Annotated in this window: 50 protein-coding genes (2 of these 50 only partly in view); 17 read left to right on the forward strand and 33 right to left on the reverse strand. The window is 71.1% G+C overall.

Features of this window, described 5'->3' with window-relative positions; translation table 11 throughout:
* The 4 genes from ABEA34_RS11325 to ABEA34_RS11340 all read right to left on the reverse strand — a co-directional run.
* Positions 1-99, reverse strand: partial view of a hypothetical protein gene (locus ABEA34_RS11325; protein ID WP_345521364.1) — the 5' portion only. Its footprint begins 90 nt before the window's first position; only the first 99 of its 189 coding nucleotides appear in the window; its start codon is at positions 97-99; its stop codon lies off the left edge, out of view.
* 26 nt (positions 100-125) lie between these two features.
* Positions 126-416 (reverse strand): hypothetical protein, encoded by a 291-nt coding sequence (locus ABEA34_RS11330; protein WP_345521365.1) that lies wholly within the window; start codon positions 414-416, stop codon positions 126-128.
* Positions 417-496: 80 nt separating this feature from the next.
* A complete protein-coding gene (locus ABEA34_RS11335; RefSeq protein WP_345521366.1) occupies positions 497-1,744 on the reverse strand; it encodes an HNH endonuclease signature motif containing protein in 1,248 nt (415 codons plus the stop codon).
* 209 nt (positions 1,745-1,953) lie between these two features.
* Complete coding sequence (locus ABEA34_RS11340; RefSeq protein WP_345521367.1) at positions 1,954-2,109, reverse strand: hypothetical protein; 156 nt, start codon at positions 2,107-2,109, stop codon at positions 1,954-1,956.
* 142 nt (positions 2,110-2,251) lie between these two features.
* Between ABEA34_RS11340 and ABEA34_RS11345 the strand changes: the two genes are divergently transcribed.
* Entirely contained in the window at positions 2,252-2,905 is a 654-nt protein-coding gene (locus ABEA34_RS11345; protein WP_345521368.1) for a pyridoxamine 5'-phosphate oxidase family protein, read from the forward strand.
* Here the strand turns inward: ABEA34_RS11345 and ABEA34_RS11350 are convergent.
* The 10 genes from ABEA34_RS11350 to ABEA34_RS11395 all read right to left on the reverse strand — a co-directional run bounded on the left by ABEA34_RS11350 (position 2,871) and on the right by ABEA34_RS11395 (position 16,252).
* The gene (locus tag ABEA34_RS11350; protein WP_345521369.1) at positions 2,871-3,848 is read right to left on the reverse strand and encodes an electron transfer flavoprotein subunit alpha/FixB family protein; all 978 of its coding nucleotides are present in this window, start codon (positions 3,846-3,848) and stop codon (positions 2,871-2,873) included. The genes ABEA34_RS11345 and ABEA34_RS11350 overlap by 35 nt on opposite strands.
* The gene (locus tag ABEA34_RS11355) at positions 3,845-4,597 is read right to left on the reverse strand and encodes an electron transfer flavoprotein subunit beta/FixA family protein (protein WP_345521370.1); all 753 of its coding nucleotides are present in this window, start codon (positions 4,595-4,597) and stop codon (positions 3,845-3,847) included. The genes ABEA34_RS11350 and ABEA34_RS11355 overlap by 4 nt, the downstream gene beginning before the upstream one ends.
* The gene (locus ABEA34_RS11360; RefSeq protein WP_345521371.1) at positions 4,597-7,107 is read right to left on the reverse strand and encodes a GcvT family protein; all 2,511 of its coding nucleotides are present in this window, start codon (positions 7,105-7,107) and stop codon (positions 4,597-4,599) included. Before ABEA34_RS11360 ends, ABEA34_RS11355 begins: the two co-directional genes overlap by 1 nt.
* 171 nt (positions 7,108-7,278) lie before the next feature.
* Positions 7,279-7,914 (reverse strand): hypothetical protein, encoded by a 636-nt coding sequence (locus ABEA34_RS11365; protein ID WP_345521372.1) that lies wholly within the window; start codon positions 7,912-7,914, stop codon positions 7,279-7,281.
* Positions 7,915-8,055: 141 nt separating this feature from the next.
* Positions 8,056-9,039, reverse strand: a complete 984-nt coding sequence (locus ABEA34_RS11370) for an ABC transporter substrate-binding protein (RefSeq protein ID WP_345521373.1) — start codon at positions 9,037-9,039, stop codon at positions 8,056-8,058.
* Between the two features lie 103 nt (positions 9,040-9,142).
* The gene (locus ABEA34_RS11375) at positions 9,143-11,167 is read right to left on the reverse strand and encodes an ABC transporter permease subunit (RefSeq protein ID WP_345521374.1); all 2,025 of its coding nucleotides are present in this window, start codon (positions 11,165-11,167) and stop codon (positions 9,143-9,145) included.
* Positions 11,164-12,195, reverse strand: a complete 1,032-nt coding sequence (locus ABEA34_RS11380) for a quaternary amine ABC transporter ATP-binding protein (protein WP_345521375.1) — start codon at positions 12,193-12,195, stop codon at positions 11,164-11,166. Before ABEA34_RS11380 ends, ABEA34_RS11375 begins: the two co-directional genes overlap by 4 nt.
* Positions 12,192-13,892 (reverse strand): choline dehydrogenase, encoded by a 1,701-nt coding sequence (betA, locus tag ABEA34_RS11385; protein WP_345521376.1) that lies wholly within the window; start codon positions 13,890-13,892, stop codon positions 12,192-12,194. Before betA ends, ABEA34_RS11380 begins: the two co-directional genes overlap by 4 nt.
* Positions 13,889-15,328, reverse strand: coding sequence for an aldehyde dehydrogenase family protein (locus ABEA34_RS11390; RefSeq protein ID WP_345521377.1), 1,440 nt, complete (start codon positions 15,326-15,328; stop codon positions 13,889-13,891). The genes betA and ABEA34_RS11390 overlap by 4 nt, the downstream gene beginning before the upstream one ends.
* A gap of 159 nt (positions 15,329-15,487) precedes the next feature.
* Entirely contained in the window at positions 15,488-16,252 is a 765-nt protein-coding gene (locus ABEA34_RS11395; RefSeq protein ID WP_345521378.1) for an IclR family transcriptional regulator, read from the reverse strand.
* 77 nt (positions 16,253-16,329) lie between these two features.
* Here ABEA34_RS11395 and purU point away from each other — a divergent pair, with 77 nt between their 5' ends.
* Together purU and ABEA34_RS11405 are read left to right on the forward strand one after the other, a co-directional pair.
* On the forward strand, positions 16,330-17,208 hold the full coding sequence (purU, locus tag ABEA34_RS11400) for a formyltetrahydrofolate deformylase (RefSeq protein WP_425576869.1): 879 nt from the start codon (positions 16,330-16,332) through the stop codon (positions 17,206-17,208).
* Between the two features lie 137 nt (positions 17,209-17,345).
* On the forward strand, positions 17,346-18,227 hold the full coding sequence (locus ABEA34_RS11405) for a hypothetical protein (RefSeq protein WP_345521379.1): 882 nt from the start codon (positions 17,346-17,348) through the stop codon (positions 18,225-18,227).
* Here ABEA34_RS11405 and ABEA34_RS11410 read toward each other — a convergent pair.
* The gene (locus ABEA34_RS11410; protein ID WP_345521380.1) at positions 18,224-19,663 is read right to left on the reverse strand and encodes a trimethylamine methyltransferase family protein; all 1,440 of its coding nucleotides are present in this window, start codon (positions 19,661-19,663) and stop codon (positions 18,224-18,226) included. The genes ABEA34_RS11405 and ABEA34_RS11410 overlap by 4 nt on opposite strands.
* Before the next feature lie 77 nt (positions 19,664-19,740).
* On the opposite strand from ABEA34_RS11410, the gene ABEA34_RS11415 reads away from it, so the two are divergent.
* From ABEA34_RS11415 to ABEA34_RS11435, 5 genes are read left to right on the forward strand one after another with little or no spacing between them, the layout of a single operon-like run.
* Positions 19,741-20,523: an IclR family transcriptional regulator gene (locus ABEA34_RS11415; protein ID WP_345521381.1), complete on the forward strand. Its 783-nt coding sequence runs from the start codon at positions 19,741-19,743 to the stop codon at positions 20,521-20,523.
* Positions 20,520-21,185: a corrinoid protein gene (locus ABEA34_RS11420; RefSeq protein WP_345521382.1), complete on the forward strand. Its 666-nt coding sequence runs from the start codon at positions 20,520-20,522 to the stop codon at positions 21,183-21,185. The genes ABEA34_RS11415 and ABEA34_RS11420 overlap by 4 nt, the downstream gene beginning before the upstream one ends.
* Positions 21,182-22,057, forward strand: coding sequence for a dihydropteroate synthase (locus tag ABEA34_RS11425; RefSeq protein WP_345521383.1), 876 nt, complete (start codon positions 21,182-21,184; stop codon positions 22,055-22,057). Before ABEA34_RS11420 ends, ABEA34_RS11425 begins: the two co-directional genes overlap by 4 nt.
* Positions 22,054-23,940, forward strand: a complete 1,887-nt coding sequence (locus ABEA34_RS11430) for an ASKHA domain-containing protein (protein ID WP_345521384.1) — start codon at positions 22,054-22,056, stop codon at positions 23,938-23,940. Before ABEA34_RS11425 ends, ABEA34_RS11430 begins: the two co-directional genes overlap by 4 nt.
* Complete coding sequence (locus ABEA34_RS11435; protein ID WP_345521385.1) at positions 23,879-24,526, forward strand: DUF1638 domain-containing protein; 648 nt, start codon at positions 23,879-23,881, stop codon at positions 24,524-24,526. The genes ABEA34_RS11430 and ABEA34_RS11435 overlap by 62 nt, the downstream gene beginning before the upstream one ends.
* On the opposite strand, the gene ABEA34_RS11440 is transcribed toward ABEA34_RS11435, so the two are convergent.
* From ABEA34_RS11440 to ABEA34_RS11460, 5 genes are all read right to left on the reverse strand, one after another.
* Positions 24,516-25,016 carry a hemerythrin domain-containing protein gene (locus tag ABEA34_RS11440; RefSeq protein WP_345521386.1) on the reverse strand — a complete coding sequence of 167 codons (501 nt, stop codon included), beginning with the start codon at positions 25,014-25,016 and terminating at the stop codon, positions 24,516-24,518. The genes ABEA34_RS11435 and ABEA34_RS11440 overlap by 11 nt on opposite strands.
* A complete protein-coding gene (locus ABEA34_RS11445) occupies positions 25,006-25,683 on the reverse strand; it encodes a hypothetical protein (RefSeq protein ID WP_345521387.1) in 678 nt (225 codons plus the stop codon). The genes ABEA34_RS11440 and ABEA34_RS11445 overlap by 11 nt, the downstream gene beginning before the upstream one ends.
* Complete coding sequence (locus tag ABEA34_RS11450) at positions 25,680-27,971, reverse strand: catalase (RefSeq protein ID WP_345521388.1); 2,292 nt, start codon at positions 27,969-27,971, stop codon at positions 25,680-25,682. The genes ABEA34_RS11445 and ABEA34_RS11450 overlap by 4 nt, the downstream gene beginning before the upstream one ends.
* A gap of 84 nt (positions 27,972-28,055) precedes the next feature.
* The gene (locus ABEA34_RS11455; protein ID WP_345521389.1) at positions 28,056-28,904 is read right to left on the reverse strand and encodes a methylenetetrahydrofolate reductase; all 849 of its coding nucleotides are present in this window, start codon (positions 28,902-28,904) and stop codon (positions 28,056-28,058) included.
* 40 nt (positions 28,905-28,944) lie between these two features.
* Positions 28,945-30,363 carry an MFS transporter gene (locus tag ABEA34_RS11460; protein ID WP_345521390.1) on the reverse strand — a complete coding sequence of 473 codons (1,419 nt, stop codon included), beginning with the start codon at positions 30,361-30,363 and terminating at the stop codon, positions 28,945-28,947.
* Between the two features lie 64 nt (positions 30,364-30,427).
* Here ABEA34_RS11460 and ABEA34_RS11465 point away from each other — a divergent pair, with 64 nt between their 5' ends.
* On the forward strand, positions 30,428-31,288 hold the full coding sequence (locus tag ABEA34_RS11465; protein WP_345521391.1) for a GTP-binding protein LepA: 861 nt from the start codon (positions 30,428-30,430) through the stop codon (positions 31,286-31,288).
* A 124-nt stretch (positions 31,289-31,412) separates the two neighbouring features.
* Here ABEA34_RS11465 and ABEA34_RS11470 read toward each other — a convergent pair whose 3' ends face one another.
* From ABEA34_RS11470 to ABEA34_RS11490, 5 genes are all read right to left on the reverse strand, one after another.
* Positions 31,413-31,982 carry a TetR/AcrR family transcriptional regulator gene (locus ABEA34_RS11470; RefSeq protein ID WP_345521392.1) on the reverse strand — a complete coding sequence of 190 codons (570 nt, stop codon included), beginning with the start codon at positions 31,980-31,982 and terminating at the stop codon, positions 31,413-31,415.
* A 5-nt stretch (positions 31,983-31,987) separates the two neighbouring features.
* Positions 31,988-33,415, reverse strand: coding sequence for a fatty acid desaturase (locus tag ABEA34_RS11475; RefSeq protein ID WP_345521393.1), 1,428 nt, complete (start codon positions 33,413-33,415; stop codon positions 31,988-31,990).
* A gap of 78 nt (positions 33,416-33,493) precedes the next feature.
* Positions 33,494-34,255, reverse strand: a complete 762-nt coding sequence (locus ABEA34_RS11480) for an ABC transporter permease (RefSeq protein WP_345521394.1) — start codon at positions 34,253-34,255, stop codon at positions 33,494-33,496.
* Entirely contained in the window at positions 34,252-35,247 is a 996-nt protein-coding gene (locus ABEA34_RS11485; protein WP_345521395.1) for an ATP-binding cassette domain-containing protein, read from the reverse strand. Before ABEA34_RS11485 ends, ABEA34_RS11480 begins: the two co-directional genes overlap by 4 nt.
* 44 nt (positions 35,248-35,291) lie before the next feature.
* Positions 35,292-36,011 (reverse strand): maleylpyruvate isomerase N-terminal domain-containing protein, encoded by a 720-nt coding sequence (locus ABEA34_RS11490; protein ID WP_345521396.1) that lies wholly within the window; start codon positions 36,009-36,011, stop codon positions 35,292-35,294.
* Positions 36,012-36,079: 68 nt separating this feature from the next.
* On the opposite strand from ABEA34_RS11490, the gene ABEA34_RS11495 reads away from it, so the two are divergent.
* A complete protein-coding gene (locus tag ABEA34_RS11495; RefSeq protein WP_345521397.1) occupies positions 36,080-36,862 on the forward strand; it encodes an NYN domain-containing protein in 783 nt (260 codons plus the stop codon).
* Between the two features lie 3 nt (positions 36,863-36,865).
* Here the strand turns inward: ABEA34_RS11495 and ABEA34_RS11500 are convergent, their stop codons facing one another.
* Complete coding sequence (locus ABEA34_RS11500) at positions 36,866-37,483, reverse strand: PadR family transcriptional regulator (protein WP_345521398.1); 618 nt, start codon at positions 37,481-37,483, stop codon at positions 36,866-36,868.
* Positions 37,484-37,525: 42 nt separating this feature from the next.
* Here ABEA34_RS11500 and ppgK point away from each other — a divergent pair, with 42 nt between their 5' ends.
* On the forward strand, positions 37,526-38,278 hold the full coding sequence (ppgK, locus tag ABEA34_RS11505; RefSeq protein WP_345521399.1) for a polyphosphate--glucose phosphotransferase: 753 nt from the start codon (positions 37,526-37,528) through the stop codon (positions 38,276-38,278).
* Positions 38,279-38,284: 6 nt separating this feature from the next.
* On the opposite strand, the gene ABEA34_RS11510 is transcribed toward ppgK, so the two are convergent.
* On the reverse strand, positions 38,285-39,661 hold the full coding sequence (locus ABEA34_RS11510; RefSeq protein WP_345521400.1) for an NAD-dependent malic enzyme: 1,377 nt from the start codon (positions 39,659-39,661) through the stop codon (positions 38,285-38,287).
* A gap of 130 nt (positions 39,662-39,791) precedes the next feature.
* Between ABEA34_RS11510 and ABEA34_RS11515 the strand changes: the two genes are divergently transcribed.
* The 3 genes from ABEA34_RS11515 (at position 39,792) to ABEA34_RS11525 (ending at position 49,047) form a co-directional block, all read left to right on the forward strand.
* Positions 39,792-40,385 carry a TetR/AcrR family transcriptional regulator gene (locus ABEA34_RS11515; protein ID WP_345521401.1) on the forward strand — a complete coding sequence of 198 codons (594 nt, stop codon included), beginning with the start codon at positions 39,792-39,794 and terminating at the stop codon, positions 40,383-40,385.
* Between the two features lie 33 nt (positions 40,386-40,418).
* Positions 40,419-42,779, forward strand: coding sequence for an MMPL family transporter (locus tag ABEA34_RS11520; protein WP_345521402.1), 2,361 nt, complete (start codon positions 40,419-40,421; stop codon positions 42,777-42,779).
* A gap of 238 nt (positions 42,780-43,017) precedes the next feature.
* Positions 43,018-49,047 (forward strand): isopeptide-forming domain-containing fimbrial protein, encoded by a 6,030-nt coding sequence (locus ABEA34_RS11525; protein WP_345521403.1) that lies wholly within the window; start codon positions 43,018-43,020, stop codon positions 49,045-49,047.
* A gap of 12 nt (positions 49,048-49,059) precedes the next feature.
* Here ABEA34_RS11525 and ABEA34_RS11530 read toward each other — a convergent pair whose 3' ends face one another.
* The 5 genes from ABEA34_RS11530 to ABEA34_RS11550 form a co-directional block, all read right to left on the reverse strand.
* Complete coding sequence (locus ABEA34_RS11530) at positions 49,060-49,542, reverse strand: glutathione peroxidase (protein WP_345521404.1); 483 nt, start codon at positions 49,540-49,542, stop codon at positions 49,060-49,062.
* A 210-nt stretch (positions 49,543-49,752) separates the two neighbouring features.
* Complete coding sequence (locus tag ABEA34_RS11535; protein ID WP_345521405.1) at positions 49,753-50,391, reverse strand: hypothetical protein; 639 nt, start codon at positions 50,389-50,391, stop codon at positions 49,753-49,755.
* 35 nt (positions 50,392-50,426) lie between these two features.
* On the reverse strand, positions 50,427-51,917 hold the full coding sequence (gene cls, locus ABEA34_RS11540) for a cardiolipin synthase (RefSeq protein WP_345521406.1): 1,491 nt from the start codon (positions 51,915-51,917) through the stop codon (positions 50,427-50,429).
* A gap of 13 nt (positions 51,918-51,930) precedes the next feature.
* Positions 51,931-52,221, reverse strand: a complete 291-nt coding sequence (locus ABEA34_RS11545) for an SHOCT domain-containing protein (protein ID WP_345521407.1) — start codon at positions 52,219-52,221, stop codon at positions 51,931-51,933.
* 8 nt (positions 52,222-52,229) lie between these two features.
* Positions 52,230-52,649 (reverse strand): hypothetical protein, encoded by a 420-nt coding sequence (locus ABEA34_RS11550; protein ID WP_345521408.1) that lies wholly within the window; start codon positions 52,647-52,649, stop codon positions 52,230-52,232.
* Positions 52,650-52,805: 156 nt separating this feature from the next.
* Between ABEA34_RS11550 and ABEA34_RS11555 the strand changes: the two genes are divergently transcribed.
* A complete protein-coding gene (locus tag ABEA34_RS11555) occupies positions 52,806-53,909 on the forward strand; it encodes an AI-2E family transporter (RefSeq protein WP_345521409.1) in 1,104 nt (367 codons plus the stop codon).
* Here ABEA34_RS11555 and ABEA34_RS11560 read toward each other — a convergent pair.
* On the reverse strand, positions 53,865-54,056 hold the full coding sequence (locus tag ABEA34_RS11560) for a hypothetical protein (protein WP_345521410.1): 192 nt from the start codon (positions 54,054-54,056) through the stop codon (positions 53,865-53,867). The genes ABEA34_RS11555 and ABEA34_RS11560 overlap by 45 nt on opposite strands.
* A 146-nt stretch (positions 54,057-54,202) precedes the next feature.
* Here ABEA34_RS11560 and ABEA34_RS11565 point away from each other — a divergent pair, with 146 nt between their 5' ends.
* Both ABEA34_RS11565 and ABEA34_RS11570 read left to right on the forward strand, forming a co-directional pair.
* Positions 54,203-55,936, forward strand: coding sequence for a SulP family inorganic anion transporter (locus ABEA34_RS11565; protein WP_345521411.1), 1,734 nt, complete (start codon positions 54,203-54,205; stop codon positions 55,934-55,936).
* Between the two features lie 160 nt (positions 55,937-56,096).
* On the forward strand, positions 56,097-57,520 hold the 5' portion of the coding sequence (locus tag ABEA34_RS11570; RefSeq protein WP_345521412.1) for a LuxR C-terminal-related transcriptional regulator. The gene runs 1,210 nt beyond the window's last position; only the first 1,424 of its 2,634 coding nucleotides appear in the window; it begins with the start codon at positions 56,097-56,099; its stop codon lies off the right edge, out of view.

Here is a 57,520-nt window from a genome sequence, read left to right on the forward strand (position 1 = left end):
GACGTACCGGTCGATGACCAGGAGCAGCCCGAGCGTCCCCACGGACACGACGGAGAAGACCAACCACCACGGGTCGACGCTGGGGGTCTCCTCCACCATGGCCGAAGTCTACTGAGTTGCTCGACTTACTCAATAGTCGGTTTGTCCGGTTCGGCGGTGCGCCACCAGACCCCCAGGATCACCCAGCCGAGCAGGACCAGGGCGGCGAACGCCGACGCCAGGACGGGCATCACGCCCGCTTCGGGGTCGTACCGATGCCTCAGGAGCGCACCGAGGGTGGCAACAACGGGAACCAAACCGAGCGCGACAAGCCCGCCTCCGACCCTGAACATCACTGGACGGCGCTTGATCCGGCCCGCGACCGCGGGATGCCTCAGGACCTTGTCCGACCCGGCGTCGCTGAGGGCGTCGACCACTCCACGAACAGATGCTATCGGCGAGGTCGCGCACGTCCGCCTGTGGAAGTCGAGCCTGCGATGGGACGTGACGCGTAGGCCTAGCACCTGCGGTGGAAGCTGACCCTGCCGTTGGGCTGATGGGTCGTCTCGTACGTCGGGTCGTGGGCTCGTGCGTGGTGTCGGGGGCAGAGGAGTCCGCCGTTTGAGAGGTCGGTGTTGCCGTCGTCTGCCCAGCGGGTCCAGTGGTGTCCGTGGCACATCCAGGGTGGCCAGTCGCATCCTTCGGCGGCGCAGCCGCCGTCACGGATGGCCATCGCGGTGAGCTGGGCCTTGGTGAAGAACCGCTTGGCTCGGCCGACGTCGAGGACCTCCGACTCGCCGTTGAGGACGACGGGGAGGATCCGGGCGGTGCAGGCGAGCCGGCGGACCTGGGAGGGGCTGATGCGTTCGCCGGTGTCGAGGACCCCGGCCTTCTGCAGCTTGCCGGTCAGCACGTCGAGGTCGATGTGGATCACGATGGTGGCGTCGGTGCCGCCGACCCTCGGGAGATCCTTCGCGCTGATGCGTTCGATGAGCTCGGCGAACGCCCGGCCCATCCGCTCGGGTCCGGGGCGGCGTTCGACGCCGGGTCCGTGGGTGGCGGCCTGGTGCTTGGGTGCGGCGATCGCCAGCAGCATCTTCTTGAGCATCGCCGCCTGCACGGTCGGAAGCGTGAACCGGGCGTGGGTCTTGCCGTGGCCGTCGTCGGTCATCGTGAGCCGCATCGCCTGGGCTGCTTTGGCCTCTTCCTTCTCGAGGAGGTCGGCCTCGTGCTGGTCCGCCAGGTCCGGGGCCACGACCTCGAGGAGGCGGCGGCCGAGGATCCGCAACGTCTTCGCGTCGTGCTCGGCGGCCGCGTCGACCAGGTGCCGCTCTGCCCGGATCACCAGGTCGGGGTCGAGATCCTCGGGTAGCTCCTTCACGGCACGGAGGATCACGACCGCTTGCTCGGGTCGGAGGTCGCCGGCGGCGAGGGCGTCTCGGACGACGTCGTGTGTGTCCAGGTCGTAGCCGAGGTGCACCACCCCAGCAGCGGCCGACCGGGTGAGCCGGGTCTGGTGCGCCAACCAGGTCGCGGTCGACGTCGCGCCGACGTCCGTGCCGACCTGGAGCTCGTCGGCGTGCCGCGCGACCCGGGACCGGAGCTCGACGACCTGCGCCTCCAGCTTCGTCAGCTCCACCAGCGTCGACGCTGCTTCGCCAGAGGACATGGACCACACCGACGCATCCACCACGGCGTCGGCAACACCGCGCATCCGCGCGGTCGCCGTCGCCACCTGGTGGTGGGGTGTGGTCATCGCTGTCATGGGTCTAGCCAAGCACTGCCCACCGACAGTCAGGCGCCTCAGAAGGCCTTATCCACAGGGATTCAGGTCACGAAACGGTCACGATCTCGACCACGGGAAGGCGGCCGGAAAGCCGGGAGGCGACCGCAACCCACCGCCCGCCGTACCCGCGTAACTGCCTATCGGCGACCGACCCGAGCCGGCCCGCAGGCAGCTGACAGTCGGAGCTGTCAGGCGGACCAGCGAAGCGCTTCGGCGGTCACGTCGGCCGGCAGGTAGACGCCGGTGAGCTCCGGTCGGCGGACCAGCAGGTCGGACAGGCCTCGGGTGCGGGTGACCGCACGTGGCTCCCAGACCGGCTCGACTACGCGCTCCTCGTTGGCCATCTGACTCCCCTTGCTCCCAGGCCCGCGGGTTGTGGGCCGACCTCTCTGTGGGCACTTGTTCCCGCCTTGGCCCGGAATCACACCGACCCGGCGCGCGGTCTGGACCTGCCCACGTCGTACGCCGAGGTGGTGGGATGGGCAGGTGGAACGACTGAGGCGCTTCCCCGAGCAGGGCGTGACCGATCGGGCGGCGCTCGACGCGCTGCTCGACTCCCAGTGGGTGGGGGTGCTGTCCTGCGTGTTCGACGGCCGTCCGCTCGCGGTGCCGATGCTCTACGCGCGCGACGGCGACCGGCTGCTGCTGCACGGGTCGACCGGGGCCGGAGCGCTGCGCGGCGTGGCAGCCGGGGCGCCGGCGGTGCTGACGGTCTTCGCGCTCGACGCGCTGGTGGTGGCGCCGACGACCTTCGAGTCGTCGGTCAACTACCGGTCGGCGACGGTGCGCGGACCGCTGGAGCCGTTGGACGACGAGCGGCGGGGTGCCGCGCTCGACCTGTTCTCGGAGGTGCTGATCCCGGGCCGCACCGGCGAGGTCCGCCCGCCCCACCGCAAGGAGCTGGTGGCCACGCTCGCCCTGTCGCTGCCGATCCGGTCGGACGGGTGGCTGCTCAAGGTCGCCGACGACTGGCCGGCCACGCCGGAGGAGGCGGACGCCGAGGACGACGTCTGGAGCGGGCTGGTGCCGGTGCGGACCGTGCTCGGCGCGCCGGTCCCAGCGCCCTGGGCGACCGACCTGCCCGTCCCCGACTCGGTGCAGCAGCTCACGCAGTCCGGCGGCGCCGGATCTCCGCATTGATCGCGGGCACGACCTCGTGCAGGTCGCCGATCACGGCGTACGTCGCCTTGGTGACCATCGGCGCGTCCGGGTCGGTGTTGATCGCCAGGATGGCCTTGGCCGACGAGCAGCCCGCCCAGTGCTGGATCGCCCCGCTGATGCCGCACGGGATGTAGAGGTCCGGCGAGATCCGGGAGCCGGTCTGGCCGACCTGCTCGTGGTGCGGCCGCCAGCCGAGCGAGGTGACCACCCGCGAGACGCCGAGAGAACCGCCGACGAGCTCGGTCAGCTCCAGCAGGTCGGCGAACCCCTCCGAGCTGCCGGCGCCGCGCCCGGCGCCGACGACGACGCGGGCGGACTTCAGGGTCCCGGACAGGTCGGGCTCGGGCTCCTCGCTCGAGACCACACGCGCGACCAGGTCGGCAGCCGCGATCTCCGGCGTGTGGACGACGACCTCGGCCGCACCGGGCGCGTCCGCGGGCGCCGCCTCGACCGCGTGCCCGGCGACGGTGAAGACGGCCGGGCGGTCGCCCAGCCGCATCTCCTCGAGCGCACCGCCACCGACGACCTGGCGGGTGACCACGAAGGGCGACAGGCCGCTGAACGACAGCACGTTGGCGGCCATCGCGACGCCCTCGCGGGCGGCGACGTGCGCCATCACCTCGTTGCCGCGCGGGGTGCCGGCGGCCATCACCACGACCGACGACCCGCGAACGCCCTTCAGGCCGGCGGCCCAGGCGGCACCGGCGTACGACGCGTAGGCGTCGCCGCTCAGCGCGTGCACCGTGCGGACGCCGTACGCCGCGAGCGTGGCGGCCAGGTCGGGCGACGGCTCACCCACGACGACGGCGTCGACGGGGACGCCGCCGCCCTCGGCGGCCAGGGAGCGCGCGAAGGTGATCGCCTCCTGGGACACCTCGACCGCTTCGCCGGTGGGCGTGGTCTCGACCAGGACGACGATCATCGCGCCAGCACCCCCAGCTGCTCGAGCAGGTCGACGACGGCGGGCGCGGCGTCGGCGCCCTTGCCGAGGATCTGGACGTCGGACGCCGTGGGCGGCGGGAGCAGCAGCCGGACGCGCGACGGTCCGACCGGCTCGGCGGTGGGCCGGCGCTCGTCGATCGGGACCTTCTTGGCCTTCATCCGGCCGGGCACGGTCGGGTAGCGCGGCTCGACGCCGCCCTCGAGCACGGTGACGACGGCGGGCAGCGGCACCCGGTAGGTCTCGTGACCGTCCGGGCCGGCGCCCTCGGCCGTGACGACGCCGTCGGCGACCGACACGCTGGAGACCCCGTTGACCACCGGGCGGCCGAGCTCGTAGGCGAGCCGGATGCCGACCTGGAAGTCGCCGCTGTCGGCCGCGTCGTTGCCCAGCAGCACGAGGTCGTGGTCGCCCGCGACGGCGGCGATCTCGCGGGCCACGTCGGACGGCCCGAAGGTCTGGGCGTCCGCGACCACGTGGACGGCGGCCGTGCAGCCGACGGCCAGCGCCGCGCGCAGCTGCTCGACCGCGTCGGCGTCGCCGAGGGTGAGCACGGTCGCCGTGCCCCCGGTCGCGGCGGCGATCTGGACGGCGAGCTCGACGGCGCACTCCTCGTGGGCGCTCATCGTGAAGCCGGCGTACCGGCCGTCGACGCCCTGACCGTCCTCGGTGAGCACGACCTCGCTCGACGAGTCGACGACCCGCTTGATGCAGACCAGCACCGAGACCATCAGCGGATCCGTGAGTTGTCGGGGTCGAGGAGAGCCGTCGCGTCGACCGAGCCAACGGTGACCGGGTAGAGCTCCTCCATGTAGGAGACGCTCAGCCGGTTGCCGATGGACGCCTCGGCCGGCGGCAGGTAGGCCAGCAGCACGTGCTTGCCGAGCGACGGGGCCGACCCGGCCGAGGTGACGTACGGGTGGTGACCGTGGCCGTCGGTGAAGGGCTCGCCTGCGGCGGTCAGGATCGGCTCGCCGCCGAGCATGTAACGCTTCACGCCGCTCGCCGACGTGTGGTCGTCGACGACCAGGGTGCACAGCACCGACTGGACGGGCGCCTCGCGCTGGGCGAGGTAGGCATCGCGACCGACGAAGTCGGCGGCCTTCACCTTCGGCCGCTGCATGCCGGCCTCGACGATGGTCCGCTCCGCGTCGAGCTCGTAGCCGAAGGCCCGGTAGCCCTTCTCGAGCCGACCGGTCGTCCCGTAGACGCCGATGCCGACGGGTACGGCGCCGTGGCCGGCGCCCGCCTCGAGCAGGGTCTCCCAGAGCGCGGCGGCGTCGTCCATCGTGACGTACAGCTCCCAGCCGAGCTCGCCGACGTACGAGATCCGCGAGGCCAGGACGGTGGTGCCGTCGACGTCGATCGAGCGGCAGGTGAGGAAGCCGAAGCCCTCGTCGGACACGTCGTCGGAGGTGAGCGAGGCGAGGATGTCGCGGGCGCGCGGTCCCCACAGCCCGATCGTCGACACCTCGTCGGTGTGGTCGGTGATCGTGGTGGCACCGTCACCCGGCAGCTGGTTGCCGAACCACTGCAGGTCCGCCCGTCCGTGCGCGCCGCCGGTGACGACGCGGAAGTGGTCGTCGCCGAGCCGCATCACCGTCAGGTCGGAGAGGAAGCCACCCTTGGCGTCGAGCACGGGCGTGTAGATCACCTTGCCGACCGCGACGTCGCACTGCGCGACGCAGGTGCGCTGCACCGTGTCGAGCGCGCCGGGGCCGGTGACGTCGAAGACCTGGAACGCCGACAGGTCGATCACGCCGGCGGCCTCGCGCATCCGCAGGTGCTCGGCGTTGATGATCGGGCTCCACCAGCGGGCGTCCCACTCGTGCTCGCGGGGCAGCACGGCGTCGCCGTACTGCTCGAGGAGGCCGGCGTTGGACTCGTACCAGTGCGGCCGCTCCCAGCCCGCGGTCTCGAAGAACACCGCGCCGAGCTTCTGCTGCGACGCGTGCATCGGCGCGAGCCGCTGGTCGCGGTCGGACTCGTACTGCTCGGCCGGGTGGATGATCCCGTAGGTCTTGATGAAGGACTCGGTGGTGCGCAGCCTGGTGTGCTCGCGGCGCATCTGGTGCGGGTGGAAGCGCGCGATGTCGCTGTGGTGGAGGTCGATCTCGCTGTGGCCGTGGGTCATCCACTCGGCGACCGCGCGCCCGACGCCGGGGCCCTCCTTGATCCACACCGCCGAGGCGGTCCAGAGGCCCTTGACCAGGCTCTCGCCCAGGATCGGGTTGCCGTCACAGGTCAACGACAGCAGGCCGTTGATCGCGTAGCGCATCTCCGCACCCTCGGCCCCGAGCAGCTCGGGCATCAGCTCGTAGGCCTGCTCCAGCTGGGGGTCGAAGTCGTCGGAGGTGAAGGGCATCTCCGTCGGCGACAGCTTGGCCTGCTCGATCGAGGGGATGTCCTCCGGCTCGTGCAGGATCGCGCGGTGGGCGTAGGAGCCGACCTCCATGTCGGCGCCGTGCTGGCGCTCGTAGCAGAACGTGTCCATGTCCCGGATGATCGGGAAGGAGATCTCGCCCTCGCGCTCGGCGAGCTGCGGGCACGGGCCGACGCTGATCATCTGGTGCACCGCGGGCGTCAGCGGGATCGAGATCCCGGCCATGTCGCCGATCTTGGGGCTCCACACGCCGCACGCGATCACGACGTGCTCCGCCTCGATGTCACCCCCGTCGGTGCGCACCCGGCGGATCCGTCCGTCCTCGACGTCCAGGCCGACGACCTCGACGGTGGGTACGACGGTCAGCGCGCCGCTGGCGAGCGCGCTCTCGCGCATGAGCGTGCCCGCGCGCAGGGAGTCGACCACGCCCACGCTCGGCGTCCAGAAGGCGCCGATGAACTGGTCCTCCTCGATGAAGGGGACCTTCTCCTTCACGAACGCCGGGCTGACGAGCTCGGCCTCGATGCCCCACGCCTTGGCGCTCGACATGCGGCGGCGCAGCTCCTCCATGCGCTCCTCGGTGCGGGCGATCTCGAAGCCACCGGACTCGGTGAAGACCCCCATCTCCTTGTACTGCCGCATCGAGTCGAGCGTCAGGTCCGTGATCTCCCGGGAGTGGTCCACCGGGAAGATGAAGTTGGAGGCGTGGCCGGTCGAGCCGCCCGGGTTGGGCAGCGCTCCCTTGTCCAGCTGCACGATGTCGCGCCAGCCGAGCTCGGCGAGGTGGTGCACAAGGCTGTTGCCGACGATGCCGGCGCCGATGACGACGACCTTCGCGGACGCGGGGACGGTGGCCATGACACTCCTCGTTGCATGATACGCAACACAGTGCGCAATACGGAACGTTCTCAAGCATCCGGTCGGCGCCGGGTCCGTGTCAAGGGCGCGCGCCAGCACCGACGGGCCGGACCCACCGGCATCCGTCGGACGAACCGCGCCGGCGCGAGGGCGCGGCGGCGGCGTACGCGCTCAGCAGCCTCCGGCCAGCGTCGCGGCGTAGGCCTCGGAGCCGGAGCGGTACCTGGAGTGCGAGCACCGGGCGACGCCGGAGAAGGTGGCCCGGGTGAAGGTCTTGAGCCGACCCGACCGGAGCTCGCCGTGCGGGAAGCGACACTGCAGCCGGTGCCAGTGCATGCGGAAGTAGTCGACGCCCTCGTAGAAGACGAAGCGCTGCGCCCGGCTGCGCGCGGGGATGTGGAACGTGTCGGAGACCGTGGTGGTCGTGGTCGACTCGCGGAGATGGGCGACCGACGCCTTCACGGTGACCGACGCCTTCGCGAAGAACGCGCCGGCCTCGGAGTGGACCTCGGCGCCGCCCTCGAGCTTCGTCGACACCTTCTTCACGAAGCTGACCGAGCGCGTCCGGTCGAAGGACGCTCCCGGGTCCAGGCGCACCCGGTCGGCGTGGGTGATCGCGTACGTGTGGGAGTCGAGGGTCACCCAGCGCTTCACGCGGAGGTCCTCGGCGTCCTTGGTCGAGCACGAGTGCGATCCGCGGGCGCTGCTGCTGGTCGCCACCGGGCTCTGGGCGGACGCGTCGCCCGGGGCGAGCACTGCCAGAGCGATAGTCAGTGTGGCGAGCACGGACGTGATGCGTCGAGCCATGGACGGCCTCCCCCGAGTCTGCTGAATCCCGTGGCTGGGGTCTTCCCCGTGGCCGGTCGGGGGAAACGCACGGGACCGTGCGCGGGCGGCCGGAGTCGCTCCGGCCGCCCGCCGGTCCCGGGTGGGGTCCCGGGTGTGCCCTCAGCTCTGCCAGGCCGCGACCTTGTCGGGGTTGTCCGCGATCCACTTCGCCGCGGCTTCCTCCGGGGTCATCTTGTCCGCGGTGATGTACTTGGCGACCAGGTTCTGGTCGTCGTTGGTCCAGGTGAACTTCTTGATCAGGTCGGCCGCGGTGGAGCCCGAGTCCATGAAGTCCTTGGCGGCGACCTTCTTCAGCTCGGTCTCCGCGTAGTCGCACGCGACCTCCGACTTCTTGGCGTCGCAGCCCTCCTTGTACTCGGGCAGCTTCACCCGGTCCATCGGCACCTCGGCGTGGATGTACTGCGGCTCCCAGAAGTAGCCGATGAGCCACTCCTTGTTCTCCTGGGCCTTCTTGAAGGCCTCGACGGTCGCGGTCTCACCGCCGGCGAACACCACCTGGTAGTCGAGCCCGAGGTTCTTGATGATCGCCTCGTCGTACTGGGTGTACGTCGGGTCGGACCCGAGGAACTGGCCCTTGCCACCGGACTCGGAGGTCTTGAACTCGGCTGCGTACTTGTTCAGGTTGTTCCAGTCCAGGATGTCCGGGTGCTCCTGGGCGAGCCAGTCCGGGACGTACCACCCGATGATCCCGACGTTGCCCGGCGACCCGAGATCGACGGCGTAGCCGTCGGCCTCCGCTGCCTTGAGCTCCTCGGCGTGCGACCACTCCTCGAGGATGACGTCGCCGTCGCCCGACTTCAGCGCCTGGTACGACGGCCCGCCCTCCTTCAGCTCCACGTAGGAGACGTTGCAGCCGAGCTCGTCTGCGGCGACGGCGCCGACGACGTACGCGTCCGCGGTGTAGCCGACCCACGGGTTGACGATGATCTTGAGGTCTCCGCACTCGCCGCCGGCGGCGGCCGCCTTCGACTCGTTCGTCTTGGTCTCCTCGTTCACCGTGCCACCGCCACAGGCCGTGAGCGCGACCACGGCACTCGCGGCGACGGCGACGAGTCCGGCTCGCTGCCTGTTGAGAATCCGCACCATCTACTCCTTGTGTCGTGTCGCGTTCGCGACGTGTTCGGGTCGTTCGCCATCGGGCTCGCCGAGCGCCCCCGGCTGGTGCCGTTGCCGGCCGCGGCTCAGGTCAGCGCCACCACCTCCCGCCCGTGCGGGGCTGCCGCTGCAGCTCGCCCGCACCCGCCCGGTCCGCTGCCGCCCGCATCACGCGGTCGATCATGATCCCGAGGAGCACGATGGACAGCCCGGCGGCCAGCCCCTTCCCTGCGTAGTCCGAGTGCGCCAGTCCGTAGATGACGTCGTAGCCGAGGGCCCCGGCGCCCACGAGCCCGCCGATGACCACCATGGACAGCACGTAGAGCAGGCCCTGGTTCGTCGCGAGCACGAGGGATCCCCGGGCCATCGGCAGCTGGACCTTCGTGATCTCCTGCCAGGTGGTGGATCCGGTCGACCGACCGGCCTCGATGACGACGTCGGGGACTCCCCTGATCCCGTCGGCCACCAGCTTGATGGCGGCCGGGGCGGCGTACACGACCGCCGCCACGATGGCGGTGAAGCGCGTGGGGCCGAAGAGGGCGAGGACCGGGATCAGGTAGACGAACGCCGGGATGGTCTGTCCGGCGTCGAGGACCGGCCTGATCACCAGGTCGACCGTCCGGCTGCGGCCCATCCACACCCCGAGGACGAGCGCGAGCACCATCACCAGGAGCGTGGCGACCAGGGTCATGTTCAGGACGATCATGGCGTCGTGCCAGAGGTCGAGGAGGTAGAGGCCGGTCAGGCAGAGGACGGCGGGCACGACGGCTCGCCGGCCACCGATCACCACGGCGAGGAGCAGCAGGGCGGCGAAGCTCAGCCACCAGGGGGACTCGGCCAGCAGCGACTGCATCGGGTTGAGGAGCCCGTAGGAGATCGCGTCGGAGAACGTGCCCGCCGCCGTGTCGACGGCCGAGGTGAACGACTCCATCCACGAGTTGGCGGTGTCCGCGACCGATCGAGCCCACGAGGTCTCCGGGAACTTCGCGGCGTCGATGGCGTAGCGCGAGTACCAGACCGCGACAGCGACCGGGACGAGCAGGACGCCCAGGACGAGCCGACGCCGACGCGGGTCCTCGCCACCGCCGCGCGACACCCGCTCCGAGCGCTCGCTCGCCGCGGTGGTGGTGCGGTCGAGCATGATGCCCATCACGACGATGAGCAGGCCCGGCACCAGGCCGGCGCCGAAGTCGTTCTCGGTCAGCGCCGCGAGGACGGGCTTCCCCAGCCCGGGACCGTTGATGTACGACGCGACGATCGCCATCGACAGCGCCGCCAGGATCGTCTGGTTGAGACCCACGATGATCGTCCGCCGGGCCATGGGGATCTGCACCTTGAGCAGGCGCTGCGGGGTCGTCTGGCCGAGCGAGTTCGTGGCCTCGATCGTCGCCGGAGACACGTCGCGGATGCCGAAGCCCGAGATCCGGACGATGGGCGGCAGGGCGTAGGCGAGGGTGCACACCACCGCCGTCGGCGCGCCGATGCCGAAGAGGACGAAGACGAACATCAGGTAGACGAACGTCGGCATCGTCTGCAGGAGGTCCAGTCCCAACGTGATCCAGCGCCCCGCGCGCGGGCTGATCGCGATCCAGACCGCCAGCGGGAACCCGATGACGACGGCGAAGGCGACCGACACCGACGTGACGATCAGCAGGTCCATGGAGTCTTCCCAGTACCCGAAGAGCCCGAAGGAGAGGAAGGACCCGGCGACCAGCAGCGCGATCCGCCAGTTCGCGATCGCATATCCGATCCAGGTGGCGATCGCCACCACCCCGAGCCAGCCCACGGCCGGCGCCGGTCGGGGCGGCGTCGGGATCGCGATGAGCTCGCGCAGGAAGTCGACGATCGCGTTGATGAAGTCGGCGATGACCTCCGTGACCGGGTTCGAGCTGTAGCTGCTGACCCGATCGGACAGCCGCGCGTGGAAGTCGGTCTGGTCGGTGCCCGACAGGAAGAGGGTGTGCGTCCCCTTGGACACGCTCCACACGGCGACCCACCCCGCGAGGACGACGAGCACCCACACCCACCGCGGGATCCCGCGGCGCCCGCGCGCCGGCGGCGGCACGGCGTCCGGCTCCACGCTGTCCACGGCGGGCGGTGCGGTGGCGGTCGTCATGCCGGGGCCTCCTCCGCGACGACGACCCGGAGGATCGCGTCGTCGTCGACGATGCCGACGAGCTCGCCGTCGTCGACGACTCGCAGGGGGTGGTCGGACGCGAGCGCGGCGCGCGCCGCCTGCCGCACGATCGTGCTCGAGCTCATCACCGGACCCTCGAGGGAGTCATCGGGGCGCGGCTCGCGCATCACCCACTTCAGCGTGAGGACGTGCGACTTCGGCACGTCCGAGGTGAAGTCGCGGACGTAGTCGTCGGCCGGGGCGCCGACCACCTCGTCCGGCGTACCGATCTGCACCATCGCGCCGTCGCGCATGATCAGGATCCGGTCGCCGAGCTTGAGCGCCTCCTGGAGGTCGTGGGTGATGAAGACCATCGTCTTGCCGAGCTCGTGGTGGAGCCGGATCACCTCGTTCTGCATGTCCCGGCGGATCAGCGGGTCGAGGGCGGAGAAGGGCTCGTCGAAGAGCAACAGGGACGGGTCGTTGGCCAGCGCCCGGGCCAGCCCGACGCGCTGCTGCATGCCGCCGGACAGCTGGTCGGGGTAGGACCGCTCGTAGCCGGACAGCCCGACGAGCGAGACGATCTCCTCGGCCTTGGCCCGCCGCTCCTTCTTCTTGATGCCGCGGATCTCCAGGCCGTAGGCGACGTTGTCGATCACCTGGCGGTGCGGCAGCAGGCCGAAGTGCTGGAAGACCATGGACGTGTGGGTACGACGCAGGTTGCGCAGCTCGGCCTCGTTGGCCTTGACGATGTCGTGCCCGTCGATGACGATCTCGCCCGAGGTCGGCTCGATCAGCCGGGTCAGGCAGCGCACCAGCGTCGACTTCCCGGAGCCCGACAGGCCCATGACGACGAACACCTCGCCCGGCGCCACGTCGAAGGAGACGTTCTTGACGCCGACCACGCAGCCGGTCTTCTCCTTCAGCTCCGCACGGGAGAGCTCGTCGTCCGGCGTGCCGATGATGCCGTCGGCGCCCTTGCCGAAGATCTTCCACAGGTTGCGCACGGTCAGGGCTGCGTCGCTCATGAGGGGTCCTCGCTGTTGCGGCTGTCGCCGGGCGGGTAGAGCGGCATGCCGTCGCGGTAGCGGTAGTACGGCACGTCGGCGGGCGGGAGCGGGGTGTTGCCGGCGATCAGGTCGGCGGCCTTCTCGGCGACCATCATCACGGGGGCGTAGATGTTGCCGTTGGTGACGAACGGGAAGACCGAGGCGTCGACGACGCGCAGACCCTCGACGCCGTGCACCCTCATCGTCGACGGGTCGACGACGGCCATCTCGTCGATGCCCATCTTGGCCGTGCACGAGGGGTGCAGGGCCGTCTCCGCGTCGGCACGGACCCAGTCGAGGATCTCCTCGTCCGTCTCCACGGACGGGCCGGGCGAGAGCTCGCCGTCGTTGTACGGCGCGAACGCGGGCTGGTTGAGGATGTCCCGCGCGACCCGGATCGCCTCGACCCACTCGCGCTTGTCGTTGTCGGTCGAGAGGTAGTTGAAGAGCAGCGACGGGTGAACCTTCGGGTCGCGGCTCCTGATCCGCACGTGGCCACGGGTGTCGGCGTACATCGGCCCGATGTGCACCTGGTAGCCGTGGCCCTCGGTCGGCGCGGACCCGTCGTACCGGATCGCGACCGGGAGGAAGTGGAACATCAGGTTGGGGTAGTCGACGTCCTCGTTGCTGCGCGCGAAGCCGCCGCCCTCGAAGTGGTTGGTCGCGCCGAGGCCGCGGCGGTGGACCAGCCACTGGTAGCCGATGCCGGGACGCTTGCGCCACTTGAGCCCGGGGGCGATCGAGACCGGCTGCTTGGAGGCGTACTGGATGTAGACCTCGAGGTGGTCCTGGAGGTTCTCGCCGACGCCGGGCAGGTGGTGCACGAGCGGGACGCCCTGCTCCTCGAGCAGCCGTTGGTCGCCGACGCCGGAGAGCTGGAGCAGCTGGGGCGTGTTGATCGCGCCGCCGCAGAGGATCACCTCGCCGGCGTACGCCGTCCGCTTGAGCCGGCCGCCGCGCAGGTAGTCGACGCCGACGGCACGCTTGCCTTCGAATCGCACCTGGGTGGCCATCGCGAGGGTCTCGACGGTGAGGTTCTTGCGGTGCCGCACGGGGTGCAGGTAGGCCCGGGCGGCGGAGAGCCGGCGGCCGCGGTGCAGGTTGCGGTCGAACTTCGCGAAGCCCTCCTGGCGGTAGCCGTTGACGTCGTCGGTGCGCGGGTAGCCCGCCTCGACGGTGGCGTCGAAGAAGGCGGAGAACAGCGGGTTGCCCGCCGGTCCGCGCTCCAGCACCAGCGGGCCGTCGCCGCCGCGCCAGTCGTCGGGGCCGGCGAGACAGCTCTCCATCTTCTTGAAGTAGGGCAGGCAGTGGAGGTAGTCCCACTCCTTCATGCCCGGCTCGGCGCCCCAGCGCTCGTAGTCGAGCGGGTTGCCGCGCTGGAAGATCATCCCGTTGATGGAGCTGGACCCGCCGAGCACCTTGCCGCGGGCGTGGAAGACCCGGCGGTCGTTGAGGTGGGGCTCCGGGTCGGTCTCGTACTTCCAGTCGTAGAACCGGTTGCCGATCGGGAAGGGCAGCGCCGCCGGCATGTGGATGAACGGGTCGATCCGGAAGTCCGAGCGTCCGGCCTCGAGCACCAGGACCGTCGTACCGGGGTCGGCCGAGAGGCGGTTGGCGAGCGCGCAACCGGCGGAGCCGCCGCCGACGATGACGTAGTCGTACCGGTCCCGGCTCATCCGCCGAACCACCTCTGCTCGGTCGGGCGGATGTTGTGCCAGACATGCTTGGTCTCGCGGTACTCCGCTAGCCCGGCCTCGCCGAGCTCCCGGCCGAAGCCGGACTGCTTGTAGCCGCCCCACTCGGCCTGCGGCACGTACGGGTGGTAGTCGTTGATCCAGACCGTGCCCATCCGCAGCCTGCCCGCGACCCGCTGGCCCTTGCCCGCGTCCTGGGTCCAGACCGCGCCGGCCAGGCCGTAGATGCTGTCGTTGGCGATGCGGACCGCGTCCGCCTCGTCGGTGAACGTCTCGACCGTCAGCACCGGGCCGAAGGACTCGTCCTGGGTGACCGACATGTCGCTGGTGCAGCCGTCGAGGATCGTCGGCAGGTAGTAGAACCCGTCGGCGAGCGCCGGGTCCTCGGGGCGTGCGCCACCGGTGCGCAGCACGGCGCCCTCGGCGATCCCGCGCGCGACGTACGCCTCGACCTTGTCGCGGTGCGCGCTGCTGGTCAGCGGGCCGGTCTCCGCCTTGTCGTCGAACGGGCCGCCGAGCCGGATCGTGCCGGCCCGCGCGACCAGCCGGTCCACGAACTCGTCGTGGATCTCGTCCTGGACGATGAGCCGGGCGCCGGCCGAGCAGACCTGGCCCGAGTGCAGGAAGACCGCCGTGAGCGCGAAGTCGAGGGCGACCTCGAGGTCGGCGTCGGCGAACACGATGTTGGGGTTCTTGCCGCCGAGCTCGAGCGCCACCCGCTTCACCGTCCCGGCGGCGGCCGCCATCAGCCGCCGGCCGGTCTCCAGACCGCCGGTGAAGGAGACGAGGTCGACGCGGGGATCGGTCGACAGGGGTGCGCCGGCGGTCGCACCGGCACCGAGGACGAGGTTGCCGACGCCGGCGGGCAGCCCGGCCTCGGCCAGCAGCCGCATCAGGTGGATCGCGGTGTGCGGCGTCAGCTCGCTCGGCTTGAGGACGAACGTGTTGCCGGCCGCGAGGCAGGGAGCGACCTTCCAGGAGACCTGGAGCAGCGGGTAGTTCCACGGCGTGACCAGCGCGCAGACGCCGACGGGCTCGTGCACGATCCGGCTGACGACGTCCGGGTTGCCGGTGTCGACCATCCGGCCGGCGTCCTCCGCCGCGACCCGTCCGTAATGGCGGAAGACCGCGACCACGTCGGTGATGTCGTAGCGGCTCTCGACCAGGCGCTTGCCGGTGTCCAGCGACTCCATCCGGGCCAGGTCCTCGGCGTCGCGCTCGAGGAGGTCGGCGAGCCGCAGCAGGAGGTCGCCACGCTCGCGGGCCGACGTGTCGGTCCACGGTCCGTCGCGGAAGGCGCCGTACGCCGCGGCGATCGCGGCCTCGGTGTCCTCGGCGCCCGCCTCGTCGACCTCGGCGACCAGGGTCCCGTCGGCCGGACACCGGATCTCACGGCGTGCTCCACCGCGCGCGCTCACCCACGCGCCGTCAAGGTAGAGCTCGGCCACTCGGACTCACTCCCCGCACGACCACTCAGTTGCGTATCACGCAACCAATTGCTTGTCGCGCAACCGGTTCTTGGTCCCGAGGATGGAGTCAGGCTCCCGAGCCGTCAAGGGGAAGCGACGGGTTGTAACTCAACGTTGACCCCAGCCGAGGCGGTGCGAGACCTCGGCGGCGGCCTCGACGAGCAGGGCGACGACGTCCGCGACGCGCTCCTCGGACAGCCGGAAGGTCGGTCCGGAGACGCTCATCGAGGCCACCACGTCGCCGTGCGCGTTGCGGATCGGCGCGGCCACGGCGGTCAGCCCCTCCTCCAGCTCGTCGACCGCGACGGCGTACCCCTGCTCGCGGACCAGGGCGAGCTCCTCGCGGAGCTTGCCCTTCTTGGTGATCGTGGTGGGGGTGTAGCGCGACAGGGTGCCGAGCAGCTCCTTGACCGCGTCGTCCTCGAGGCCGCTGAGCAGCACCTTCCCGTTGCTGGTCGCGTGCAGCGGGATGTGCTGGCCGACCCAGTTGTGCGGCTGGAGGGCCGAGGAGCCGGCGATCTGGTCGAGGTAGAGCGCGGAGCTCTCCGACAGGACGGCGATGTTGACCGTCTCGCCGGTGTCCGCTGCCAGCTGGCGGCAGACCGGCCGGGCCTCCTGCACCAGGTCGAGCCGAGCGGTGGTCGCACCTGCCAGCCGGAGCACGCCGACGCCGAGCCGGTAGCGGCCGCGGTCGGAGGTCTGCTCCACGAGGCGGTGCGCCTCGAGGGTGCTCACGAGGCGGAAGGCGGTGCTTTTGTGGACGCCCAGCTCGCCGGCGATCTCGGTGACGCCGGCCTCGCCGACGCGGGCCAGCACCTCGAGGATGGTCAGCGCGCGGTCGACCGACTGGACGCCGACGCTGGCCTCGCTCATGGCGCGAGACTAGCGCAGCGGTTGTTGCGTATTACAGACTGCGTTTCGGCCAGCGCAACGAATCCTCAGGAGCTCCCGTGCCGAACCTCGCCGCCCCGACCATCGCCGCGGGCGACTACGTGCTCATCCTCTCCTGCCCGGACCGGCCCGGCATCGTGCACGCCGTGTCCGGCTTCCTGGTCGCGCACGGCGGCAACATCATCGAGAGCCAGCAGTTCGGCGACCGGCTGACCGACCGCTTCTTCATGCGGATCGACTTCGAGGTCCCCGGGCCGACCGACGCGGTGGCGATGCGGGAGGCGTTCGCGCCGGTGGCCGAGGAGTTCGAGATGCGCTTCGAGCTCTGGGACGCGACCGCGCCGTACCGCACGCTGGTCATGGTCTCCAAGCACCTGCACTGCCTCAACGACCTGCTCTTCCGGGCCAGCACCGGCTCGCTGCAGATCGAGATCCCGGCGATCGTGTCCAACCACCCGGACGCCGGCGCCCTGGCCGCGTCGTACGGCGTCCCCTTCCACCACGTGCCCGTGACGGCCGAGACCAAGCCCGAGGCCGAGGCGGAGCTGATGCGGCTGGTCGACGCGTACGGCGTCCACCTGGTCGTGCTCGCCCGCTACATGCAGGTGCTGTCGGACGACCTCTGCCGCTCGCTGTCGGGGCGGGCGATCAACATCCACCACTCGTTCCTGCCGAGCTTCAAGGGCGCCAAGCCCTACCACCAGGCCTTCGACCGCGGCGTGAAGCTGGTCGGCGCGACCGCGCACTACGTGACCGGCGACCTCGACGAGGGGCCGATCATCGAGCAGGACGTGATGCGCGTCGACCACGGCTACGACCAGGACCAGCTCGTCTCGGCCGGTCGCGACGTCGAGGCGCAGGTGCTATCCCGCGCCGTCCGCTGGCACTCGCAGTCGCGGGTGCTGCTCAACGGCTCCCGGACGGTCGTCTTCCGCTAACTCGTCGAGTCGGGACTTCTGACGGTTGAATCCGGACTTTTGTACGGAGTGAAGCGTCAGAACTCCCGACTCGAGCGTCAGAACTCCCGACTCAACCTTGAGTGCGGAAGGAACCCGGACTACGCCATCCTCGTCCCATGCCCATGCGTCTGGTCGTGGCTGCCCTCCTCCCGCTCGTCCTGCTCGCCGGCTGTGGCGACGACACCGTCAGCGCCAGCGAGCTGACCGCCGACCCGGCAGGCACGCCGTACGCCGGGCCGATGGGCGTGCTGCCCGACCACAGCGACCTCGCCGTGGCGCTCGCCGCGTCGGGCTCGGCGGGCCTGGCGGCGGAGTGCGCCGGCGAGCCGCGTCGCGGCGGGGGCGGTGACTACGCGGACGGCGGGCTCGAGTCGGTGCAGGAGACGCCCCAGAAGGCGCTCGACAACTGGATCGACGAGGAGTCGGCGCCCGTGCCGCGCGACGGCTACCGCATCGAGCGGGTCGACGGCGACCGGGTGCTGCTGTCGTACGACGTCGACCGGCTGACCAAGGTGGCCGTGATCGTCCGCGACGGCATCACCGACTTCAACGACGACACCGGCTGGGGGGTCGAGTCGTGGTCCAGCTGCGACCCCGCCGAGCTCGGGGTCGACGTCGCCGAGGACCTGGGCTTCCAGATCTGGACCGACCGGGACGGGCGCCCGGTGCCGACGACGGACGTCACGTCCTCCACCGGCGCCGCGCACTGCGACTGGCAGGACCTGACCTGGCTCTCCGTCGGGCAGACGAACGACGTCGACCGGGACGTCGACCAGTACCTCAGCGGCGACGACGACGGCCAGCTCGCCGACTTCCTCAGCACCGCAGCCGACGACTCCGCGACACTGCCGGACGACGCCGCCGACACCCGCTGGCGCCGCGACGGCCGCGAGCTCTGGATCGGCGAGGACCCGGCCGCGGCGTACCTCGTCAGCCTCGACGACCCCACCGACGTGCAGCTCTGGCCCGCCGTCACCGAGCCCATCGGCTGCGCCTAGTCGCCGAGCTCCGTCCGCCGGCGTACGACGTACTCCTCGAGCTCGGCGCGGATCGCGTCGTCCAGCGGCGGCTGCTCGTACTCGTCGAGCCGCTTCTTGTAGATGTCCGTCGCCCGGGCGGCGGTGTCCTTCGCGCCGTTGCGCATCCAGCGCTCGTAGTTGTCGGACGAGTTGAGGAAGGGCCGGTAGAAGCAGGTCCGGAAGCGCTCCATCGTGTGCATCGCCCCGAGGAAGTGGCCGCCGTGGCCGACCTCCTCGTGCGCGCCGAAGGCCATCGACTCCTCGTCGATCTCCAGGGGGGTGAACTCGTGCTGGAGCATCTCGACCAGCTGGGCGTCGATCACGAACTTCTCGAAGCCGGCGACGAGCCCGCCCTCGAGCCAGCCGGCGGAGTGCATGACGAAGTTCGCGCCGGCCAGGAAGGTCGGCATCATCGTCATCAGCGCCTCGTAGCCGGCCTGGGCGTCGGGCACCTGTGACGACGTCAGCCCGCCTCCGGTGCGGAACGGCAGCCCGAAGTGCCGCGCGATCTGTCCGGTGCAGAGCAGGCCGATGCCCGACTCCGGCGTCCCGAACGTCGGCGAGCCGGACTGCATGTCGATGTTGGACAGGAACGAGCCGAAGACGACGGGCGCGCCGGGCCGGATCAGCTGGGACAGCGCGATCCCCGACAGTGCCTCCACGATCTGCTGGACGAGGGCGGCCGGGATCGTCACCGGCGACATCGCGCCCATCAGGATGAACGGCGTGAGGATGACCGGCTGGTTGGCCGCCGAGTACTCGAACTGCGACTCGAGCATCCGGTCGTCCCACCGCATCGGCGAGTTGCAGTTGATCAGGGAGATGATCGCGGGCGTCTCCTCGATCGACTCCCGGGACCCGAACAGGATCTCGGTCATCGCGATCGTGTCCGCGGCGTTGACCCCCGAGACCACGTTGCCCATGTAGATCTTGTCGGTCAGCGTCTGGAGCGCGTAGGTCATGTCGAGGTGGCGGCTGTCCAACGGGGTGTCGTTGGGCTCGGTGATCACACCGCCGGCGGAGTCGAGCACCGAGAAGCTCTGGGCGAGACGGGTGAAGTTCTCGAAGTCGTCCATCGTGCCGTCGCGGCGCACCTCACCGTCGCGGACGAACGGCGGCCCGTAGACGCCGCTGAACACCATCGAGTCGCCGCCGACGTGCACCGAGTTCGCCGGGTTGCGGGCCTGGAGGTCGAACTCCCTCGGCGCCTTGGCGACCTGCTCGAGCACCCAGTCGGGGTCGAGGAACGCCGTCTTGTCCTCCACGCGCTGCCCGGCTCGGCGGAACAGGTCGAGGGCCCGGTCGTCCATGAACTCGACGCCGATCTCGGTCATCAGCTTGCGCCAGCCACGGTCCAGGGTGGCCATCGCCTCCTCGGACAGGATCTCGTAGCGCGGCATCTTGTTGCGGAACATCGGTCCTCCAACCTAACCTCATGATGTGGGACCACAGTTCCACATCATGGAACCCCACGGAAGCGCAGAGTGGAAGCATGGCCGAGACGAGCACCAACGGGACCCAGGCGGTGGACCGCGCTGCCCAGCTGGTGTCGACGGTCGTGCACGCCGACGCGCCGCTCTCCTTCGCCGACCTCCAGGAGTCCAGCGGGCTCGCGAAGTCGACGACCTCGCGGATGCTGACCGCCCTCGAGCGCACCGGCCTGGTGGAGCGCGACGACTCCGGCTCGTACGTCGCCGGCTCGCTCTTCTGGCTGTACGCCGCGCGCCACGACCCGTGGGAGGAGCTGGTCCGGCTGGCCCGCCCCGCGATGGAGCGGATCGGCGACGCCACCCACGAGACCGTGCACCTGAGCGTGACCCGCGGCGAGAAGGTCGTCCAGGTCGCGCAGGTCGACTCCCGCTACCTGCTCGGCACCCGCGACTGGACCGAGATCGAGGTCCCGGCGCACACCTCGGCGCTCGGCAAGGTCTTCTACGCCTGGGGTGCGCTGCCGGTCCCCGACGGCGCCCTGGAGCAGCTGACCGAGGCGACCATCGCCGACCCCGCGGCCCTGCGCCGCGAGGGCATCACGACCCGCAAGCGCGGGTGGGCGGTCACCCACGACGAGCTCGAGGTCGGCCTCACCGGCATCGCCGTACCCGTCCAGGGTCCGCGCGGTGACGTCGTCGCCGCGCTCGGCATCTCCGGACCCACCGCTCGGCTCGAGGACCGGCTCGCCGAGCTCGGTCACAACCTGTCGTCCCACGCAGCCGACCTCTCCGGCCTGCTGCGCGGCCGAACCCCATCCACCGTGAAGAAGGCGGGCGTGGCATGACACCTGAAGAGATCCTCCAGGGCCTGTACGACGAGACCCTGGTCGGCAACGCACCCCGCGTCCTCGAGCTGACCGAGGAGGGGCTGGCCACCGGCATGGAGCCGCAGACGCTGCTCTTCGACGCGCTCATCCCCTCGCTCGAGGAGGTCGGCGCCCGCTTCGAGCGCGGCGACTTCTTCGTCCCCGAGATGCTGATCGCCGGCCGCGCGATGGCCGGCGCGATGGAGCGGCTCCGACCGCTGCTCGCCGAGACCGGCGTGCAGACCATCGGCAAGTTCCTGATGGGCACGGTCAAGGGCGACGTCCACGACATCGGCAAGAACCTCGTCAACATCATGCTGGAGGGCGCCGGCTTCGAGGTCATCGACCTCGGTGTCCAGGTGGCGCCGGAGAAGTTCGTCTCCGCGATCCAGGAGCACCAGCCCGACATCGTCGGCTTCTCCGCCTTCCTCACCACCACCATGCCGATGTTCAAGGCCAACATGAACGCGCTCGAGAAGGCCGGCCTCCGCGACTCCGTCGTGGTCATGGTCGGCGGTGCTCCCGTCACGCAGGAGTACGCCGACGCGGTCGGCGCCGACGGGTACGCCGCCGACGCCTCCGCCACCGTCAAGAAGGCCAAGGCGCTGCTCCACGAGAAGCGCTCCAAGGTCCCGGCATGAGCGCCGAGCCCCTCGAGACCGTCCTGCGCGGCACCGGTGGCGACGTCGTCATCGGGCACGGTCGCCGGTTCTGCCTGATCGGCGAGCGGATCAACCCCACCGGCCGCCGGATCTTCCAGGAGCAGCTGCGCGCGGGCGACCTCTCCGCGATCGAGCGTGACGTGATCGCCCAGGTCGAGGGCGGCGCCGACGTGCTCGACGTCAACATGGGCGTCCCGCTGACCGACGAGGCCGACCTGCTCGCCCAGGCGATCCAGCTCGTGCAGGGCATCACCGACAAGCCCATCTGCATCGACTCGTCGGTGATCGAGGCGCTCGAGGCGGGCCTGTCCGTCTACCAGGGCCGCGCACTGGTCAACTCGGTCACCGCCGAGGACGACCGCCTCGCCGCGATCCTCCCGCTGGTCAAGAAGTACGACGCCGCGATCATCGCGCTGCCCAACGACCACGACGAGATCCCGATGGAGGCCGACAAGCGGCTCGACCTGACGGCCAAGATCGTCCGGGTCGCGACGCAGGAGTACGGCATCGCGCAGGCCGACATCGTGATCGACCCGCTGGCGATGCCGATCGGCGCCGACACCTCCACGTCGCGGGTCACCTGGGAGACCATGCAGCGGATCCGCGACGAGTTCGGCGTCAACATGACCTGCGGGGCGTCCAACACGTCGTTCGGCATGCCCGGCCGGCACACCCTGGGCGCGGCGTGGCTGCCGATGGCGATGACCGCCGGCCTCACGAGCGCGATCATGGACACCCGGACGCCGCAGATCGTCGAGGCGGTCAAGGCCGCCGACGTCTTCATGGACCACGACGAGTGGGGCATGGCCTGGATCGCGGCCCACCGGGCGAAGGCGGCAGCGACCGCGTGATCGACGCCGAGGTCCCCCACGACGGCACCGGCCGCGTCGAGCTGTCGTTCACGGTCCTCGACGCCGACCCGGAGCGCACCGCGAAGCGCCAGGTGCGGGTGCCGCCGGGCGTCACCGTCTTCGACTCCGCGTCGTGGAACGGCATCGCGATCGACTCCACCTGCGGCGGGCACGGCACCTGCCACAAGTGCAAGGTGAAGGTCGAGGGACCGACTCCCATCACCCGGCACGACCAGAAGACCTTCAGCCGCGACCAGCTCGACGAGGGTTGGCGGCTCGCCTGCCTGGTCAACGCCACCCGCGACCTGGTCGTCGACGTACCGCCGCTCACCACCCGCCCCAAGGCCGCCACCGTCGGCGTCGGGCGCCAGGTGATCCTGCGGCCGGCGATCCAGAAGAGGTACGTCGAGCTCGAGGAGCCCACCCTCGCCGACCAGCGCACCGACCTCGACCGCCTGCTCGACGCAATCGACGACCTCGAGCCGGTCGCCGACCTGCACCTGCTGCGCCGGCTGCCCACGGTGCTGCGCGCCGCCGACTTCAAGGTCACCGCGGTGATCGTCGACGAGGCCCTGATCGACGTCGAGCCCGGCGACACCACGAAGACGCAGTACGCCATCGCCTTCGACCTCGGCACGACCACGGTCGTCGCCACCCTGCTCGACGTCGCGACCGGCACCCCGGTCGCGGTCGCGTCGATGCTCAACAGGCAGCAGCCCTTCGGCGGCGACGTGATCACCCGGATCAGCGCCACGATGATGGACCCCGAGGCGCTCGGCCGGCTGCAGCGCGCGGCCGCGGAGACCCTGTCCACGCTGGCGACCCAGGTCTGCACCGAGGGCGGGGTCGAACCCGCGCAGGTCTACGAGGTCGCCGTCGCGGGCAACGCCACGATGACCGCCCTGGTGCTCGGCATCGACCCCGAGCCGCTCGGCGTCGCGCCCTTCATCATGTCCTCGCCCCAGCCCCCCGACATGCTCGCCTCCGAGCTCGGCCTGACGCTGCACCCGCGGGCCCGGGCCACCCTCTTCCCGGCCCTGGGCGCGTACGTCGGCGGCGACATCGTCGCCGGCATGCTGGCGTCCGGCATGGACCGCGACAAGCGCACCCGCCTCTTCATCGACGTCGGCACCAACTGCGAGATCGTGCTCAGCGACGGCGACCGGATCCTGTCGACGGCGGCCCCGGCGGGCCCCGCGTTCGAGGGTGGCGCGATCCGCTGCGGGATGCGCGCGGCGGACGGCGCCATCGAGGTCGTCAAGCTGGGAGACGACGTTGACCTCGGGGTGATTGGCGACGTGGAGCCGCGCGGCCTGTGCGGGTCCGGACTCGTCGACGCGGTCGCCGAGCTCGTCAAGGTCGGGCTCCTCGACGCATCGGGGCGCTACGTGACCGACGCGGTCGCTAAGGAGGTCGCCCCGTCCCTCGCCGACCGGCTCACCACGATCAGCACCGAGCGTGGGGAGGAGCGGATCTTCGTGCTGCACCGGCCCACGCCGGACGCCGAGCCGGAGGACTGCGTGGTGCTGACGCAGCGCGACGTCCGCGAGCTCCAGTTCGCCAAGGCCGCGATCTCGACCGGGTGGACGCTGCTGCTCGAGGAGCTCGGCCTGGAGCACCGCGACATCCAGCAGGTGCTGCTCGCCGGCTCGTTCGGCAGCTACCTCTCGGCCGCGTCGGCCGTCCGGATCGGGCTGGTGCCCCAGCTGCCCGTGCTGCGCATCGTCGCCGCCGGCAACGTCGCCGGCGAGGGCGCGAAGATGGCCTTGCTGTCGGTGCGCGAGCGCGCCGGCGCCCGGGCGCTGCTGGAGGAGGTGACGTATGTCGAGCTCTCCGACCGCCCCGAGTTCAACGACCGCTTCGTCGACCAGCTCGGCTTCTGAGCCGCGGACAGCCCTCATCGCCTGCGGGGCGATCGCCCAGCCCTGCAAGGAGATCGTCGACCGGCACGGCTGGCCGGTCGACGTGCACCCGCTGCCGCCGCTGCTGCACAACCAGCCCCAGCTGATCGCGGGAGAGGTACGCCGGCTGGCGGCCGAGCTGGCCGCGTCGTACGACTCCGTCGCGATCGGGTACGCCGACTGCGGCACGTACGGCGCACTCGACTCCGTCTGCGCCGAGCTCGGCCTGGCCCGGCTCCCCGGCCTGCACTGCTACGACGTCTTCGCCGGCCCGTCCCGGGTCGAGCAGCTCTTCGACGACCAGCCTGGCACCTACGTGCTGACCGACTTCCTGGTGCGCTCGTTCGCGCGCACCGTGGTCCAGGAGCTCGGCCTGGACCGCTACCCGGACCTGCGCGACACCTACTTCGGCCACTACACGCGTGTGGTCTGGCTCGCCCAGCAGCCCGATGCCGAGCTGCACGCCCTGGCTCAGGACGCAGCAGCCCGGATCGGGCTCCCGCTCACCGTCGTCGAGACCGGCGACGGCCGGCTGGAGAGCGCGCTGGCCGACCTCGTCAGCGGATGACGGCGTCGATCGTCTTCTTCAGGGCGCTGGGCCGGGCCGGGCTGCGCGGCGCCTTCGTCCGGGCCGCCGCCATCTCGGCGCCGATCTCCTGGAGGACCTTGCGGCCGAGCGCCTCCCGCACCTGGGGGAACCACTCGTCCTCCTCCTCCTCGATGTGGTGGCGCACGTTCTCGATCAGGACCGTGGTCTTGGCCGTGAAGCGCTCGTCGGTCGGCTTCATGGCCACGAGCTCCATCACCAGGACGTCGGCGACGTGGTGCTCCTCGTAGGACTCGAGCACGTCGTCCTCGAGCTCGGGGACGAGCTCGCGGACGCGCGGGTACATGACCTCGTTCTCGATGTAGGTGTGGACGGTGAGCAGCTCGACCATCCGGTCGACCAGCTTGCCCTTGGCCACGTAGGCGTCGTCGCCGGCGGCCTCGAAGTCCTTGAAGGTGCGCAGGATCAGCTTGTGGTCGTCCTTGAGCATGACGATGGCGTCAGTGGACATGGGGGTTCTCCTTGGTGGTGGGTCGGGTGTCCGAGCGCGATCGCCGGGCGCGGAGGTAGGCAGGCTCCCGGAGGCGCCGGACGGCGGGGTACTGGCGAAGCCCCGGGATCTGGTGCTGCACGGGGTCGAACGAGATCTCGGTGTCGCCGCTGCGGGTCGTGGACAGGAGCAGCACGCCGAAGACGTGCCACTCCCCGGAGGGACGGGCCCAGGACAGGTCGTACGAGCCGGGCTCGCTGCCCTCCGCCGCGAGCAGCAGCGGACCCGCTTCGGTGTCGTAGGGCAGCAGCGTCGTCAACGGCCGGCTCCGCGGGTGCCGGCTGGCCGTGAGGACGAAGCGGGTGACCCGGCCGAAGCCGGTGGTGGCGAAGAGGAGGTCCCCGTGGCCACCGCCGATCGGCACCCGCACCGCGAGGCCGTGGATGTCCGGCAGGCGGTGCGGCAGGCCGATCGCGCGGGAACGGCGTACGACGACGTCGTCCTCGCCCTCCTCGTCGATCCAGGCCACCCCGGTCGGCTCGGCCGAGCCCCGGCGGAAGATCCGGCCGTTCACGACCTCACCGTCGGGGTGCAGCGGCTTGCGGGCGGGACGCAGCGAGGCGACGCCCTGGGTCGCGGTGGCCAGCACGGCGCCACCGACCCGGGACACCGCCCGCTGCAGGCTCACCCCAGCACCGTCCCGAACCGCTCCCAGACGCGGTGCGCGCCCAGGGCCGTGTGGAGCTCCGTGAAGACCGTCGCCGGGTCGTCACCGATGAGCACGCCGGGTGCGTCCGCGACCCCGGCCAGCTCGAGCGCGTCGACACCGGCACCCCAGGCCCCGATCGCCTTGGCGTGCCGGAAGCACTCCTGCAGCAGCAGCACGACGCGCGGGTCGAGCACGGCGTTCTCGTCGTCGCCGACCTTGCTGTCGCGGACCACGAGCGCGTCGGCACCCGGGGCCGGACTGCCCGCGACGAGCACGGCGTCGAACTCGACGGACCGAGTGGCGGCGAAGGTCCGCTGGACCGTCGTCCCGTCCGCGAGCTTCCCGCCGTACGGCGCGACGACGAGCGGCACCATGCCGGCCGCCGAGACCGCAGTCCGCACGGCGTCGAGACCGCTGAGGTCGCCGTCGGGGTCCACCAGGATCCCGACGATCCGGCCGTCCGTCGGCCAGGTGCCGCCGATCTGCGACAGCGCGGGGCTCGGAGCCAGGTCGATCAGCGGCACGGTCGGCTCCGGAGCTGGAAGCCCCAGCCCGGCCGCGACCTGGGCGCAGAGGTCCGGGTCGATGTTGGCCAGCGCCAGCAGCTGACGCTCCTTGATCGCCTGCTCGAAGCACTTCGCGAGCTCGAACGTGTACGCCGCGACGATGTGCTCCTTCTCCGGCGGCGTCATGCTCAGCCAGAACTGCCGGACCTGGCTGTAGTGGTCGTCGTACGACGCGGGCGCCTCCCGGGTCTTCACCGACTCCGCGACGTGGGCCGGGACGTCGACGAACGCGCCGTCCTTGGCGCCGCCGGCGAAGAACGGGCAGCCGCCGTCGAGGGAGTTCGGCTGGTACGGCGCGATGCCGCCGTGCACGGCGCTCTGGTGGAAGCCGTCGCGCAGCATGTCGTTTACCGGCGCGTGCGGCCGGTTGATCGGGATCTGGCTGAAGTTCGGTCCGCCCAGCCGGGTCAGCTGCGTGTCGACGTACGAGAAGAGCCTGGCCTGCAGGAGCGGGTCGTTGGTGACGTCGATGCCCGGCACCAGGTTGCCGACGTGGAAGGCGACCTGCTCCGTCTCGGCGAAGTAGTTCGTCGGGTTGTGGGTCAGGGTGAGCAGCCCGATGGGCTGGACCGGCGCGAGCTCCTCCGGGACCAGCTTGGTCGGGTCGAGCAGGTCGATGTCGTCGAAGGTCTCCTCGAGCGTGTCGGGGAAGACCTGGACGCCGAGCTCCCACTGCGGGAAGGCGCCCGCCTCGAGGGCGTCCGCGAGGTCGCGCCGGTGGAAGTCGGGGTCGGTCCCCGCCAGCAGCTGCGCCTCCTCCCAGGTGAGCGAGTGCACGCCCAGGACCGGCTTCCAGTGGAACTTCACCAGCGAGGTCTCGCCGGCGGCGTTGACGCACCGGAAGGTGTGGACGCCGAATCCCTCCATGGTCCGGTAGGAGCGAGGGATGCCGCGGTCGGACATGTTCCAGATGGTGTGGTGCTGCGCCTCGGTGTGGAGCGAGACGAAGTCCCAGAACGTGTCGTGGGCGCTCTGCGCCTGGGGGATCTCGCGGTCCGGGTGCGGCTTGCCGGCGTGGATCACGTCGGGGAACTTGATGCCGTCCTGGATGAAGAAGACGGGGATGTTGTTGCCGACCAGGTCGAAGGTGCCCTCGTCGGTGTAGAACTTCGTCGCGAAGCCGCGGGTGTCGCGCACCGTGTCAGCGGATCCGCGCGAGCCCAGGACGGTCGAGAACCGCACGAACACAGGGGTCTCGGCGTTCTTCGCGAGGAAGCCGGCCTTGGTCACCGACCGGGCGTTGCCGTAGCCGATGAACGTGCCGTGGGCGCCGGCGCCCCGCGCGTGGACGACCCGCTCCGGGATCCGCTCGTGGTCGAAGTGAGTGATCTTCTCGCGCAGGTGGTGGTCCTGCAGGAGGGTCGGGCCTCGCCGGCCGGCCTTGAGCGAGTGGTCGCTGTCGCGCAGCCGCGCACCCTGCGAGGTGGTGAGGAACCGGCCCTGCCCCGAGACGGCCTCGGCGGGCGCGTCGGTCGGCGCGCCGGTCGCCGTACGACGCTCCGGGCCGGCCTGGTCCGGCTTGGGCGGCAGCGGCTCGACCGGCTTGGTCGGCTCGGCCACCTTCGGCGTACCGGACCCCGGCGTCCCTGGGACCTCCGGTCGCTCCAGATCGGCCAGCTTCTCGGCGACGCGCGCGGCCGCACCTTCGACGGTGGACTTGACGGCCTTCTTGACGACCTTGGCGGGCGTGCTCGGATCCATGGAGCCTCCTGGGTAGGTGCTGGAGGTACCCCCGCCCCGGGCGTGGAACCCCACCCCGACGGGCGTAGCCGGGCGGGACCGCCGTCAGTCCCGGAGCCGGTCCAGGAGGCCCCGCCGCCAGGCCTCCGTCTCGGCGACCTGGTTGAACGTGAAGACGTGCAGCCCCTCGACGAGCGCGGTCGGCTCGGCCAGCGTCGGCGCGCACTTCTCCAGGAAGGACTCGCCGGTGAAGCCGCCCGGTGCCGCCAGGCGCGCGAAGGTGCCCTTGTTCTTGGCGAGGAAGCGGGTGGACTCACCCACGCCGATCTTGGTCGCCATCGTCAGCAGCTTGGTCCGGTCGACCGGACCGGGGATGCCGAGCAGCAGCGGCGTGGTGATCCCGCGCCGGCGCATCCGGTGCACCCAGTCACGGATGACCGCCGGGTCGAAGGTCAGGTTGCTGACGATGTGGGTCGCGTAGCGGCGCTTGTCCCACATCGACTGCACGGTCAGGTCGTCGTGGATGGTCGGGTGCGACTCCGGGTAGCCGGTGATCCCGACCTGGCTGAACGGGCGGCCGAGCGCAGCGAGGTCCTCCAGCAGCGACAGCGCGTCCAGGTAGTCGCCGGCCGGCTCGGCGTCGCCGCCGGGCACGAAGACGCGCGAGATGCCCTTCCCGGTCAGGCGCGCGCAGATCTCCTCCAGCTCCGTACGGCCCGACACCATCCGGGCCGCGACGTGGGGTACGACGACGTACCCGTGGCCGGCCAGGCGCTCGGCCAGGTCGAAGGTCGCCTCCAGCCCCTTGCCCGGCGACGCCGTGACCGTGACCGCGACGTCGCGCGGCACGTGCTCGAGCACCTTGTCCTCGGTCGAGGCCGTCGGCAGCACCTCGTAGCGCGCGTTCTCCAGCAACCGCTGGAGCGTCGGGGCGGTCGAGGCCTTGTTGCGCATAGTGCAACTCGTTTCGTGATGCGCATCGAGTATGCCGAGTCTAGACCCCCGGGTCGCGGATCGTCACCCACGAGACGACCCCGCCCAGCGCGAGCAGGACGGCGCAGATCATCACGGCCGAGTCGTAGGCCGAGTCGAACGCCACCGGGTCGGCGTACTCCTCGCCGCCGAGGCCGACCACGACCGGCAGGGCCGCGACCGCGAGCAGCGACCCGGCCCGGGCGACGGCGTTGTTGACGCCGCTGGCGATGCCGGCGTGCTCGTCGGCGACCGCGGCGAGCACGGTGGCGGTCAGCGGCGCGACCATCAGCGCGAGGCCCAGGCCGAAGACCGTCATCCCGGGCAGCACGTCGGTCCAGTAGCGGACGTCCTCGCCGACGCCGAGGAGCAGCAGCGCGCCGCCGGCCATCACGAGCGGGCCGACCGTCAGCGGGATCCGCGGCCCGATCCGGGTGCCGAGCGCGCCGCCCTTCGACGCGAGCAGCAGCATGCAGAGGGTGATCGGGAGGGTGGCCATGCCCGCCTGCAGCGCGCCGTACCCGCCGACGGTCTGCAGCTGCAGCACGAGGAAGAACAGCACCGCGCCCAGGGCGGCGTACACGACGAGGGTCATCGCGTTGGCCGCGCTGAAGGTCCGGTCGGCGAAGATCCCGAGCGGCAGCATCGGGTGCTCGCTGCGGCGCTCGTCGACGACGTACCCGACGGCCGCGAGGATCGCGATCCCGATGGCCCACGGCGCGGCCGCGCTCCCCCACTCGATCAGCGCGAAGGTGAGCCCGCCGAGGAACACCGTCGCGAGCACCGCGCCGGTGAAGTCGAGTCGGCGGGGCGCGTGGGGGTCGAGCGTCTCGGGGACCGCCTTCAGCGCGATCACCACGGTCAGCACCGCGATCGGCAGGTTGATCAGGAAGATCCAGCGCCAGTTGGCGTACTCCACCAGGAACCCGCCCAGGAACGGACCGATCGCAGACGCGATGCCGCCGAGGCCGACCCACGAGCCGATCGCCTTCGCCCGGTCGCCGCGGACGAACGCCCCCTGGATCATCGCCAGGCTGCCCGGCGTCAGGAGGGCGGCACCCGCGCCCTGGAGGACCCGGGCCGCGATCAGGACGGTCGGGTTGGGCGCCAGCCCGCACAGCAGCGACGCGATCGCGAACCACACGGTGCCGATCACGAAGACCTTGCGGCGGCCGTAGCGGTCACCGAGCGAGCCGCCCAGAAGGATCAGGCTGGCCAGCGAGAGCAGGTAGCCGTTGGTGATCCACTGGAGCTGGGCGAGCGAGGCGTCCAGGTCCTTGCCGATGGTGGCGAGGGCGACGTTGACGACGGTGCCGTCGAGCATCGTCATGCCGGAGCCGAGGACGGCGGCGGCGACCACCGCGCGCCCGGTCGCGGTCCCGAGTCGGACCCCCTCGTGGGCCTCCGCGTCGGCAGGGTCCAATCCGGAGGCGTCGGTCACGACGAACACGGTATCGGGGACAACCCCGATGAAGGTGGCCCTTACCTCCCCCTAGGATTCTGCAATGACGCTGGTGTCGCTGAACGAGACGCGGCTGGCCGACCATGTCGACCGGCTCGGGCTCGAGCATCCCCCGATCGACCTGGCGACCGTGGACTACTCCGTACGCCGTCCCGACGTCTTCAACGCACGCTTCGGGCACGTCCTCGACTACATGGCGCGCGTCGAGCTCGAGGTCGACCGCAACGTGCTCGAGCTGACCACCCTGCTGCCCGACCCGCCCGAGATCGACCGGCGCTTCTACACCGAGGTGTGGCAGCCGCAGGAGATCCGGCACGGCCAGATCCTCGACGAGCTCCAGGTCCAGCTCGGCCGCCCGCCCGCCGAGCCCGACCTGACGTCGCTCGGCGTGAAGATGCGGATCCTCGGCGCGCTCGCGCACCTCGACGCTTTCCAGGACGTCTGCCGGATGCTCTACTACCTGACCGGCATGGCCACCGAGCGCTCGGCGGTGCTCGCCTACAACCTGCTCCACGACGGGGTCCTCGAGATGGGCGAGACCGCGATCGCCCGGACCGTCTTCACCCCGATCAAGCGGCAGGAGCCCGGCCACTACGCCTTCTACCAGCTCTCCGCGCGCGGTCTCTGGTCGCAGCTCGCGGCCTGGCAGAAGTGGATGGTGCGCCACATGCGGAGCGTGTCCTTCGCGCCGGTCGGCGCCAACGACGCCCGCCAGACCGCCGACTTCGGCGACATGCTCGCGACGCTGCGGATCGACCGCGACGTCGAGAGCTTCGCCGGCCAGATCTCCCGGGTCGAGCGCGATCTCCTCTGGGCGCACAAGCGCGGGCTCCAGGTCCCGCCGTACGTCGCCCGCGCCTTCCGCGAGGCCGTCGAGCTGGCGCGGGTGCGCCGGGCTGCATGAATCCCCGGTCGACCGGGGATCCCGTCGCTTGTCGGCGGAGTGGTCAGGGATACCCGGTTAACCGGGTATCCCTGAGGTTCTGGGTCTCTGCACTGCCCCAGGAGTTGAGGAAGTGCCTGAGGAGCTAGCCCCGAAGCGCCCGGCCGGCCAGCCAGGCGATGCCGTCGGCTGTCTCGGCCGGGCGGCCGGTGGGCTGCATGACGTGGCTGAGCACGACCCGCACGACCACGTCGATGGCGACGTCGAGGTGCGGGCCGTCCAGGCCGACGTCGTACGGCGTGACGCGCTCGGTCACCACCTGCTTGGCGACCGTCAGCAGCGACTCCGCGTGGGTCGTCAACAGCGGCAGCAGCTCGGTGTCGGCGCCGTGCGTCGCGGAGACCACGGCGTGGAGCAGCTTGTTGTCCCGGGCCAGCTCGAGGACGCCGTACGTCGCGGCGCGGATCGCGTCCACCAGGTCGTCGGGGTGCCGGTCGAAGGCGACGGACACGACCTCGAGGAAGCGGGCCAGCTCCCGGAGGATGACCGCCTCGGCGAGCCCCTCCTTGGAGCCGACCTCGTTGTAGACCGTCTGCCGGCTCACGCCCACCCGGTCGGCGACCGAGCCCATGGTCACGCCGGACCACCCGGACTCGGTCGTCATCGCCACCGCCGCCTCGACGATGCGCTCGCGGGTCGACGGGGCCACGGTCATGGGCATCATCCTAGGAACGACTCCGTCAGCGGCACGAAGTCGACCTTGTCGCGTACGCCGCAGTCCGGGCAGCACCAGGTGTCCGGCACGTCCGCCCACGCCGTGCCCGCCGCGAAGCCCTCGTGCTCGTCGCCCTGCTCGACCCGGTAGGTGTAGCCGCAGCCGGGGCAGCGCGCCGCCAGCACCTCGTCCTCCGTCGCGACCGCCCCGGGGTTTCGAGACTGTTGCTGCGCCACCTCCTCGACCACCGGCACGGGGTACCTCGCGAGGATCCGGTCCCGCTTGCGTGGCGACAGGTTGGCCTTCGACAGGTCACCGTCGACGTGCGCGAGCACGCGCGGGTCCATCACCCGCCGCCAGACGGCGGGGACGATCGCGAGCACGATCATCCCGGCGTACCCGGTCGGCAGCACCGGCGACTCCTCGAAGTCGCGCAGGGACTGGTAGCGCCGGGTCGGGTTGGCGTGGTGGTCGCTGTGCCGCTGCAGGTGGTAGAGCAGCACGTTGGTCGCGATGTTGTTGGAGTTCCACGAGTGCGTGGGGTCGACCCGCTCGTAGCGCTCGCGCTCGCCGACGCCGACCTTCTGGCGCAGCATCCCGTAGTGCTCCATGTAGTTGACGACCTCGAGCAGCGAGAAGCCGACGACCGCCTGGATGACGAGGTACGGCAGGATCCCGACGCCGAGCCAGGCGACCAGCGCGCCCCAGAGCACGAGCGACATCAGCCAGGCGTTGAGCACGTCGTTGCCGATCCGGAACGGGTGCTGCTGCTTGCGGGCGTAGCGCCGTTTCTCGATCCGCCAGGCCGACCGCAGCGAACCGAGGACGGTGCGCGGCCAGAACTGGTAGAAGTTCTCGCCCATCCGCGACGACGCCGGGTCCTCGGGCGTCGCGACGCGGACGTGGTGACCGCGGTTGTGCTCGATGTAGAAGTGGCCGTAGAAGCTCTGCGCCAGCGCGATCTTGGAGAGCCAGCGCTCGTTCTCCTCGCGCTTGTGGCCGAGCTCGTGCGCGGTGTTGATGCCGATCCCGCCGATGCAGCCGATCGACACGGCGAGGCCGACCTTGTCGATGACGGCGAGATCGGCACCACCGGCGATCAGCCACATCGCGCCGACGAACCCGACGTACTGGATCGGCAGGAAGAGGTAGGTGATCCACCGGTAGTAGCGGTCCTGCTCCAGCGCCTCGATCACGTCGTCGGGCGGGTTGGAGCGGTCGAGCCCGGCGACCAGGTCGATGACCGGTACGACGACCAGGATCACGACCGGGCCGATCCAGAACCAGACGCCCCAGCCGGTGAGCGACCACATGCCGTAGCCGATGAACGCCAGGGACGGTACGACGAGGCCGATCAGCCAGAGGTAGCGCTTCCGGTCCCTCCAGCCGGCGGTCGAGCCGGCAGAGACGGTGCTGTTGGCGATGGTGGACATCCGAGGTGCCTCCTGTCGGTGGTTGACAACAACGTACGAAATGTCAACCAGGTTGACAAGAGGCACCGGGATGTAAAGTCAGGCGTTCTCGCGGCGGAAGGTCGCCGTGCCCCACCAGGTGCCGAGCACCGCGAGCACCACGGCCCAGACCGATCCCCACAGGACGGCGGACGAGCCGAGGTCGCCGGCGAACCCGTCGCGGACGGCGTCGACGATCCACTTGAAGGGCATGAAGTCGCTGATCCGCTGGAGCCAGGCGGGGCCCAGCGTCATCGGCAGCAGGATCCCGCTGAGCAGGAGGACCGGCATCATCACGATGTTGATGACCGGCGCCATCACGTCCTCGCTCTTGGTCGTGAGCGCCAGCGCGTTGGACGCCGCCGCGCAGGCGCCGCCGATGACCAGGGTGATGACGACGCCCAGCACGATGCCGGCCGCGTCCCCCCGCATGCCCATGGCGTAGCCGAGCGCGACCAGGATCACCGCCTGCACGAAGAGCTGGCTGACGTCGCGCATCAGCCGGCCGACCAGCAGGGCGGAGCGGTTGGCCGGCGTCACGCGCTCGGCCTCGATGACGCCCTCACGCCACTCGCCGATGAGTCCGAAGCCGGCGAAGAACGCACCGAACATGCCGAGCTGGACCAGCAGGCCCGGCACCAGGAAGGTGTACGCGTTGTCGGTGCCGGTGTCGAAGGACGACACCAGCGGCTTGAGGAGTGGGCCGAACAGCACCAGGTAGAGCACCGGCTGCATGATCCCGATCAGCACCCACGCGGGGTTGCGCAGGTTCATCCGGATCTGGCGCCGGAAGACGATGTTGCTCTCGCGCAGGAACGTCATGCCGAGACCTCCTCGGGGGTGGTGGAGTCGCCGGCCTCGGCGTCGCGCAGCGAGCGGCCGGTCAGGGTCAGGAACACGTCGTCCAGCGTCGGCCGGAGCACCTCGATCGAGTCCAGCTCGACACCGGCCGCCCCGAGGTCACGGAGCAGACCGGGTACGACGCGGCCCGCGCGCTGCACCCGGCCCCGCACGTGCCGGCCGTCGGTCTCGACGCCGTCGGCGATCGAGCCGAGCCGCTCGGCGGCTCGGGTGACCTGGTCGGGGGTCGCCACTTCGAGGTCGACGAGGTCGCCGGACACCTGGGCCTTGAGGTTGTCCGGGGTGTCCGAGGCGACGATCGTCCCCTGGTCGATGATCAGGATCCGGTCGGCGAGCGCATCGGCCTCGTCGAGGTAGTGCGTCGTCAGGAAGACGGTCGCACCCAGCCGCGACCGCAGGCCCTCGATGTGGTCCCACAGGTTCGCCCGCGCCTGCGGGTCCAGGCCGGTCGTCGGCTCGTCGAGGAAGACCAGCGACGGGTCGTGGATCAGCCCCATCACCACGTCCAGGCGGCGCTTCTGCCCGCCGGACATGTTCTTCGGCATCCGCTTCCAGAGGCCGTCCAGCTGCAGCTGCTCGAAGAGCTCGTTGCCCCGTCGTACGGCGTCCGCCCGCGACATCCCGTAGAGCATGCCGTGGTCGACGACCTCGTCCCCGGCGTACGCACCGGAGAAGGTCGACCCGACCTGCGAGACGTAGCCGATGCTCCGGCGCACCTGCACGGACTGCGTGACGACGTCGTAGCCGGCGACGGTGGCGGTGCCGGCGGTCGGCCGCAGCAGCGTCGTCAGCATCCGCAGCGTCGTGGTCTTGCCCGCGCCGTTGGGGCCGAGGAAGCCGACGACCTCGCCCTCCTCGACGTCGAGGTCGACGCCGTCGACGGCGCGGACCTCCTTGGCGCTCTTGCCGCGTCCCGTGTGGAACGTCTGCACGAGTCCCCGTGCGGTGATCATGTGGTCTCCCGGAGGTGGTGAGTGTTCAAACTTGAACAGAGTGTTCAACAGTGAACAGCAGGCGTCAAGCCGGCACCAGGTGGACCGGGGGGACGGTCCCAGCTCATCGGTCGCGACGACCGGTCCCACAGCGCGAGGTAGAGCGCGACCGCCGGCCCGTCGAGCTCCCAGTCGCAGACCGGGAGGTCGGGCCGGGGTCCGGAGCCCCGCGTCGCCACCGCGGGCCGTGGACCGATCCGGACGAGCCACCAGTCGGGCACGTCGCCGGGGGCGACCACCAGCACCGACTCCTGGTCGCTGCGCAGCCGGGAGGTCGGCCGGGTCGCGAAGCCGGTCAGCAGCTCGTCGATCCCGTCGACGGCGAGGTCGGTCTCGATCCAGGTCTCGGCCGGGTCGGGCGGCCGGCCGAAGACCGCGGCCAGCGCGTCCACCGCGTGCAGCGTCGTCTGGTGGCAGGCCCGCCGCATCCAGAACTCCTGCGGCGCGCGCGTCAGCGCCTCGACCAGCTCGATCGCCCCGTCGCGCAGCCACTCGAGGGGGTCGCCGGCGACCGGGTCGTGCTGCTCCGCCGCCCGCTCCCCACGCAGCATCGCGGCGGTCGAGCGGTGCGCCTCGCCCTGGTGCAGGACGAGATCGCGCACGGTCCACCCCGGACACGTCGGGACCGGCGCGTCCTGGCCGGCCCGGTCGGCGTACCGCACGAGCGCGACCATCGCGGTGCGCAGGCCCTCCAGCTGGCGGGCCCGGGGCAGGTCGGTGGGCACCCGTCGAGCGTGACACTTCGTCCGGCGCGGAGCATCCGGATTACCGCCCGGGGTGGTAGGAGTGGGGCGTGACCGAGTCCCCGACCGTCCGCCTCGCCGTGCTCATCGACGCCGACAACGTCTCCTCCTCCCACTCGTCGGCCCTGCTCGCCGAGCTGGCCCGCTACGGCATCCCCACCGTCAAGCGGGCGTACGGCGACTGGACGACCCCGCAGCTCGCCGGCTGGAAGGGCGAGCTGGCGCGGCACGCGATCCAGCCGATCCAGCAGTTCGCCAACACCGTCGGGAAGAACTCCACGGACTCCGCGCTGATCATCGACGCGATGGACCTGCTCTACTCCGCCAACCTCGACGCCTTCGCCCTGGTGTCCAGCGACAGCGACTTCACCCGGCTCGCCACGCGGCTGCGTGAGTCCGGCAAGACCGTCTACGGGCTCGGGCAGCGCAAGACCCCCGCGTCGCTGCAGGCGGCGTGCGACAAGTTCATCTTCCTGGAGGTGCTCCGCGACCGGGACGACGACCAAGACGAGGGCCAGGGGCCGGAGCAGGACGCCGAGGCCGAGGGCGACTCGCTCCCCGACCTGCGCACGATCCTCGAGGCCGCCGTCCGCAGCACGTCGCAGGAGGACGGCTGGTCGCCGCTCGGGGCGGTCGGGACCTACCTGGGCAAGGCCCACGCGTCGTTCGACCCGCGGCACTACGGCTTCTCCCGCCTCAGCGTGCTCGTCGGCAAGCAGGACTACCTGGACCTGGACCACCCGGACGGCGGGCAGCCGCGGGTGCGCGTCAGGCCCAAGCGGCCGGCCCGCAAGCGGGCCCCGGCCAAGAAGGCCGCCGCCAAGAAGAGCTGACGCTCACCGGTCCAGCAGCGCCCGGTACTTGTCCCGGTCGGCGTTCATCTGCCAGCCCGGGTCGTCCGCGGGCGGTTCCCACGCGGCGTCGAGCTCGCCTCGCTTGATCTCCTCGACGGTCTCGCGCAACCAGGCCAGCTCGGCCACCGCGAGGTCGAGCCAGAGCAGGACGCTGCGCCGCGCGTGCGGCGGCAGGTCGCCGGGCTTGCCGGCGGCCAGGTCGGCGACCGTGCGCTCCAGCTCGACGCGACGGGCGGTGAGGGAGCGGACGACCTGCTGGTGCTCGAGCAGCGGCAGCATCGAGAACGCGACGTGGAAGGCGCTGGTCTCGTAGAGGTTCACCGTCTCGAGCGCCTGGACCAGCATCCGCTCGAGCTCGGCCCGTCCCTCGTCCGTCAGCTCGTAGACCGCGACCTCGCGGCCGCCGTCCACGAGGTCGTGCCGGCGCAGGTGTCCCTGCCCCGTCAGGCTGGTCAGGCCGTGGTAGATCGAGCCGGGGTTGGTGTGCGCCCACCGGTCGACCTGCCAGGACAGCAGCTCGCGCCGGATCTGGTAGCCGTTGACCGGCTCGAACAGCGCGACCGCACCCAGCAGCAGCATGCGGGTCTCCTGGCCGGCCATGCCGTGAGTGTAGAGACAGGTTGCGGGCCGTAGGTTGGTCCCATGGCCAGCGCACAACCCTTCGGCATCGACTTCGGCGGCACCGGCATCAAGGGCGCCCCCGTGGACCTGGAGACCGGCGACTTCGCCGCCGACCGCGAGCGGATCCGGACGCCCGAGAAGTCGACGCCCGAGGCGATCGCGGAGATCTTCGTCGACCTGCTCGGCAAGTTCCCGGACTGCACCGGCGCGGTCGGGGTGACCGTGCCGGGCGTCGTACGCCACGGGGTCGTGCACTCCGCCGCCAACATCGACAAGGGCTGGATCGGCACGGACGCGGACAAGCTCTTCACCGAGGCGACCGGCCGGGACGTCCACGTCGTCAACGACGCCGACGCGGCGGGCCTCGCGGAGGTGCGGTACGGCGCCGCCAAGGGCCGGTCGGGCCTGGTCATCGTCACGACCCTCGGCACGGGCATCGGCTCGGCGCTCGTCCACAACGGCGTCCTGGTGCCCAGCTCCGAGCTCGGCCACCTCGAGATCGACGGCCACGACGCCGAGTCGCGCGCGGCCAACAGCGCCCGCACCCGCGAGGATCTGTCGTGGGAGCACTGGGCCAAGCGGCTCACGAAGTACTACCGCACCCTCGAGATGCTCTTCTCCCCGGACCTGTTCGTGGTGGGCGGCGGCGTGAGCAAGGAGTCCGACCAGTTCCTGCCGCTGCTCGACATCAGCACCGAGATCATCCCCGCGCAGCTGCGCAACAGGGCCGGCGTCGTCGGCGCCGCGCTCTACGCCTCAGAGGGCGGCAGCTAGTCCGACCTAGGCGTCGCCGCGGATCGCGGCAGCCACCGCCTTCGGCACGTCGGGGTGGAAGACCGAGGGGATGATGAAGCTCGGGTTGAGCTCGTCGTCCTTCACCACGTGCGCGATCGCCTCGGCGGAGCGCAGCAGCATGTCGATGGTGACCTGGGAGGCCCGCGCGTCGAGCAGGCCCCGGAAGACGCCGGGGAAGGCCAGCACGTTGTTGATCTGGTTGGGGTAGTCCGACCGGCCGCTCGCCACGACCGCGGCGTACTTGTCCGCCTCGGCCGGGTCGACCTCCGGGTCGGGGTTGGCGAGCGCGAAGACGACCGCGTCGGTCGCCATCTCCTGGATCCACTCCGCCTTCAGCACCCCGGGGGCGCTGACCCCGATGAAGACGTCGGCGCCGACGAGCACGGCGTGCAGGTCGCCGGTGACCCGGCGCGGGTTGGTGACGGCGGCCAGCTCGCGGTGCACCGGCGAGAGCGACTCGTCCTCGGCACAGAGCGCACCGGCGCGGTCGACGACGACGACGTCGGTGACGCCGGCCGCGAGCAGGAGCGTGACGATCGCGGTGCCCGCTGCGCCGCCGCCCGAGACCACGACCCGCACCGAGTCGAGCGACTTCTTCACCACGCGCAGCGCGTTGGTGAGCGCCGCCAGCACGACGATGGCGGTCCCGTGCTGGTCGTCGTGGAAGACCGGGATGTCGAGGGACTCGCGCAGCCGGCGCTCGATCTCGAAGCAGCGCGGGGCCGCGATGTCCTCGAGGTTGATTCCGCCGAAGCCGGGAGCGATCAGCTCGACCGCGCGCACGATCTCGTCGGTGTCCTGGGTGTCCAGGCAGATCGGCCAGGCGTCGATGTTGGCGAACCGCTTGAAGAGCGCGGCCTTGCCCTCCATCACCGGCATCGCCGCGCCGGGACCGATATTGCCGAGGCCGAGCACAGCGGACCCGTCGGTGACGACGGCGACCGTGTTGCCCTTGGTCGTCAGCCGCCAGACGTCCTCGGGGTGCTCGTGGATCGCCATGCTGACCCGCCCGACGCCGGGCGTGTAGGCCATCGACAGGTCGTCGCGGTTGCGGAGCGGGACCTTGGACGCGACCTCGATCTTGCCGCCGAGGTGCAGCAGGAAGGTCCGGTCGCTGGTCTTGTAGACCTTCACCCCGTCGACCGCGTCGACCGCGGCCTCGAGCAGCTTCGCGTGGTCGGCGTCGCTGGCCGAGCAGGTCACGTCGACGACCAGCCGCTCGTGGCTCGACTCCGCGACGTCGATCGCGGTGACGATGCCGCCGGCCTGCGCGATCGCGGTCGCCACCGCGCCGACGATGCCGTGGTCGGGGGCCGTGTGCAGGCGCATGGTGATCGAGTACGACGAGGTGGTGGCGGCCATGCCCCGACCTTCCTCCCGCCCGTCGGTTACCGGCAAGTCGGCGCCGCGATACCAGGCATCAGGCCCGCACCTCGGTGTGACGGTCGACACATTTTTGCACTTCTTGATTAAAAGTGCAAGAATGCACTTCATGACCGAGAGTGCAATCAGTCTTCGCGAGCAGAAGCGGTGGGACACCACCCACCGCATCACGCTGTGCGCGCAGCGGCTCACCGACGCCCACGGCATCGACGGCTTCACGATGGACGAGCTCGCCGACGCCGCCGAGGTCTCGCGGCGCACCCTCTTCAACTACTTCCCGAGCAAGACCGACGCCATCCTGGGCGAGCACCCCGAGATCCCGGAGGACGTCCTGGCGACGTTCGTGGCGGGCGGTCCGCACGGCAACCTGGTCGACGACGTCGCCGAGCTGGCCCGGATCACGCTCGAGGCCAAGCGCACCGACCGGGAGTCCATCGCGCTCGGCCGCCGGGTGCTCAACTCCAACCCGCGCCTGCTGGCCGCCGCCCACGAGCGGTTCGAGTCGGTCGTCGAGGAGTTCGCCACCCTGGTGCTCGAGCGCGAGGGCGCCGACTTCCCTCCCTCCCGGGCACGTCTGCTGCTCCGCATGCTGCTCGCCCTGTTCGACACCGCGCTCGTCGAGCTGGTCGAGGACACCTCCGACCGCCCGTTGGTCGAGCTGTTCGAGATCCAGCTCATCTCCGCCCGCACCCTCTTCGCCTGACCACCACCCACCCACCACAGGAAGCCGACACCCATGGCCACCCTGCTCCACCGTCTCGGCAAGACCGCCTACCGGCGCTGGCCGTTCTTCATCGCCGGCTGGCTGGTGCTGCTCATCGCAGTCATCACCGTCGCCGCCGGCTTCTCCAAGCCCATGAGCGACGCGTTCACCATCCCGGGCATCCCGTCCGAGAAGGCCGCGGACCTCCAGTCCGAGCTGTTCCCGGGCTCCGCCGACGCACTCGACGAGGCCTCGGTCACCGTCGTCATCGCGGCCCCGAAGGGCCACACGCTCGACGAGCCGTCGTACTCCAAGGCCGTCGACAAGCTGGTCACCGGGCTCGCCGGACTGCCGCAGATGCCGAAGGACGCACCCGTCGCCAACCCGGTCGAGGCGGCCAAGACGCAGACGCAGCAGATCCTCGACGCCGCCGAGCAGAGCGGTACGCCGCCGTCGGACGCGCAGGCCAACGCCGACGCCCTCTCACCCCTGTCCGCCGACGGTCGCGTCGGCACCACCAGCTTCACGTTCGACGTCGACACGGTCGCCGACGTCAAGGCCACCACGATCGACGACCTGACCAAGGTCATGGACCAGGGCCGCGACGCCGGCCTCACGGTCGAGGCCAACGGCTCCGGCTCGCAGACCCAGGAGATCGGCGGCGGCGCCTCCGAGCTCATCGGCATCGGCATCGCGCTGATGGTCCTGCTGCTGACCTTCGGCTCGTTCGTCGCGGCCGGCCTCCCGATCCTCAGCGCCGTCTTCGGCCTCGGGGTCGGCCTCACCGGCATCACCGCGCTGACCGCCTTCATGGACGTCAGCTCCAGCACCACGATCCTCGCGACGATGATCGGGCTCGCGGTCGGCATCGACTACACGCTCTTCATCCTGGCGCGCTACCGCACCGAGCTGCACCACACCGACAACCGCGAGGAAGCGGTCGGCATCGCCGTCGGTACGGCGGGGTCCGCCGTCGTCTTCGCCGGGCTGACCGTGCTGATCGCGCTCTCGGCGCTCTCGGTCGTCGGCATCCCGTTCCTCACCGCCATGGGCCTCGCGGCTGCGGCGACCGTGCTGATCGCGGTCCTCGTGGCACTGACCCTGCTGCCGGCGATCCTTGGCGTGCTCAAGTCCAAGGCCTTCGGCGGCAGCTTCCGCCGCTACCAGCCGGAGCGCGACGAGGACGGCCGGGTGCTCAACAACGGCGTGCGCTGGGCCCGGTTCGTGAGCAAGCGCCCGGTGGCGCTCGCCCTGCTGGTGGTCGTCGTCCTCGGCGCCCTCGCGATCCCGCTCAAGGACCTGCACCTCGCCTTCCCGACCGACAGCACCGCGTCGACCGACACCACGCAGCGCAAGGCGTCCGACCTGATGTCCGAGGCCTTCGGTCCCGGCCGCGAGGGCCCGCTCCTCGCCGTCGTCGACGGTCGCGACATCAGCGACGCCGACGCCCGGGACACCGCGTTCCAGGACGTCGCCGCCTGGGCGGCCGGTCAGGACGACGTGGCCAACGCGCAGGTGGTCGCCACCAACGCGGAGCTCGACAAGGACGGCAACGTCACCACGCCGGCGACGGGCGCACTCGTGCAGATCACCCCGTCCTCCGGACCCGACGACACCGCGACCGAGGACCTGCTCAAGGCCCTGCGGGACGGCCAGGACGGCATCCAGTCCTCGACCGGCACCGACATCGGGATCACCGGCCAGACCGCGATCCAGACCGACGTGTCCGAGCGGCTCAGCAGCGCGCTGCCGATCTACCTCGCGATCGTCATCGGGCTGGCGTTCCTGCTGCTGATGATCGTCTTCCGCTCGATCCTCGTGCCGCTCACGGCGACGCTCGGCTTCCTGTTCAGCGTGCTCGCCACGTTGGGCGCCACGGTGCTGATCTTCCAGGAGGGCACCTTCGGCCTGATGCAGGGCCAGCCGATCGTCAGCTTCATGCCGATCTTCCTGATCGGCGTGGTCTTCGGGCTCGCGATGGACTACCAGGTCTTCCTGGTGTCGCGGATGCGCGAGGCCCACGTCCACGGCATGTCGACCCGCGAGGCCGTCGTCGACGGCTTCCGCAACAGCGCCCGCGTCGTCACCGCGGCGGCGACGATCATGACCGCGGTGTTCGCCGCGTTCATGCTGCAGGACGACGCGATCGCCAAGTCGATGGGCTTCGCCCTGGCCGCGGCCGTCGTGTTCGACGCCTTCATCGTGCGGATGGTGCTGATCCCGGCGCTGCTCTACATGCTCGGTGAGAAGGCCTGGTGGCTGCCGAAGTGGCTCGACCGGATCCTGCCGAACGTCGACGTCGAGGGCGAGAAGCTCCAGCGCGCCCACCTCATCGGGCGCCCGCTCGAGGAGGACCTCGCCGAGCTCGACGACGAGGAGTCGGTGCGGATCTGACCACCCCGCGCGGACGGACTGGTCTGGTCGGCTGACCAGACCAGTCCGTCCGCAAATGGTTGAATCCCGCACCTATCACGGCGGCACCCGGCAAACTGGTAAGGCTGGGCCGTGTTCGGGCAAAGGGGGGCACCAGCGAGGTACCACCGATCGGGCGGTGCTGAGCAGGGGGGCAATCCCGATGCGGGGTTCTCTGAGGCGCGCGCGCCTCCGTCCGTTGGCGGTCCACACCACCGTGATGGGTCTGGTGACCGGCATGCTGACCGTCGTCGCGGCACTCGTCAGCACGGCCCCGGCGTACGCCGCGGGGACGCCCGACCTCCAGCTGACCGGCGGTCCGGCCGCGTCCGTGCTCTACGGGCGCACCGTCCCGGTCGCGCTCACCGCGTCGCTGCCGTCGGGAGCGCCCAAGGGCTACAACCTCGCCTACCGGGTCGTGCTGCCCGCCGGGACGAGGTACGTCGGCGGCTCGGCCGGCACCGACGGCGAGCCCACCGTCCTCGCCGACAAGCCCACCAGCGGCAGGACCACCCTGATCTGGCCCAACGTCGACGACCTGGTCGCCAGCTCGGGGCACACCCTGTCCTTCGACGTCGACTACGACGACACCGGCTCCGCCGGCACCCCGCGGTACGACGTCGGCGACCAGCTCGCCATCACGTCCGGCGCCTACATCTCCACCCAGCCGCGCGACGAGACCGACTTCAACGGGTCCGGCCAGCCGGTCGGTCCCGGCGCCGGGACCTACACCGGCTCCGCCGACCTGAGCACGACCACCGACCTCACCGCGATCCAGATCCGCAAGTCCGAGCCGCACCCCGAGGGCGAGATCCCGCGGGGCGTGCACGACCACCAGACCGTCTACACGCTCACGGTCACCAACAACGACGTGAACCCGACCAACGGCGTCTGGGTCGAGGACTACCTTCCCGCCGGCCTCGAGTTCCTCGGCTGCGCCGCGACGCCCGACCACACCACGGCCGCGTCGACCAACGCCGGCAGCGCCGAGGAGTACCCCGGCGCCGGCCCGATCGTGGTCACCCACCCGACGGCCGCCGAGAAGTGCACCGCCCCCGACCTCGTCGAGACGATCTCCGCCGACCCCGACGGCACCGGCCCGCTGCCGAGCGACGTCTACACCCACGTGAGGTGGAACCTCGTCGGCGACTTCGCGCCCGGCCAGGTCACCCGGCTGACGTACGCCGCCGCGATCCCGATCCGCGAGAACACCATGGCCTGGCCCGGCGCCACCCCGGCGACCACCGGCGCCCAGACCTCGAACCTCGACAACAACTCTGGCGACGAGACGTACGACGAGCAGCCGCTGCTCAACGGCGCGCTGGCGCACGGCAGCTACCAGGCGCCCGGCAAGCCGGCGCGGTCGGTGCAGGACGAGGGCACCCTGCTGCGCACCGCCGAGGACCTCGCGATCCAGAAGTCCAACGACAACGGTGGCCTCGAGCAGGGCGACTACACCCGGTGGACGATCGACCTCCAAGCCTCGGAGTACCGCTACGTCGACGACGTCGTCATCCAGGACACCGTGCCCGACGGGCTCTGCCCGCTCGACGGCGCGGGCACCAACCTGACGACCGGCAACTCGGCCGACGACTCCGAGTGCGACGGCGCCGCGGGCCGCGAGCCCTCCACGCCGTACACCTCCGTGGTCGAGAACGCCGACGGCACCTTCACGATCACGTGGGACTTCTCCACCGTCCCGGCGCTGACCCACCTCGCGCCGAGCGCCACGCGACAGATCACCTTCTGGACCCGGACCCGCGCGGACTACCAGCAGGGCTTCGAGAGCGCCTCGCCGGTGCTCTCGAACGACGCGGTCACCAACAGCATCTCGACGTACGGCAACGACTTCATCCGGTGCGCCCCGGCCGACCCGAGCTGCACCGGCCCGGGCACGAAGATCTGGGCGACGGAGGCCGACGGCGAGCCCGACACCGACGTGTCCGGCTCCGGCAAGGCGGCCTCCGGCCCGGTCATCGACAAGACGGTGGGGTCGACGTACCCCTCGAGCGGCGACTGCAACGACGCGACCTACGGCGAGACCCTGCCGGAGTTCGGCCCCGGCGACTTCGTCTGCTGGGACCTCAAGCTGGTCTTCCCGCAGAACCTCGACACCCACAGCCAGGACGTCTTCGACGTGCTACCGGCGGGCATCGACTACGTCGCGGGCAGCTGGCAGCCCGTCCCCGGCACCGGCCACAACTCGGTGACCGTCGGCGCCATCGACACCTCCGAGGCGGGCCGGCTGCGCTGGCCGATCGGCGGGGGCGGGACGGACGTCGACACCGGCGGCCAGGTCTTCGAGGTCACCATCAAGACCCAGGTCGGCTCGCCGCTCGGCCACCACTCCGGCGACGTCGAGGGCAACCTGCAGAAGTTCTCGTACGAGAACACCGCGGGCAAGGCCTTCACGCTCCGCGACAAGGTCGACTTCAAGGTGAAGCTCCCCGAGCTCGGCGTCACCAAGACCGCCGACGACGACACCGTCGAGGCCGGCCAGGCGGTCCACTACACCGTCGGCGTGCCGAACACCGGCGCGGCTCCCGCCGAGGACGCGCGGATCTGGGACGTGCTGCCGACCGGCATCGGCTGCTCCGCCATCAGTGCGGTCTCCGACGGCGGCGCCTGTGCCTCCGGCAGGATCACCTGGACCGGTGTGGACGTCGCCGCGGGCGCCACCAAGAACCTCACCTACACGCTCACGGTGCCCGTCGGTGTCAGCCCGGCCGTGACCTACACCAACCACGTCGGCGTCGTCGAGTACGGCTACACGACCAACAGCGGCTCGACGTACCAGCTGGTCCCGGCGAACACGACGGTGAAGGACCCGACCCTCCCCACGGCGAACATGCCGGCCGCCGAGGCGACCGAGGACATCCGCACGCCGAGCGCCGGCGTGGTCAAGACCCGCACGACCTCGGTCGACGAGGCGGGCAACAACGCCAGCCAGGCGACCATCGGCGAGGTCGTGACCTACACGGTCACGACCACCATCCCGAAGGGCACCACGGTCTACGGCGCCACCGTGAAGGACCCGCTCGGCGTCCGGCAGACGCTGGTGCCCGGCAGCCTCTGCGTCAACGGGTGCACGCTCGACGGAGCCCCGTTCGGCGGCGTCACCGAGTCGCCGGCGAACACCGTCGTCGCCACGCTGCCGTCCACCTACCAGCGGACCGTCGCCGACGGCGTCCTGGTGATGACCTTCCAGGCGACGGTGCTCGACGTCGCCGCCAACACCCGGGGCACCTCGCTCGGCAACACGGCGACCCTGGGCTACACGGACCAGGACGGTGCCAACCACACCCGTTCCGGCTCGGTAAGCACCACGATCGTCGAGCCGAAGCTCGTGCTCGCGAAGTCCCACACGCCGAGCGGCACGGTCGTCGGGGGTCAGGTGCTCGACTTCACCGTCACCGCGAGCAGCGCGAGCGGGACGAGCTTCTCCGCAGCGCACGACGTCGTCGTCACCGACGTCGTCCCGGCCGGCACCGAGCCGGTCGACGGCAGCGGGACCCCGATCGCCGACGGTGCCACCGTCTGGTCGCCGGGCGGCGGCACGTGGGACGCGACCTCGCGCACCATCACCTGGACGAGCACGACCACGCCCGCCCTCGCCGGGATCGACGCGGGCACGAGCGTGGCCCTCCCCTACCGGGTCAGGCTCGAGTCCGCGCCGGTCGCCGGCACGACGTACACCAACGTCGCGGACGGCACGACCTCGAGCCTGCCCGGCACGGTGGCCGGTGAGCGCACCTCCGCGTCCAGCACCAACCCGGGCGACTACCAGGCGCACGCCACCGACGCCGTCACGGTCGCCCTGCCGACGATCACGAAGACCGTCACCCCGGACCCCGTCACGATCGGCAGCGGTGTCACCTGGCACCTCGCCGTGACCGTCCCCGCCCACGTCAAGGTGTACGACGCCACCGTCGCCGACGCCGTGCCGTCCGGGTACGACGTCGACACGTACGGCGCCGTCACCTGCACCAGCGGGTGCCCGGGCGGCGACCCGGCGATCGCCACGCTGCCGCTCGCCGGCGGCACGGCCAGCAGCACCGTCGCCGCGTGGTACCTCGGCGACCTCGCCGCGACGAGCCAGCCGCGGGTCTACGACCTGGTGCTCACGGGCCACGTCCGCGACACCTACCGCGGGACCTCGACGAAGGTGAAGGACGGCGACACGCTGTCCAACGCCGCCTCGGTCTCCTCGAACCGGCACGACGTGGTCACCACCGACCCGACGACGGTCCCGTCGGGCTTCGACGACCAGGTCACGTCCACCCCCGTGGTCAACCACGTCAAGGAGCCGCGGCTCGCGATCGACAAGTCCGTCAGCGTCGGTGACGGTGCGACCGTCAAGCCCGGCCAGGCCCTGACCTACACGGTCACGGTCACCAACACGGGCACCTGGCCGGCGTACGACGTGCTGGTCACCGACCAGCCGGACGGCAAGCTGGTCGACGTCGTGCCCGTCACCGGAGCGGGCCTCGTCACCGACGGTTGGACGGCCGGCGACCCCGACCTGGCGTGGACGGTCCCCGGGCCGATCGCGCCCGGCGGCTCGGTCACCCTCACGTACACCGCGGCCGTCGCGCCGGCCGGTGTCGTGCCGCCGAGCACGACGGTGCACAACACCGCGACCGTCGACACCTTCTACGGGTTCGCCGACCGCACCACCCGCGAGCGGACCTACCACGGCCCGAGCGACTCGGTCGACCTCAACGTCATCCCGTACGCCGACGTCGAGATCACCAAGACGGCCGACCACGCGTCGTACCACGGGTCCGACGTCATCACCTGGACGCTGACGGTCACCAACCACGGCCTGTCACCGGCGGCCAACGTGGTCGTGACCGACCCGATCCCGGCCAAGGCGACCTTCCAGTCGGCGACGCCGGCCTCGGGGAGCTGCACCTTCGCCAGCCCCACGGTCACCTGCAACCTCGGGACCGTCCCCTCGGGCGCGACCCGGGTGATCACGGTGAAGGCGACCGCCAACGGCCTGCCGCCAGCCAACCAGACGACCGACCCGCACGCGCACCAGCTGACGGTGGCGAAGGTGGAGCAGGTCGTCACGCTCCCGGCCGGGCAGTCGTCGACCGTCGACCTCGCGTGCGCCGGCAGCGGCTACATGAGCGACGGCGCCGCGGAGATCATGCACGTCGACCAGGGCACCGGGTCGCCGACCGACGTGGTCGTGGGCCGGGCCAGCACACTGACCGCCAACGGGTACCGGTTCTCCCTCACCAACGGGACCACCGGCCAGGCCCAGGTCAAGGTCTTCGGCACCTGCCTGCCCCACGACACCGAGGTCACCGAGGGCCACAGCCACGGCCTGGACGTCGGCGCCGCGAAGACCCTCGACACCGGCGTGATCGCGGCCGGCCGGCACAGCTTCACCATCCCGGTGAGCGCCGACCACCGCGCCGTCGCTCCCGGCATCGAGCTGCAGTCGGGCAACGCCCGGCTGGTCGGGTCGGAGCCGGTCGCCGGCGGGTGGAGGTTCACCGTCGAGGCCCTGACCTCGGCGCGGGCGACGCTGAGCCTGCGCGAGCTCGGCACGAAGACCCTCGGCGCAGCTCCGTCGGGCCACCAGCACGAGCTCACCTTCCAGCACGTCGTGCGCACGGTCTCCGTGCCGGACGGCGAGAGCGTCCAGCGGGTGACCTGCCCGGACGGCTCGAAGGGCATCGTCGCGACGTACGACCTGCCGGCCGGCGTCGTCTTGCTCGGCAACGAGCCGCAGCCCATCAACCGGGACTTCCGGCTGCTCAACACGACCGGTCACGCGGTCGACGTGGTGCTCGACCTGGAGTGCCTGTCGATCACCACCGGGCCGGCGCTCGACGAGGACTTCACGCTGGTCAACACGGCGACCGTGGCGTCCTCGACGTACGACCCGGACCTGTCGAACAACTCGGCCACCGCGACGTCGACCCTCACGGTCAGCGCCGGCTCCGCCGGGTCGGTGGCCCACGCGAGCGCGATGTCGCGCACCCTGGAGATCGGCGCGAAGGGCAAGCGCGCGACGGTGACCGTCACGTGTGCGGCCGCCGCCGCCTCGTGCGCCGGCACCCTGCAGCTCACCGCCAGGGTCAGGACCCCGGGCCATGGCTCCAAGCGGGTCGTGATCGGCACCCGGGCCTACCACGTGCGGTCGGGTGCCCGGGTGGAGCTCGGGATCAAGGTCAAGCACCGGTTCCACCGGGCGATCCGCAGCGGGCGGGTGCATGGGTACCGGTTCGGGTGAGGGCTCGCGGGTTCAGGAGCCGAGCGTCTTCTCCAGGTCGCTCGCGAGCTTCTCGGGCTTCGTCGTCGGCGCGTAGCGGGCGATCACCCGGCCGTCCCGGCCGACCAGGAACTTGGTGAAGTTCCACTTCACCCGGTCGCCGAGCACGCCACCCTTCTCGGACCGGAGCCACCGGAAGAGCGGGTGGGCGTCGTCGCCGTTGACGTCGATCTTCGAGAACATCGGGAAGGTGACCCCGAAGTTGCGCTCGCAGAAGCCCTGGATCTCGGTCTCGTCGCCGGGCTCCTGGTGACCGAACTGGTCGCACGGGAAGCCGAGCACGGTGAACCCGCGCTCGGCGTACTCGTCCTGGAGCTGCTGGAGGCCCTGGTACTGCGGGGTCAGTCCGCACTGCGAGGCGGTGTTGACCACCAGCACCACCTCCCCGTCGTACGCCGAGAGGTCGACCTCGGTCCCGTCGATGCCCGTGGCCGTGAAGTCGTGGAGGGTCGTCATGCCTCTCAGCCTGACCCAAGGGGCGCTCCCGGGAGCGCGGCATCCGACTGGTGGGCCAGACCACGTTTCGCGACGGCCCGCGCAGGTAACCGTCCGAGCATGTCGATCCAATCGGAGGTCATGGTCGCCCTGATGACCTTCATCCTCCTGGCGCCCACCCTGATGGTCGCCGTCCTGGTCTCCGGACTCTCCCGGCGCGCGCCGGTCGTCTCAGACGAGCCGGGCTCGGACCTGGGCGGGCTGCTGGTGGCCGACGGCGTTGTGGTGCCCGTCGAGGTAGACGAGCACCGAGCGGTCGGACAGCTGCAGGACGACCTGTCCCGGTTCGAGGGACAGCACCTCGCCGCGGATCAGGAAGGTCTCGCCCTCGATCCGGTCCAGCGCGCTCCCCGGCGCACAGCGTTCCACGTCCTCCACCGCGATCGCGCGCAGCTGCGGCCGGCGGCGGCCGCCGAGACGCCATAGCAGCAGCGCCGCGAGCACGAGCACCACGTCGGCGACCAGCGTCATCACGAGCAGCGCGTTGCTGGCGACCTGCCCGTCCGCACGGTAGGCCGACGGGGTGTCGCGGACCACGCGTACGTCGAGCTCGCCGCTGTCGACCGCGCGGTCGTACGTCGTCGCGTCGACGTCGGCCTGCCAGGTGCGCTGGTCCGGGTCGATCGAGCGCGGGAACGTGAAGCTCACCAGGTGCTGCCCGCCCACGGTCCGGTGGTCGACGACCGTCGCGTACACGTCCACGCCGGAGCGATCGACCTTGCGGTCGGTCCAGCTGCTGTGCAGCAGCGGCAGGTTGACGAGGAACGCGGCCACCACGAGGACGAGGACGTACCGGGTACGACGCTTCACCGGGTCTCTCCCATGGGCGTCAGTATCGCCGACGGCTACTGGAGCGTGGCGGTCAGGCGCATCAGGTTGTCGAGGTAGGTGTCCTTGCGGCTCCTCCGGACCCACGCGTCGAGGGTGAGCTCGGTCGACAGCGCCCGGTAGTGGTCCTGCACCTCCGCGAGGCGGGCGACGACCTCGGCGCCGGTCATCATCATCACGACCTCGTAGTTGAGGGCGAACGAGCGCATGTCCATGTTGCTGGACCCGATGACCGCGACGGTGTCGTCGACCGAGAAGTGCTTGGCGTGGAGCACGTACGGCTCCGGGTAGAGCCAGATCCGCACCCCCGCCCGGAGCAGCGCCTCGTAGTAGGAGCGCTGGGCGTGGGCGACCATGAACTGGTCGGCGGTCGCGCCCACGAAGAGCTCGACCTCGACGCCGCGCTGGGCCGCCGTGGTCACGGCGTACAGCAGGGAGTCGTCCGGCACGAAGTAGGGACTGGTCAGCGACAGCCGTCGCTCCGCCGAGTAGAGCATCGCGTTGAAGAGCCGCAGGTTGTTCTCGGTGGCGAAGCCGGGACCGCTCGGCACGACCTGCACGCCGACCCCCGTCAGCGCGCCCGGCCGCTCCGACGGCGCCGGTGGCACCTCGGCGACGAGGTGCTGGAGGCTCTGCCCGGTCTCGGTGAACCAGTCGGTGGCGAAGACGACGTTGAGCTCCTGCACCACCGGGCCCTCCACCCGGGCCATCAGCTCGACCCAGGCGCGGCCGAGCTTCTGGTTCTTCGGCTTGTCGTAGTGGGGCTCGATCAGGTTCTGCGAACCGCTGAACGCCACCCGGCCGTCGACGACCAGGATCTTGCGGTGGTTGCGCAGGTCGGGCCGGCGTACCTCTCCCTTGAGCGGCTTGATCGGCAGCATCGGCGCCCACTGGATCCCGGTCCCCTCGAGCTTGGCCAGCATGTCCTGGTAGACGGGGATCCCCCGAGAGCCGATGTGGTCGAAGAGGAACCGGACGTCGACGCCGCGCTCCACCGCGCGCACCAGCTCGTCGAAGAACGGTGCGGTCATCTCGTCCCACGCCGAGATGTAGAACTGCACGTGCACGTAGTCGTGGGCGGCGGCGACCTCGCGCGCCATCGCCTCGATGCCGCCCTGGTAGTCCTCGATCAGCTCGACGGTGTTGCCGAAGCTCAGCGGGAGCACCCCGAGCTGGCGGTTGAGCCGGGCGAAGCTCTGGACGAGCGGCGGCAGCTCGAGCCGGCGCTCGTGGTCCTCGATGTCCTCGAGGTGCGCGGCCGCCATGATCGCCGCGTTGACCTCGGCCTGCTGGGCGCGCCGCTTCCGACCGACGGACGTGCGCCCGAACAGGAGGAAGAGCAGGAACCCCAGGAACGGGATCGCGAGGATCAGGAGCAGCCACGCCATCGCGGTCTGCGGCCGACGGCCGCCGGGCAGCACGATGAGCGCGCACACCACGATCGCGATGTTGGCCACCACGAGGGCGGCACTGACCAGGGCAGGGACCGACGACAGGAAGTCCGACACGGGGGCCGCGCGCTCAGGTGAGCAGCCGCTGCTTGGCCGCCGCGAACTCCGCGTCGGTCAGGACGCCCTGCTGGTGCAGCTGCGCGAGCTCCTGGATCTTCGCGACGAGGTCGTCCCCGGCCGGAGCGGCAACCGGCTGCTGCGGCGGCGGGGCGTACTGCTGCTCCTCCTGGTACGCCGCCGCGTCGGCCTGCTGCTGCGCGCGGGCCTGCTGGCGACGGCTCACGGCGTTCGAGGTCGCGGTCGCCGTGCCGGCGATGACCGCCGTACGGGCCATCGTGCCGATCAGTCCGGGCCGTCCCATCCGACGCATCATGACCGGACCTCCTGCGCAGCGAACGCTGCCTCGACGTCCTCGGGGGTGATCCGGCCGAAGAGCGCGATCTCCGCGCCCAGCGCCTCGAGCTCGTTGACCGCCTCGCGGGCCCAGACCTCCTCGTAGACGAGGGCCAGGCCCTGCTGGTCGTCGCCGAGCGAGTCGGTGAGCACCTCGAGGTCGGCGTCGCTGAGCAGGTCGTTCTCGTCGATGTCGAGGCCGGCGAGCGCCGCCGGCAGCCCGTCCTCGAGATCCAGCAGCCCGAGCGCGCCGTCCTCGTCCCGCAGCGCGACCACGCAGTCGATCAGCCGGATGGTGCCGGCCTGCACGGGCCGGCGCACCACCGAGACCATGTCGGCGAGCCCCACGTCGTTGGGGAACGCCACGAACAGAACCTCCACCGGTCCTCGCCTCATCGACCTCTCCTCCAGCGCTCGCGCGTGCCTCGTGGCTTGCACCCTAGGGACGTCGCGTCGGCGCAGCGTCACCCGAGACGGGTGAGCCGTGGACCGGGGTCAGGTCACGACGATGGACCGACCGGGCGGTCTCCCCGATCGAGGACGGAGTACGACGTGTCCATCACCAGCACGCCGCCGCGAGCGGTGCTCCCCCGCGGCGTCCTCGTGCTGGTCGGGGGGGCCGCCACGGTCATCGTGATCGGCGGCATGAAGGCGTCGGCGGACATCTTCGCGCCGGCGTTCCTCGCACTGGTCCTGACCGTCCTCGCGCACCCGCTCCGCAAGTGGCTGGACCGGTGGATGCCCTCGTGGGCGGCGTCCCTGGTCTGCACGCTCGCCATCTACCTGCTGGTCGTGGGGCTGGCGCTGGCGGTCGTGGTGTCGGTCGCGCGGTTCGCCACCCTCCTGCCGGAGTACACCGACGAGTTCCAGCAGCGCGTCGATGACGCCACCTCGTGGCTGACCGACGCGGGGGTGTCGCAGGCGCAGATCGACAAGGTCGGGTCGTCCTTCGACCTCGGCCGGCTGGGCGGGTTCATCGGCGACCTGCTGGGCGCACTGATGGGCCTGGTCTCGAACCTCTTCTTCATCCTCACGCTGGTGCTGTTCATGACCATGGACGGCGGCACGTTCCCGCGCCAGCTCGAGCGGGCCCGCGCCGCTCGTCCGCTCGTCGTGGACGCGATCTCGGAGTTCGCCAGCGGCACCCGCCGCTACCTGGCCGTGTCGACCGTCTTCGGCCTGATCGTCGCCGTCCTCGACACCATCGCGCTCGAGATCATCGGCGTACCGGCTCCGGTGCTGTGGGGCCTGCTGGCCTTCATCACCAACTACATCCCCAACATCGGCTTCGTGATCGGCCTGATCCCGCCGGCTATCCTCGGGCTGCTCGAGGGTGGTCCCTCGATGATGATCTGGGTGATCGTCGTCTACTGCGTCCTCAACGTGGTCATCCAGACGGTGATCCAGCCGAAGGTCGTCGGCGACGCGGTCGGCCTCTCGACGACCCTGTCCTTCGTCTCGCTGATCTTCTGGGCCTGGGTGGTCGGACCGCTGGGTGCCCTGCTCGCGATCCCGCTGACGCTCTTCGCCAAGGCGCTGCTCGTCGACGTCGACCCGAGCCTGCGCTGGCTGCGGCCGCTCATCTCCAACAAGGACGACACCGCCGTCGGGTCAGTCGGGGATGGTCACGACCTCGACGACGCCGATCCCCAGTGAGCTCAAGAAGTTCAGCACTCCCTGGAGCTCTTCCTGGTCGGTCACCTCGCCGGTGAGCGTCGTGGTGGCCGGCTGGCGGCGCGCGACCAGCTGAGGAAACGCCCCGCTGAGCTCGTCGCTCAGCTCGGCGTCGACGCGGATCAGCATCCTGGTCACCGTCGCCCACACCCCCAACCCTGCGCACCGGGGCGGACCGCCGGCCCCGTGGTCCGAACGTAGGTCTCGGCACCCGTCACCCGCCTCACCGAAAACGGGCGAGGCGGGCCGATGGGGCGAGCGGTTGGGTGGTCCGGGTGACCACGGGGACCACGGGACCGTCGGCGTCCGGGTGGCGCGGCGTCGTCGCGCCGTCGTTCCGCGGGTTCCGTCCGGCCTGGCTGCGCGGGGACGTGGTCGCCGGCCTCACCGTCTGGGCGGTCCTGGTCCCGGAGTCCCTGGCGTACGCCGGGATCGCGGGCGTCCCCGCCGTCGTCGGCCTCTACGCCACCGTCCCCGCCCTCGTCCTCTACGCGCTGCTGGGCAGCTCGCGCCACCTCGTCGTCGCGCCGATGTCGGCGACCGCTGCGCTGTCGGCGGGCGCCGTCGGGGACTTCGGGGCCGACGCCGACGACTACATCGCCCTGACGGCGGCGCTCGCGATCGCCGTCGGCCTGGTCGCGATCCTGGCGGGCCTGTTCCGGCTGGGGTTCCTGGCGTCCTTCATCTCCGAGCCGGTGCTGAAGGGCTTCATCATCGGCCTGGCCCTGACGATCATCGTGGGGCAGGTCCCGGCGCTGCTCGGGGTCGACAAGGGCGACGGCAGCTTCTTCGAGAAGGCCTGGTCGGTGCTGGGCAACGTGCCCGACCTCGACGCCCTCACGACCGCCGTCGGTGTCGGCAGCCTGGCCGTGCTGCTCGCCCTCCGGCGCTGGCTCGCCGCAGTCCCGGGATCCCTCGTGGTCGCCCTCGGGGGCGTGCTGCTGGTCTGGGTCCTCGGGCTCGACGACCACGGCCTGGCGATCGTCGGCCACATCGACTCCGGGCTGCCGTCCTTCGGCCTGCCCGGCGTCGGACGGGACGACTTCCTCGACCTGCTCGCCGTCTCGGTCGGCGTCATGCTGGTCGGCTTCGCCGAGGGCCTCGGTGCGGCGAAGACGTACGCCGTGAAAGCGGGCTACGACGTCGACGCCGACCGGGAGCTCCTCGGCCTCGGTGCCGCCAACCTCGGGTCGGGACTGTCCGGCGGGATGGTGGTCAACGGCAGCCTGTCGAAGACGGCCGTCAACGGCGGAGCCGGTGCCCGCTCCCAGGTCTCCGGCCTCACCGCCGCCGCCCTCACGGTCGTGACGCTGCTCTTCCTCACCGGCCTCTTCGAGGAGCTGCCCGAGGCGTCGCTCGCCGCCATCGTCATCGCCGCGGTGATCGAGCTCGTCGACCTCGCCGCCCTGCGCCGGCTGTGGACCGCGGGCGCCGGACCGCTCGTCGCCGTGGCGCCCTACACGCGCCGCGCCGACTTCCTGGCGGCGGTGGGCGCCTTGGTCGGCGTGCTGGTCTTCGACACGCTGCCCGGCCTGGTCATCGGCATCGGCATCTCCCTCCTGCTGCTGATCGCCCGCACCTCGCGACCCAACATCGCCGAGCTGCTGCCACTCGCCGCGGGCTCCGGGGTCTGGGTCGACCGCAAGCGGCACCCCGACCTCGCGCCGCTCGCCGGCACCCTCGTCGTACGCGTCGAAGGGCCGCTGATGTTCACCGACGCCGACTTCGTCCGCGACCGCGTGCGCGCGCTGGTCGCCGCACGCGCCGCCGCGGGTACGCCGGTCAGCCGGGTCGTCCTCGACGGCGAGAGCGTCCCGGGCGTGGATGTGACGGCGGCCGCCATGCTCACGCAGCTCCACCACGAGCTCGAGGAGTCCGGCATCCGCTTCGGGGTGGCCCGGGGCATCGGCCAGGTGCGCGACGTGCTGACCGCCTCGGGAGGGCGTGACGAGCCGACGATCTTCCCGACCATCGACCTCGCGGTCGCCGGGCTGACCGGTCCGAGCTGAGCAACTTCCTGCCGGTGATCACCCGAAGGGGTGAGACTTGCACAGGCGGACGTTGCCACGGACCGGCCGGTAACCGGTTGAATGGGCTCTTGACGGGCGTCAAGTCTCGGGGAGGACGGCGACGGACCGAGGTACCGGCGCCGACGAGGAGGACGAACAGATGGCTTCCGGGAGGGTGCACGCGGCCGGCACGCACGCCCGGACGCCGCCCACGGCCTCGACGCCCCGGCCGCCGGAGGTGTTCGTGCCCCGCCCCCGGCTCGACGAGTTCCTCGACGACGTACCGACGACGCCGGTCACCCTGATGGTCGCGCCCGCCGGCTCCGGGAAGACCGCGGCCGCGGCCGCGTGGTCCGAGCGGGTGAGCCGGTCCCTGCCGCCGGTCTCGGTGGCCTGGACCAGTGGCGACCAGGATGCCGCGGTCGCGACGCTGGTCGAGGCGATGCGGTGTCCCGAGCAGCCAGACGGCCCCACGGTGGTGGTCGTCGACGACGTCCAGCTGCTGTCCGACGCGTCCCGCGAGTCGCTGACCGCGATCCTCACCGCCGATCCCGGGTCGGTGCGCCTGCTGCTCATCGGCCGCCACGACCCCGACCTGGTCCCGATCTCGGCCGCGCTCACCGGCGCCGTGCGGGCGCTGCGGGTCGACGACCTCCGCTTCGCGCCGGACGACGCCGCTGACCTGGTGCGCGCCCACCACCCGACCGCCGGACCCGATGACGTCGCCGCCGTGCTCGAGCAGGCCGACGGCTGGGCCGCCGCGCTCGTCCTCGGCTCCCGGGCGCTCGCCGGCTCGGTCGACATCGCCGACGCCCGCGCGTCCCTGGTCGCGACCCGGCAGCCGGTGCTCGACTACCTGCTCCACGAGGTGTTCGAGACGCTCCCGCCCGACCTCGCCCAGGTCCTCCTGGCGACCTGTCAGCAGCCCCAGGTCAGCGCGGGCGAGGCCGCCCTGCTGTCCGGCCTGCCGGACGCGGCGGCGCTCCTGGACCAGGCCGCGGCCGCCGGGCTCCTGGTCACGGGCTACCGCGACCACTCCGTCCCCGGGTCGGCCGGCTGGCGCTACCACCCCCTCCTCCTCGACCTGCTGCAGCGGCGGACCGCGCCGACCGGACCCGACTGGGCGGTCGTCGTGGCGGCACACCACCGCGCCACGGCGGCGTACGTCGACCGGCGGGACGCCGAGGAGGCGGTCCGCCACGCGGGGCTGACCGGCGACCTGGACCTGCAGCTCGGGGTGCTCCGCGAGTTCTCCGCGGAGCTCATCAGCCGACGGCAGACCGAGGTGCTCGGCAACGTCCTCGCCGGGATCCCCCTCGACATCCGGTCCCGGCACCCCGACCTGCTGGTCGTGCAGGCGATGCTGCTCCGTGCGCAGGGCCGGATCGACGCCGCCAAGGCGGCCACCGACCGGCTGCTCGCCATCGACGCCCGCAGCCTGCGCGACCCGGTGCCCCGCAACACCGAGGCGCAGCTCGCGATCCTCGAGGTCTGGCAGGCGCGTTACGGCTGGCGTGCCGCCGCGCCCGCCCTGGACCGCGCCGCACTGGTCCTCGGCTGCCGCCACGATGCCGAGGTCAGCGC

This window comes from Nocardioides conyzicola, from assembly GCF_039543825.1.
Taxonomy (GTDB): domain Bacteria; phylum Actinomycetota; class Actinomycetes; order Propionibacteriales; family Nocardioidaceae; genus Nocardioides; species Nocardioides conyzicola.

Coding starts and splice junctions, on each gene's coding strand:
- ABEA34_RS11425 (WP_345521383.1), top strand. CDS start 21,182: ATGAGCGCCGAGCCCCTCGAGACCGTCCTGCGCGGCACCGGTGGCGAC.
- ABEA34_RS11500 (WP_345521398.1), bottom strand. CDS start 37,483: ATGGCCGGCCAGGAGACCCGCATGCTGCTGCTGGGTGCGGTCGCGCTG.
- ABEA34_RS11410 (WP_345521380.1), bottom strand. CDS start 19,663: ATGTTCCGCAACAAGATGCCGCGCTACGAGATCCTGTCCGAGGAGGCG.
- ABEA34_RS11470 (WP_345521392.1), bottom strand. CDS start 31,982: ATGACCGTGGCCCCGTCGACCCGCGAGCGCATCGTCGAGGCGGCGGTG.
- ABEA34_RS11545 (WP_345521407.1), bottom strand. CDS start 52,221: ATGGGACGGCCCGGACTGATCGGCACGATGGCCCGTACGGCGGTCATC.
- ABEA34_RS11395 (WP_345521378.1), bottom strand. CDS start 16,252: ATGAGCGAGGCCAGCGTCGGCGTCCAGTCGGTCGACCGCGCGCTGACC.
- ABEA34_RS11440 (WP_345521386.1), bottom strand. CDS start 25,016: ATGTCCACTGACGCCATCGTCATGCTCAAGGACGACCACAAGCTGATC.
- ABEA34_RS11550 (WP_345521408.1), bottom strand. CDS start 52,649: ATGAGGCGAGGACCGGTGGAGGTTCTGTTCGTGGCGTTCCCCAACGAC.
- ABEA34_RS11405 (WP_345521379.1), top strand. CDS start 17,346: ATGCCCATGCGTCTGGTCGTGGCTGCCCTCCTCCCGCTCGTCCTGCTC.
- ABEA34_RS11530 (WP_345521404.1), bottom strand. CDS start 49,542: ATGACGACCCTCCACGACTTCACGGCCACGGGCATCGACGGGACCGAG.
- ABEA34_RS11435 (WP_345521385.1), top strand. CDS start 23,879: ATGTCGAGCTCTCCGACCGCCCCGAGTTCAACGACCGCTTCGTCGACC.
- ABEA34_RS11415 (WP_345521381.1), top strand. CDS start 19,741: ATGGCCGAGACGAGCACCAACGGGACCCAGGCGGTGGACCGCGCTGCC.
- ABEA34_RS11475 (WP_345521393.1), bottom strand. CDS start 33,415: ATGTCCACCATCGCCAACAGCACCGTCTCTGCCGGCTCGACCGCCGGC.
- ABEA34_RS11360 (WP_345521371.1), bottom strand. CDS start 7,107: ATGGCCACCGTCCCCGCGTCCGCGAAGGTCGTCGTCATCGGCGCCGGC.
- ABEA34_RS11515 (WP_345521401.1), top strand. CDS start 39,792: ATGACCGAGAGTGCAATCAGTCTTCGCGAGCAGAAGCGGTGGGACACC.
- ABEA34_RS11375 (WP_345521374.1), bottom strand. CDS start 11,167: ATGACGACCGCCACCGCACCGCCCGCCGTGGACAGCGTGGAGCCGGAC.
- betA (WP_345521376.1), bottom strand. CDS start 13,892: ATGAGCCGGGACCGGTACGACTACGTCATCGTCGGCGGCGGCTCCGCC.
- ABEA34_RS11520 (WP_345521402.1), top strand. CDS start 40,419: ATGGCCACCCTGCTCCACCGTCTCGGCAAGACCGCCTACCGGCGCTGG.
- ABEA34_RS11380 (WP_345521375.1), bottom strand. CDS start 12,195: ATGAGCGACGCAGCCCTGACCGTGCGCAACCTGTGGAAGATCTTCGGC.
- ABEA34_RS11420 (WP_345521382.1), top strand. CDS start 20,520: ATGACACCTGAAGAGATCCTCCAGGGCCTGTACGACGAGACCCTGGTC.
- ABEA34_RS11365 (WP_345521372.1), bottom strand. CDS start 7,914: ATGGCTCGACGCATCACGTCCGTGCTCGCCACACTGACTATCGCTCTG.
- ABEA34_RS11525 (WP_345521403.1), top strand. CDS start 43,018: ATGGGTCTGGTGACCGGCATGCTGACCGTCGTCGCGGCACTCGTCAGC.
- ABEA34_RS11560 (WP_345521410.1), bottom strand. CDS start 54,056: ATGCTGATCCGCGTCGACGCCGAGCTGAGCGACGAGCTCAGCGGGGCG.
- ppgK (WP_345521399.1), top strand. CDS start 37,526: ATGGCCAGCGCACAACCCTTCGGCATCGACTTCGGCGGCACCGGCATC.
- ABEA34_RS11450 (WP_345521388.1), bottom strand. CDS start 27,971: ATGGATCCGAGCACGCCCGCCAAGGTCGTCAAGAAGGCCGTCAAGTCC.
- ABEA34_RS11350 (WP_345521369.1), bottom strand. CDS start 3,848: ATGATCGTCGTCCTGGTCGAGACCACGCCCACCGGCGAAGCGGTCGAG.
- ABEA34_RS11480 (WP_345521394.1), bottom strand. CDS start 34,255: ATGACGTTCCTGCGCGAGAGCAACATCGTCTTCCGGCGCCAGATCCGG.
- ABEA34_RS11465 (WP_345521391.1), top strand. CDS start 30,428: ATGACGCTGGTGTCGCTGAACGAGACGCGGCTGGCCGACCATGTCGAC.
- ABEA34_RS11510 (WP_345521400.1), bottom strand. CDS start 39,661: ATGGCCGCCACCACCTCGTCGTACTCGATCACCATGCGCCTGCACACG.
- ABEA34_RS11340 (WP_345521367.1), bottom strand. CDS start 2,109: ATGGCCAACGAGGAGCGCGTAGTCGAGCCGGTCTGGGAGCCACGTGCG.
- ABEA34_RS11455 (WP_345521389.1), bottom strand. CDS start 28,904: ATGCGCAACAAGGCCTCGACCGCCCCGACGCTCCAGCGGTTGCTGGAG.
- ABEA34_RS11355 (WP_345521370.1), bottom strand. CDS start 4,597: ATGGTCTCGGTGCTGGTCTGCATCAAGCGGGTCGTCGACTCGTCGAGC.
- ABEA34_RS11335 (WP_345521366.1), bottom strand. CDS start 1,744: ATGACAGCGATGACCACACCCCACCACCAGGTGGCGACGGCGACCGCG.
- ABEA34_RS11485 (WP_345521395.1), bottom strand. CDS start 35,247: ATGATCACCGCACGGGGACTCGTGCAGACGTTCCACACGGGACGCGGC.